Origin of the sequence: Amycolatopsis sp. NPDC102389 (assembly GCF_044765885.1) — a bacterium.
GTDB lineage: Bacteria > Actinomycetota > Actinomycetes > Mycobacteriales > Pseudonocardiaceae > Amycolatopsis.
Genome location: NZ_JBIWKX010000023.1, coordinates 56,407 through 113,144, shown reverse-complemented (window position 1 = coordinate 113,144; position 56,738 = coordinate 56,407). Strand labels below are relative to the sequence as shown.

General features: G+C 69.2%; 52 protein-coding genes (1 of these 52 running past the window's edge). 22 read left to right on the top strand and 30 right to left on the bottom strand.

Annotation, left to right across the window (positions count from 1 at the left end; all coding sequences use genetic code 11):
• Positions 1–119: 119 nt before the first annotated feature.
• Positions 120–680: a TetR/AcrR family transcriptional regulator gene (locus ACIRGA_RS20960; RefSeq protein ID WP_400943223.1), complete on the bottom strand. Its 561-nt coding sequence runs from the start codon at positions 678–680 to the stop codon at positions 120–122.
• Between the two features lie 89 nt (positions 681–769).
• On the opposite strand from ACIRGA_RS20960, the gene ACIRGA_RS20955 reads away from it, so the two are divergent.
• Together ACIRGA_RS20955 and ACIRGA_RS20950 are read left to right on the top strand one after the other, a co-directional pair.
• Entirely contained in the window at positions 770–1,987 is a 1,218-nt protein-coding gene (locus ACIRGA_RS20955; RefSeq protein ID WP_400943221.1) for an MFS transporter, read from the top strand.
• Positions 1,988–2,000: 13 nt separating this feature from the next.
• On the top strand, positions 2,001–3,965 hold the full coding sequence (locus ACIRGA_RS20950) for an ABC1 kinase family protein (RefSeq protein WP_400943219.1): 1,965 nt from the start codon (positions 2,001–2,003) through the stop codon (positions 3,963–3,965).
• Here ACIRGA_RS20950 and lepB read toward each other — a convergent pair.
• The 9 genes from lepB to ACIRGA_RS20905 all read right to left on the bottom strand — a co-directional run bounded on the left by lepB (position 3,889) and on the right by ACIRGA_RS20905 (position 11,662).
• A complete protein-coding gene (lepB, locus tag ACIRGA_RS20945; RefSeq protein ID WP_400943217.1) occupies positions 3,889–4,689 on the bottom strand; it encodes a signal peptidase I in 801 nt (266 codons plus the stop codon). The genes ACIRGA_RS20950 and lepB overlap by 77 nt on opposite strands.
• Positions 4,690–4,707: 18 nt before the next feature.
• The gene (locus tag ACIRGA_RS20940) at positions 4,708–5,037 is read right to left on the bottom strand and encodes a YnfA family protein (RefSeq protein ID WP_400943215.1); all 330 of its coding nucleotides are present in this window, start codon (positions 5,035–5,037) and stop codon (positions 4,708–4,710) included.
• Between the two features lie 217 nt (positions 5,038–5,254).
• Positions 5,255–5,662 (bottom strand): metal-sulfur cluster assembly factor, encoded by a 408-nt coding sequence (locus tag ACIRGA_RS20935; protein WP_400943213.1) that lies wholly within the window; start codon positions 5,660–5,662, stop codon positions 5,255–5,257.
• A complete protein-coding gene (gene sufU, locus ACIRGA_RS20930) occupies positions 5,659–6,108 on the bottom strand; it encodes a Fe-S cluster assembly sulfur transfer protein SufU (RefSeq protein WP_034311809.1) in 450 nt (149 codons plus the stop codon). Before sufU ends, ACIRGA_RS20935 begins: the two co-directional genes overlap by 4 nt.
• 1 nt (position 6,109) lies before the next feature.
• Positions 6,110–7,396, bottom strand: a complete 1,287-nt coding sequence (locus ACIRGA_RS20925) for a cysteine desulfurase (protein WP_400943211.1) — start codon at positions 7,394–7,396, stop codon at positions 6,110–6,112.
• A gap of 39 nt (positions 7,397–7,435) precedes the next feature.
• Positions 7,436–8,206 (bottom strand): Fe-S cluster assembly ATPase SufC, encoded by a 771-nt coding sequence (sufC, locus tag ACIRGA_RS20920; RefSeq protein WP_400943209.1) that lies wholly within the window; start codon positions 8,204–8,206, stop codon positions 7,436–7,438.
• 35 nt (positions 8,207–8,241) lie between these two features.
• Positions 8,242–9,414, bottom strand: a complete 1,173-nt coding sequence (gene sufD, locus ACIRGA_RS20915) for a Fe-S cluster assembly protein SufD (RefSeq protein ID WP_400943207.1) — start codon at positions 9,412–9,414, stop codon at positions 8,242–8,244.
• A 2-nt stretch (positions 9,415–9,416) separates the two neighbouring features.
• A complete protein-coding gene (gene sufB, locus ACIRGA_RS20910; RefSeq protein ID WP_038515497.1) occupies positions 9,417–10,865 on the bottom strand; it encodes a Fe-S cluster assembly protein SufB in 1,449 nt (482 codons plus the stop codon).
• Positions 10,862–11,662 (bottom strand): helix-turn-helix transcriptional regulator, encoded by an 801-nt coding sequence (locus ACIRGA_RS20905; protein ID WP_400943204.1) that lies wholly within the window; start codon positions 11,660–11,662, stop codon positions 10,862–10,864. The genes sufB and ACIRGA_RS20905 overlap by 4 nt, the downstream gene beginning before the upstream one ends.
• Before the next feature lie 269 nt (positions 11,663–11,931).
• Between ACIRGA_RS20905 and mptB the strand changes: the two genes are divergently transcribed.
• From mptB to ACIRGA_RS20880, 5 genes are all read left to right on the top strand, one after another.
• A complete protein-coding gene (gene mptB / locus ACIRGA_RS20900; RefSeq protein WP_400943244.1) occupies positions 11,932–13,518 on the top strand; it encodes a polyprenol phosphomannose-dependent alpha 1,6 mannosyltransferase MptB in 1,587 nt (528 codons plus the stop codon).
• A gap of 19 nt (positions 13,519–13,537) precedes the next feature.
• On the top strand, positions 13,538–14,464 hold the full coding sequence (locus ACIRGA_RS20895; protein ID WP_400943202.1) for an ABC transporter ATP-binding protein: 927 nt from the start codon (positions 13,538–13,540) through the stop codon (positions 14,462–14,464).
• The gene (locus ACIRGA_RS20890) at positions 14,461–15,261 is read left to right on the top strand and encodes an ABC transporter permease (protein WP_400943200.1); all 801 of its coding nucleotides are present in this window, start codon (positions 14,461–14,463) and stop codon (positions 15,259–15,261) included. Before ACIRGA_RS20895 ends, ACIRGA_RS20890 begins: the two co-directional genes overlap by 4 nt.
• A gap of 64 nt (positions 15,262–15,325) precedes the next feature.
• Entirely contained in the window at positions 15,326–16,294 is a 969-nt protein-coding gene (locus ACIRGA_RS20885; RefSeq protein WP_400943198.1) for a heme A synthase, read from the top strand.
• 114 nt (positions 16,295–16,408) lie between these two features.
• Positions 16,409–17,356 (top strand): acyl-CoA desaturase, encoded by a 948-nt coding sequence (locus ACIRGA_RS20880; RefSeq protein ID WP_400943196.1) that lies wholly within the window; start codon positions 16,409–16,411, stop codon positions 17,354–17,356.
• A gap of 78 nt (positions 17,357–17,434) precedes the next feature.
• Here the strand turns inward: ACIRGA_RS20880 and ACIRGA_RS20875 are convergent, their stop codons facing one another.
• Together ACIRGA_RS20875 and ACIRGA_RS20870 are read right to left on the bottom strand one after the other, a co-directional pair.
• Positions 17,435–18,313 carry a RimK family alpha-L-glutamate ligase gene (locus ACIRGA_RS20875; protein ID WP_400943194.1) on the bottom strand — a complete coding sequence of 293 codons (879 nt, stop codon included), beginning with the start codon at positions 18,311–18,313 and terminating at the stop codon, positions 17,435–17,437.
• On the bottom strand, positions 18,310–18,618 hold the full coding sequence (locus ACIRGA_RS20870) for a hypothetical protein (protein ID WP_037344035.1): 309 nt from the start codon (positions 18,616–18,618) through the stop codon (positions 18,310–18,312). Before ACIRGA_RS20870 ends, ACIRGA_RS20875 begins: the two co-directional genes overlap by 4 nt.
• 95 nt (positions 18,619–18,713) lie before the next feature.
• On the opposite strand from ACIRGA_RS20870, the gene ACIRGA_RS20865 reads away from it, so the two are divergent.
• Together ACIRGA_RS20865 and ACIRGA_RS20860 are read left to right on the top strand one after the other, a co-directional pair.
• The gene (locus ACIRGA_RS20865) at positions 18,714–19,685 is read left to right on the top strand and encodes a quinone oxidoreductase family protein (protein WP_400943192.1); all 972 of its coding nucleotides are present in this window, start codon (positions 18,714–18,716) and stop codon (positions 19,683–19,685) included.
• Positions 19,682–20,209: a GNAT family N-acetyltransferase gene (locus ACIRGA_RS20860; RefSeq protein ID WP_400943190.1), complete on the top strand. Its 528-nt coding sequence runs from the start codon at positions 19,682–19,684 to the stop codon at positions 20,207–20,209. The genes ACIRGA_RS20865 and ACIRGA_RS20860 overlap by 4 nt, the downstream gene beginning before the upstream one ends.
• A gap of 63 nt (positions 20,210–20,272) precedes the next feature.
• On the opposite strand, the gene ACIRGA_RS20855 is transcribed toward ACIRGA_RS20860, so the two are convergent.
• The 5 genes from ACIRGA_RS20855 to ACIRGA_RS20835 form a co-directional block, all read right to left on the bottom strand.
• Complete coding sequence (locus tag ACIRGA_RS20855) at positions 20,273–20,518, bottom strand: cold shock domain-containing protein (protein WP_400943188.1); 246 nt, start codon at positions 20,516–20,518, stop codon at positions 20,273–20,275.
• On the bottom strand, positions 20,518–21,090 hold the full coding sequence (locus ACIRGA_RS20850; RefSeq protein WP_400943186.1) for an FKBP-type peptidyl-prolyl cis-trans isomerase: 573 nt from the start codon (positions 21,088–21,090) through the stop codon (positions 20,518–20,520). The genes ACIRGA_RS20855 and ACIRGA_RS20850 overlap by 1 nt, the downstream gene beginning before the upstream one ends.
• A gap of 10 nt (positions 21,091–21,100) precedes the next feature.
• Positions 21,101–23,362, bottom strand: coding sequence for a HelD family protein (locus tag ACIRGA_RS20845; RefSeq protein WP_400943184.1), 2,262 nt, complete (start codon positions 23,360–23,362; stop codon positions 21,101–21,103).
• A gap of 64 nt (positions 23,363–23,426) precedes the next feature.
• Positions 23,427–24,608, bottom strand: coding sequence for an MFS transporter (locus ACIRGA_RS20840; RefSeq protein WP_400943182.1), 1,182 nt, complete (start codon positions 24,606–24,608; stop codon positions 23,427–23,429).
• Between the two features lie 370 nt (positions 24,609–24,978).
• A complete protein-coding gene (locus tag ACIRGA_RS20835; RefSeq protein ID WP_037344026.1) occupies positions 24,979–25,959 on the bottom strand; it encodes a heme o synthase in 981 nt (326 codons plus the stop codon).
• 300 nt (positions 25,960–26,259) lie between these two features.
• Between ACIRGA_RS20835 and tkt the strand changes: the two genes are divergently transcribed.
• From tkt to ACIRGA_RS20800, 7 genes are all read left to right on the top strand, one after another.
• Positions 26,260–28,362: a transketolase gene (tkt, locus tag ACIRGA_RS20830; protein WP_400943179.1), complete on the top strand. Its 2,103-nt coding sequence runs from the start codon at positions 26,260–26,262 to the stop codon at positions 28,360–28,362.
• A 66-nt stretch (positions 28,363–28,428) separates the two neighbouring features.
• The gene (gene tal / locus ACIRGA_RS20825) at positions 28,429–29,541 is read left to right on the top strand and encodes a transaldolase (protein WP_400943177.1); all 1,113 of its coding nucleotides are present in this window, start codon (positions 28,429–28,431) and stop codon (positions 29,539–29,541) included.
• Positions 29,542–29,549: 8 nt separating this feature from the next.
• The gene (locus ACIRGA_RS20820) at positions 29,550–31,169 is read left to right on the top strand and encodes a glucose-6-phosphate isomerase (protein WP_400943175.1); all 1,620 of its coding nucleotides are present in this window, start codon (positions 29,550–29,552) and stop codon (positions 31,167–31,169) included.
• Complete coding sequence (gene zwf / locus ACIRGA_RS20815) at positions 31,166–32,695, top strand: glucose-6-phosphate dehydrogenase (RefSeq protein WP_038515523.1); 1,530 nt, start codon at positions 31,166–31,168, stop codon at positions 32,693–32,695. Before ACIRGA_RS20820 ends, zwf begins: the two co-directional genes overlap by 4 nt.
• A complete protein-coding gene (gene opcA, locus ACIRGA_RS20810; protein WP_400943173.1) occupies positions 32,692–33,696 on the top strand; it encodes a glucose-6-phosphate dehydrogenase assembly protein OpcA in 1,005 nt (334 codons plus the stop codon). The genes zwf and opcA overlap by 4 nt, the downstream gene beginning before the upstream one ends.
• Positions 33,693–34,448, top strand: a complete 756-nt coding sequence (gene pgl, locus ACIRGA_RS20805; RefSeq protein ID WP_400943171.1) for a 6-phosphogluconolactonase — start codon at positions 33,693–33,695, stop codon at positions 34,446–34,448. Before opcA ends, pgl begins: the two co-directional genes overlap by 4 nt.
• 496 nt (positions 34,449–34,944) lie before the next feature.
• The gene (locus tag ACIRGA_RS20800; protein WP_400943168.1) at positions 34,945–36,147 is read left to right on the top strand and encodes a sensor histidine kinase; all 1,203 of its coding nucleotides are present in this window, start codon (positions 34,945–34,947) and stop codon (positions 36,145–36,147) included.
• Between the two features lie 7 nt (positions 36,148–36,154).
• Here the strand turns inward: ACIRGA_RS20800 and ACIRGA_RS20795 are convergent, their stop codons facing one another.
• From ACIRGA_RS20795 to ACIRGA_RS20765, 7 genes are all read right to left on the bottom strand, one after another.
• Complete coding sequence (locus ACIRGA_RS20795; RefSeq protein WP_034311760.1) at positions 36,155–36,496, bottom strand: RNA polymerase-binding protein RbpA; 342 nt, start codon at positions 36,494–36,496, stop codon at positions 36,155–36,157.
• Between the two features lie 66 nt (positions 36,497–36,562).
• Positions 36,563–36,793: a preprotein translocase subunit SecG gene (gene secG, locus ACIRGA_RS20790; RefSeq protein ID WP_016333144.1), complete on the bottom strand. Its 231-nt coding sequence runs from the start codon at positions 36,791–36,793 to the stop codon at positions 36,563–36,565.
• Positions 36,794–36,932: 139 nt separating this feature from the next.
• Positions 36,933–37,718 carry a triose-phosphate isomerase gene (gene tpiA / locus ACIRGA_RS20785; RefSeq protein ID WP_400943166.1) on the bottom strand — a complete coding sequence of 262 codons (786 nt, stop codon included), beginning with the start codon at positions 37,716–37,718 and terminating at the stop codon, positions 36,933–36,935.
• Positions 37,718–38,926: a phosphoglycerate kinase gene (locus tag ACIRGA_RS20780; RefSeq protein ID WP_400943242.1), complete on the bottom strand. Its 1,209-nt coding sequence runs from the start codon at positions 38,924–38,926 to the stop codon at positions 37,718–37,720. The genes tpiA and ACIRGA_RS20780 overlap by 1 nt, the downstream gene beginning before the upstream one ends.
• Before the next feature lie 9 nt (positions 38,927–38,935).
• On the bottom strand, positions 38,936–39,940 hold the full coding sequence (gene gap / locus ACIRGA_RS20775; protein ID WP_038515534.1) for a type I glyceraldehyde-3-phosphate dehydrogenase: 1,005 nt from the start codon (positions 39,938–39,940) through the stop codon (positions 38,936–38,938).
• A gap of 178 nt (positions 39,941–40,118) precedes the next feature.
• A complete protein-coding gene (locus ACIRGA_RS20770) occupies positions 40,119–41,306 on the bottom strand; it encodes a winged helix DNA-binding domain-containing protein (protein WP_400943163.1) in 1,188 nt (395 codons plus the stop codon).
• A gap of 33 nt (positions 41,307–41,339) precedes the next feature.
• A complete protein-coding gene (locus tag ACIRGA_RS20765) occupies positions 41,340–41,771 on the bottom strand; it encodes a nitroreductase family deazaflavin-dependent oxidoreductase (RefSeq protein ID WP_400943161.1) in 432 nt (143 codons plus the stop codon).
• 87 nt (positions 41,772–41,858) lie between these two features.
• Here ACIRGA_RS20765 and ACIRGA_RS20760 point away from each other — a divergent pair, with 87 nt between their 5' ends.
• Positions 41,859–42,806 carry an AraC family transcriptional regulator gene (locus ACIRGA_RS20760; protein WP_400943159.1) on the top strand — a complete coding sequence of 316 codons (948 nt, stop codon included), beginning with the start codon at positions 41,859–41,861 and terminating at the stop codon, positions 42,804–42,806.
• A gap of 166 nt (positions 42,807–42,972) precedes the next feature.
• On the opposite strand, the gene ACIRGA_RS20755 is transcribed toward ACIRGA_RS20760, so the two are convergent.
• The 5 genes from ACIRGA_RS20755 to ACIRGA_RS20735 all read right to left on the bottom strand — a co-directional run bounded on the left by ACIRGA_RS20755 (position 42,973) and on the right by ACIRGA_RS20735 (position 50,785).
• Positions 42,973–43,104: a hypothetical protein gene (locus ACIRGA_RS20755; RefSeq protein WP_400943158.1), complete on the bottom strand. Its 132-nt coding sequence runs from the start codon at positions 43,102–43,104 to the stop codon at positions 42,973–42,975.
• Between the two features lie 76 nt (positions 43,105–43,180).
• The gene (locus ACIRGA_RS20750) at positions 43,181–47,656 is read right to left on the bottom strand and encodes a hypothetical protein (protein WP_400943156.1); all 4,476 of its coding nucleotides are present in this window, start codon (positions 47,654–47,656) and stop codon (positions 43,181–43,183) included.
• A gap of 179 nt (positions 47,657–47,835) precedes the next feature.
• On the bottom strand, positions 47,836–48,576 hold the full coding sequence (locus tag ACIRGA_RS20745) for a hypothetical protein (protein WP_400943240.1): 741 nt from the start codon (positions 48,574–48,576) through the stop codon (positions 47,836–47,838).
• 47 nt (positions 48,577–48,623) lie between these two features.
• Positions 48,624–50,075, bottom strand: coding sequence for a hypothetical protein (locus ACIRGA_RS20740; protein ID WP_400943238.1), 1,452 nt, complete (start codon positions 50,073–50,075; stop codon positions 48,624–48,626).
• 80 nt (positions 50,076–50,155) lie between these two features.
• Complete coding sequence (locus ACIRGA_RS20735; protein ID WP_400943155.1) at positions 50,156–50,785, bottom strand: peptidase inhibitor family I36 protein; 630 nt, start codon at positions 50,783–50,785, stop codon at positions 50,156–50,158.
• Positions 50,786–50,936: 151 nt separating this feature from the next.
• Between ACIRGA_RS20735 and ACIRGA_RS20730 the strand changes: the two genes are divergently transcribed.
• The 4 genes from ACIRGA_RS20730 to ACIRGA_RS20715 all read left to right on the top strand — a co-directional run bounded on the left by ACIRGA_RS20730 (position 50,937) and on the right by ACIRGA_RS20715 (position 55,271).
• Positions 50,937–51,335 (top strand): hypothetical protein, encoded by a 399-nt coding sequence (locus ACIRGA_RS20730; protein ID WP_400943153.1) that lies wholly within the window; start codon positions 50,937–50,939, stop codon positions 51,333–51,335.
• A gap of 99 nt (positions 51,336–51,434) precedes the next feature.
• Positions 51,435–51,872, top strand: coding sequence for a PPOX class F420-dependent oxidoreductase (locus ACIRGA_RS20725; protein ID WP_400943151.1), 438 nt, complete (start codon positions 51,435–51,437; stop codon positions 51,870–51,872).
• A gap of 312 nt (positions 51,873–52,184) precedes the next feature.
• Positions 52,185–54,695 carry a PQQ-dependent sugar dehydrogenase gene (locus ACIRGA_RS20720; RefSeq protein ID WP_400943236.1) on the top strand — a complete coding sequence of 837 codons (2,511 nt, stop codon included), beginning with the start codon at positions 52,185–52,187 and terminating at the stop codon, positions 54,693–54,695.
• 66 nt (positions 54,696–54,761) lie between these two features.
• The gene (locus ACIRGA_RS20715; RefSeq protein ID WP_400943149.1) at positions 54,762–55,271 is read left to right on the top strand and encodes an NUDIX domain-containing protein; all 510 of its coding nucleotides are present in this window, start codon (positions 54,762–54,764) and stop codon (positions 55,269–55,271) included.
• On the opposite strand, the gene ACIRGA_RS20710 is transcribed toward ACIRGA_RS20715, so the two are convergent.
• Positions 55,246–55,857: a TetR/AcrR family transcriptional regulator gene (locus ACIRGA_RS20710; protein ID WP_400943147.1), complete on the bottom strand. Its 612-nt coding sequence runs from the start codon at positions 55,855–55,857 to the stop codon at positions 55,246–55,248. The two genes, ACIRGA_RS20715 and ACIRGA_RS20710, sit on opposite strands and share 26 nt — an antisense overlap.
• An 84-nt stretch (positions 55,858–55,941) precedes the next feature.
• Between ACIRGA_RS20710 and ACIRGA_RS20705 the strand changes: the two genes are divergently transcribed.
• Positions 55,942–56,738, top strand: partial view of a sterol desaturase family protein gene (locus tag ACIRGA_RS20705; protein ID WP_400943145.1) — the 5' portion only. It continues 82 nt past the right edge of the window; 797 of the gene's 879 nt are visible here — the first part of the coding sequence; it begins with the start codon at positions 55,942–55,944; the stop codon falls past the right edge of the window.

Sequence of the window (56,738 nt, the reverse complement as noted above, 5' to 3'; positions counted from 1 at the left end):
CACCCTCAACCGAGCAGTACGCTACCAACCACTCAACACCAAACTGTCCGACAAGTCCTGAAACACATCTGTCCGTGAGGTCCTGAAACAGCACATCGGGTTCTAACCCGAAACGCCACTCACGACCCGCTCGACCCACGCAGGAGGGCTTCCGCGATCTCCCTCGCGAGAGTGACCCGGTGCGCGTCCCCGTCGATGCCGGTATGCGCGACAGCGCCCTCCACAAGGAGGAACAGCTGCTCCGCCAACCGTTCCGGATCGGCCGCGCCCGGGACGTCCTCGCGAAGGAGTTCGGCGAACTTCGCCCGCACCGCCGCCTTGTGCCGCCGGATCACGTCGAGCCCGGGATGCCCGTCGGTCAGTTCGGCGGCCGCGTTGAGGAACGCGCAACCCCGGTCGCTCCCGAGCTTGGGGTGCTCGACATAGGCGTCGAAGACCGTCAGCGCCCGGGGCGCTTCGGCCTCCGCCAGCCGCTCTTCCAGGTACGCCCACCAGACGTCGTGGCGGCTTCGCAGGTACGCGACCGTGAGCTCGGTCTTCGATCCGAAGGCCGCGTACAACGTCTTCTTCGTGACGCCCGCGGCCTCGGCGATGGCCGCGACGCCCACGGCGTTCAGGCCCTCCCGGTAGAAGAGCTCGCTCGCGGCGCTCAGGACGCGCTCGCCGGCCGGTGTCAGCATGCCTCGACTATACCGATCGGTTGACCTCAGCGCTAAATGCGGGAACACTCCTCGGGTATACCGATCGGTATACACCTGGAGGCACACTGATGGTTTCTTCGTACAAACGCGAGCTGACGTTCACCGCGGCCGGGTTGTCCCTGATCGCGGTCTCTTACGGACTCGCGAGGTACGCGTACGGCCTCTTCGCGCCGACGCTCCGTACGGAGTTCGACCTCGACGGCAGCGCGCTCGGCGCCATCGCGGCGGGAAGCTACGTCGCGTACTGCCTCGCGGTCGTCGCCTCGACCGCCGTGACGACGCGCTGGGGCGCGCGGGCGGGGGCGCTCGCCGCCGGGACGACCGCCACCGCGGGGACCGCCCTGATCGCGGCCGCGCCGAACTCCGCCGTCCTCGCGTTCGGCGTCGTCCTCGCCGGAGCCAGCACGGGCCTGGCTTCCCCGTCGCTCGCCGACGCGGTCTCGCGCGTCGTCCGGGTGACCCGCCGAGACCGCGCCCAGTCCGTGGTGAACGCCGGGACCGGACTCGGCGTGGTGATCTCGGGCCCGGTCTCCCTACTCGCAGTCGGCGACTGGCGAATGGCTTGGTGGGCCTTCGCCGCGGCCTCGGCCTTGGTGACCCTGTGGATCGCCCGTGTCGTGCCACCGGTGAAGGACGACCGCGCACGGAGGCTGCCGTCGCCGCTGTTCCCGCCCGCGACCGGACGGCTGCTGCCCGCCGCCGCGACACTCGGGCTGGCCAGCGCGGCGATCTGGACGTTCGGCCGGGACATCGCCGTGAGCGTCGGCGGGCTCGACGAGACCGCCTCGACGGTGGTGTGGATCGTCCTCGGCGCGGTCGGCCTGGCAGGCGCGTTCACCGCCGAGCTGACCGCCCGGGCGGGGCTCCGTCGCGCTTGGTCTGCGGGGATGATCCTGTTCGCCGCCGCCACGGCGCTCTTCGCCCTCGCCACCCGGTCTTTCCCGGCGCTCATCGTCGCGGCGGCACTCTTCGGGGCCGTCTACATCGGACTGACCGGCGTCCTGATCCTCTGGGGCACCAGGGCTTACCCGACGGCGCCCGCGTTCGGTGTCGGCGTGGCCTTCCTGATGCTGGCACTCGGGCAGGCCGCCGGAGCACCGCTCATCGGTCTCCTCGGCGATCTCCTCGACCTCCGTGCCGGCTTCCTCGCGGCGGCGGCGATCGCCGTGCTCGGCGTCCTGTTCGCGCCCAAGGAAGCGACCACTACCTACAACTTCGGGGTCCGCTCCCTCTCAGGGGTGAGCACAGTCCCGCCGGAGCGGGAATCCCGCGCGGGCGGCGCGTGATGTCCTCTTCGGCATGAACCTGCTGCTCGGCCTGCTCACCCTGCCCGCCTACGCGCTCATGCTGTGGCCGCTCGTGGTCGCCGCCCGGCGTGTGCTGGGCGTGCGGATCGGCGTGCTCCGCGCGGGATGCGCCGCCGGGTTCGGCTGGCTGGTCGCGGGCGGCATCCTCACCGCGTTCCCTCGGGCGATGTACGCGGGCGGCGCCGTCGCCGGGCTGATCATCCCGGTGGCGGGCGGCGCCTTCCTGGCGACGCTGATCTTCCTGTTCGTCGCGGAACTCGCGCTGCCCTCCGGCTCGGGGCTCGGGCTGATCGGCAGGATCCGATCAGTCCGCCGTCGTGCGGCCCGGACGCGGCGCTACTCGCAGATCACCCGGATCGCGATCAAGCACGGCCTCGGCCGCTACCTCACCGGCCGTCGCGAACCCGGTCTCGCCCAGGTCCGGCACGCCAAACTGGCGCGCTCGCTGCGGCGCGCGCTGGAGGAGGGCGGCGTGACGTTCGTGAAACTCGGCCAGCTGCTCTCGACCCGATCCGATCTGCTTCCCCCGGTGTTCGTCGACGAACTCAGCAAGCTCCAGGACCAGGTCGCCTTCGCCGACGCCGACGAGGTCGCGACGGTGCTGCGAGAGGAACTGGGCGGCGACCCGGACGAGATCTTCGCCGAATTCGACCCGGAACCGATCGCGGCCGCGTCGATCGCGCAGGTCTATCGCGCGAAGCTGCGCGGCGGCCAGGACGTGGTCGTCAAGGTGCAGCGGCCCGGCGTGCAGGCACTGGTCGACCGGGACCTCGACATCGTCCGCCGGGTGGCGGCCGCACTGGACCTGCGCGCGGACTGGGCGCGCTCGCTCGGCGTCGTCGACCTCGCCGAAGGCTTCGCGGACGCGCTCGTCGAGGAACTCGATTTCCGCACCGAGGCCAGGAACATCGAAGCGGTCACCGCGGCCTCCCCCGGCTCGGAGGTCGCTCTTCCGACCGTCCACAAAGAACTATCCACCGAACGTGTCCTGGTGATGCGGCGTCTCGACGGCAAGCCGCTCGCCGCTGCCAAGGAGCAGGTGCCGGTCGCGGAACGGGCGAGGCTCGCGCGGTCGATGCTGCGGTGCGTGCTCGGCCAGGTGATGGGCAGCGGCGTCTTCCACGCCGACCCGCATCCCGGCAACGTCCTGCTGCTCACCGACGGCAGGCTGGGCCTGCTCGACTTCGGCTCCGTCGGCAGGCTCGACTCCGGTTTGCGCGGCGGACTGCAGAACCTGATCCTCGCACTGGACCGCGGCGACCCGGCCGCGTTGCGCGACGGTCTGCTGGAGATCGTCGACCGGCCGGACGAGATCGAGGAGCGACGGCTGGAGCGGGCGCTGGGTGCCTTGGTGGCCAAGCATTTCAACCACGGACAGGCCCCGGATCTGGACATGTTCACCGACCTGTTCCGGGTGATCGCCGATTTCCGGCTCAGCGTGCCCCCGCCGATCGCCGCGGTGTTCCGCGCACTGGCCACTTTGGAGGGAACACTGGCCGCGCTGGCGCCGGGATTCAACATCGTCGTCGAATCCCGCGCCTACGCCGCCGAGCAGGTCGGTGCCGGTTTGCGCCCGGAATCGCTGCGCTCCACGGCCACCAACGAACTGATGGCGCTCCTGCCGGTGCTGCGACGGCTGCCCCGCCGCGTCGACCGGATCGGCGACGCGCTGGAACAGGGCAGGCTTTCGGTCAACGTCCGGCTGTTCTCCGACGAACGCGACCGCGACGTGGTCACCGGACTGGTGCACGAGATCCTGCTGGCGATCGTCGGCGTGGCCACCGGCCTGATGGCGGTGCTGCTACTGGGCAGCGCGACCGGGCCCGAGGTACTGGACGGGATCACGCTGCACCAGATGTTCGGCTACAACCTGCTGGTGGTCAGCGCGCTGGTGGGATTGCGGCTGCTCTTCGTCGTTTTCCGGCGGAGCGGACAACGCTCACGATCGCCCCGATGACCCCGACGGCGACGAGCCCCGCCCCGCCGAGGGCGAGGTTTCGCGAGGTGCGGAACCCGGTGTCGGACACCGGATCGCCGGGCAATCCGGCCTCGACGAACGCGGTGGTCTGCGGAAAGGGATCGGCGGAGAGGACACTCCCCAGCCCGACGACGACTCCGACCACTTTCGACAGCGGCACGGCCCCGTCGCCCGCCATGCCGACGTAGATCCGTGAGTCCCGCGAATTGTTCCGCTGGTCGCCCACGACGAACACGGCGCCCGGCGGAACCTGCACGTCGAACGGCCGGTACTCCTTGCGGCCGTACCCATTGTCGTCCTTGGTGTATGGCTCTTTGACCGGCTTCCCGTTGACGGTGATCAGGTTGTCGGGCGAGCAACAGACGACGTGGTCACCGCCGACACCGATCACCCGCTTGACGATCCGGCCGTCGCCGGGGCTCGAATCCGGGAACGCGGAAACCTCCATGAGGACGACCGCGCCGCGAGGGATCTCGGGAAGGGAGGTCCAGCGGTACAGCACGACAGCGCCCGGCTGGATCGTGGGCGCCATCCCGCCGCCGGGAACGCTCACCATGCGATAACTCAGCAGGGTCCAGAACCCGTATCCCCCGGTGCCCACACCGACGACCGCCACCAGGATCATCACGAGCAGGAGTGGGGAGAATCTTCGCTTCGGCCCGGGTCTTTCGGCGGGCGGAGCGGGGAAGTCCGTTTCGGTCACAGCGCAGAATAGCGCCACTCAACCTCGGGGCGCGTACATGATTACGCCGACCCCGGCGAGACAGATCAAGGCGCCGATCACGTCGTAGCGATCCGGCCGATACCCGTCGGCGACCATCCCCCACGCCAGCGAACCCGCGACGAACACCCCGCCGTACGCGGCGAGGATCCGGCCGAAGTTCGCGTCGGGCTGCAGTGTCGCGACGAAGCCGTAGAGCCCCAGCGCGACGACGCCCGCTCCGATCCACAGGTAGCCGCGGTGTTCCCGGACGCCTTGCCAGATCAGCCAGGCACCGCCGATCTCCAGCAGGGCGGCGAGCGCGAAGAGCGCGATGGACCGGAAGAGCATCCTGGCAGCTTATTGCGGCGTGGCCGGGCCACGCCTGTTCGCGTGATTGGCCGGACGACTCGCGTGATCCTGCGGACGACACGCGTGTCTGGATGGACGACACGCGAAACCGCGGCGCGGTATAGGCCGTTATACGCTCCAGGTTCCCCAAGCGCGTGAAGGCCCCCTTCCCTCGGCTCAGTCGAGGGAAGGGGGCCTTCACGCGCAAAGCAAGAAATCAGACGGTGAAGCCCAGGGCCCGCAGCTGTTCGCGGCCGTCGTCGGTGATCTTCTCCGGACCCCACGGCGGCATCCAGACCCAGTTGATCCGGAAGTCCTTGACCAGCCCGGTTCCCCCGCCGACGAGCGCGGCACCGGTCTGGTCCTCGATGACGTCGGTCAGCGGGCAGGCCGCGGAAGTCAGGGTCATGTCGATGGTGGCGGTGTTGTCCGCCTCGACGCGGATGTCGTAGACCAGCCCGAGGTCCACGACGTTGATGCCGAGTTCGGGGTCGACGACGTCGCGCATCGCCTCTTCGACGTCCTCGACCTTCGCCACGTCTGCGGCGTCCGGGGCGGCGGCGGTCTCGACGTCGAGGTCGGCGGCCGTGCGCCCCTCGCGGGTTTCGGTCTGCTGTTCGGTCATGCCGTCTCAACTCCGTTGGTCGTGCGGGCAACGGCGTCCTTGAACGCCATCCACCCGAGCAGGGCGCATTTCACGCGGGCCGGGTACTTGGCCACGCCGGCGAAGGCGATGCCGTCCTCCAGCACTTCCTCGTCCGGTTCGATCTGCCCTTTGCCCTGCATCAGCTCGACGAAGGCGTCCATGGTGGTGAACGCCTCCTCCACGGTGTGCCCGACGACGAGATCCGTCAAGACCGACGTGGAAGCCTGGCTGATCGAACAGCCCTGCCCCTCGTAGGAGACGTCGGCGACCTTCCCGTCGTCGACCTTCACCCGCAGCGTCACCTCGTCGCCGCAGGTCGGGTTGACCTGGAACGACTCGGCGTCGAACGGCTCGCGCAGACCGCGGCCGTGCGGGTTCTTGTAGTGGTCCAGGATGATCTCCTGGTACATGCTCTCGAGGTTCATGTCACGCCACCCCGAAGAACTTCTGCGCCTCGCGCACACCGTTCACCAGCGCGTCCACTTCGGACAGTGTGTTGTAGACGTAGAACGACGCGCGCACGGTCGCGGGCACCGAGCAGGCCCGGTGCAGCGGCCACGCGCAGTGGTGCCCGACGCGGACCGCGATGCCGAGACTGTCCAGCACCTGGCCCGAGTCGTGCGGGTGGACGCCGTCGATGACGAACGACACCAGTCCGCCGCGGTCGGTCATGTCGGTGGGGCCGATGATCCGCACGCCCGGGATCTCGCCGAGCCCGGCCAGCGCCGCCTCGGTGAGAAGGTGTTCGTGCGCGGCGACCCGCTCCATGCCGATCGCCGACAGGTAGTCGGCGGCCGCGCCGAGGCCGACGGCCTGCGACGTCATCGGGGTGCCCGCCTCGAACCGCTGCGGCGGCGCGGCGAACGTGGTCTGCTCCATGCGGACCAGCTCGATCATCGAGCCACCGGTCAGGAACGGCGGCATCGCTTCGAGCAGCTCGCGGCGTCCATAAAGGACACCGATGCCGTACGGGCCGACCATCTTGTGCCCGGCGAAAGCGGCGAAGTCGACGTCCAGCGCATGGAGGTCCACCGGGAAGTGCGGCACCGACTGGCAGGCGTCCAGCACGACCAGCGCGCCGACCTTGCGGGCCTTCTTCACCAGGAACTCGACCGGGTTGATCGTGCCGAGCACGTTGGACTGGTGCGTGAACGCGAGCACCTTGGTCCGCTCGGTGATCAGCTCGTCCACATTGGACAGGTCGAGGCGGCCGTCCGCGGTGACGGAGAACCACTTCAGCGTCGCGCCGGTGCGCTGGCAGAGCTGCTGCCACGGCACCAGGTTCGCGTGGTGCTCCATCTCGGTGATGACGATCTCGTCGCCGGGACCGATCTTGAACCGCTCGGCCCCGGGACCGGCCGTGGCGGCGTTGCTCATCGCGTAGGCGACGAGGTTGATGCCCTCGGTGGCGTTCTTGGTGAACACCAGCTCGTGCGGGGAGGCGCCGACGAACTCCGCGATCCGCACCCGGGCGGATTCGTAGGCGTCGGTCGCCTCCTCGGCGAGCTGGTGCGCGCCGCGGTGCACCGCGGCGTTCGAGGTCTCCAGGAACCGGCGCTCGGCTTCGAGCACCTGCGCCGGTTTCTGGGACGTCGCACCGGAATCCAGATACACCAAGGGTTTCCCGTCCCGCACCGTGCGGGTCAGGATCGGGAAGTCGGCCCTGATGGCCGCTACGTCCAGCGGTACAGAGTTAGCCGTGGTGGTGGTCATCGGGCCAACTCCTCTCGGTGTAGTCGTGAAGTTCAGTGATCAGACGGCGGCGGTCTCGGTGGAGCCGGTGTACTTGACGTACCCGTTCTCCTCGAGCTCGTCCGCGAGTTCACGGCCGCCGGACTCGACGATCTTGCCGCCGGCGAAGACGTGCACGAAGTCGGGCGTGATGTGCCGCAGGATCCGCGTGTAGTGCGTGATCAGCATGACGCCGGCGTCGTTGTTGGCCTTGAACTCGTTGACGCCCTCGGACACGACGCGCAGCGCGTCGACGTCGAGGCCCGAGTCGGTCTCGTCGAGGATGGCGATCTTCGGCTTGAGCAGCGCCAGCTGCAGGATCTCGTGGCGCTTCTTCTCACCGCCGGAGAAGCCCTCGTTCACCGAACGCTCGGCGAACTCGGACGAGATCTCCAGCTTGCCCATCTCCTCCTTGACCTCCTTGACCCAGTGGCGCAGCTTGGGGGCCTCGCCACGGACCGCGGTGGCCGCGGTGCGGAGGAAGTTGGACATGGACACGCCCGGCACCTCGACCGGGTACTGCATGGCGAGGAACAGGCCCGCGCGGGCACGCTCGTCGACGCTCATCTCCAGCACGTCCTCACCGTCGAGCAGGACCTGCCCGGAGGTGACTTCGTACTTGGGGTGACCGGCGATGGCGTAGGACAGCGTGGACTTGCCCGAACCGTTGGGGCCCATGATCGCGTGGGTCTCGCCCGACTTGATGGTCAGGTTGACGCCCTTGAGGATCTCCTTGGGGCCCTCCTCGGTCGTGACCGAGGCGTGCAGATCCTTGATTTCCAGCGTAGGCATTTCTTTCCTAAAGTCTGATGTGGACGGACGAGGGCTTAGACGCCCACGGCTTCGAGCTCGGCTTCGATCGCGGCCTCGAGACGCTCGCGCACCTCGGGAACGCCGATCTTGACCAGGATCTCGTGGAAGAACCCGCGTACGACCAGGCGACGCGCGGCGTCTTCGCCGATTCCGCGCGACTGAAGGTAGAACAACTGCTCGTCGTCGAACCTTCCCGTCGCGCTCGCGTGGCCGGCGCCTTCGATTTCGCCGGTCTCGATCTCCAGGTTCGGGATCGAGTCGGCCCGCGCGCCCGGCGTCAGCACCAGGTTGCGGTTGAGCTCGTAGGTGTCGGTGGCCTCGGCGGCCGCCCGGATCAGCACGTCGCCGACCCACACGGTGTGCGCGCCATCGCCCTGCAGCGCGCCCTTGTACATCACCCGCGACTTGCAGTTCGGCACCGCGTGGTCGACGAAGAGACGGTGCTCCTGGTGCTGCGCTTCGTCCGCGAAGTACAGGCCGAGCATCTCGACGTCGCCGCCCTTGTCGGCGAACGTCGCCGTCGGCGAGACGCGGACGAGGTCACCGCCCAGGGTGATGACGATGTGCTTGAGCGTGGCGTCGCGGCCGAGCTTGAGGTGCTGCTCGGAGACGTGCACCGCGTCGTCGGCCCAGTCCTGGACGCTGACCACGGTGACGTTCGCCGAATCGCCGATGACGAACTCGACGTTGTCGGCGTAGGTACCGGAGCCGACGTGGTCGAGGACGATGACGGCCTCGGAGAACTGCTCGGCGCGCACCTGCACGTGCCCGTAGGCGACCTTGCCCTCGCCGGGGCCGGTGATCTTCACCGTCGACGGCTTCGACGTCTTCGTCTCCTTGGGCACCGTGATGACGGTGGCCTCGGTGAACGAGGAGTACGCCTGCGCGGCGATCCGGTCGCTAGGGACACCCGCGGCGCCGAGGCGCTCGTCGTCCCGGCCGACCTGCTCAATCTTCAATTCGGGGGCGGCATCGGCGTCCACGGTGGCCGAACCCGAAGCGGCGGCGGACCCGTCGTGCAGGCCGCGCAGCCGCTTCATCGGCGTGAAACGCCAGTTCTCCTCACGACCGCCGGGGACCTCGAAGGCCTCGACGTCGTAGGAGGTGAAGCGCTCCGCGCGAGACGTGGCCGGGATGACCACGCCTTCGCGCATCGCTTCGGAAACGTTGTTCTCGGTAACCGACATGACTAGCCGACGGACCCTTCCATCTGAAGCTCGATCAGGCGGTTCAGCTCGAGCGCGTACTCCATCGGCAGCTCACGCGCGATGGGCTCGACGAACCCGCGCACGATCATCGCCATGGCCTCGGCCTCGTCGAGACCGCGCGACATGAGGTAGAACATCTGGTCTTCGCTGACCTTCGAGACGGTCGCCTCGTGGCCCATGGAGACCTCGTCGTTGCGGATGTCGACGTACGGGTACGTGTCCGACCGCGAGATCGTGTCCACCAGCAGCGCGTCACAGACGACGCTGGACCGCGAGTGGTGCGCCCGCTTCGCGACCTTGACCAGGCCGCGGTACGAGGTGCGGCCACCGCCGCGCGCCACCGACTTCGACACGATGGTCGAGGAGGTGTGCGGCGCCAGGTGCTCCATCTTCGCGCCGGCGTCCTGGTGCTGGCCCTCGCCCGCGAACGCGACCGAGAGGACCTCGCCCTTGGCGTGCTCGCCCATGAGGAACACGGACGGGTACTTCATCGTGACCTTGGAACCGATGTTGCCGTCGATCCACTCCATGGTCGCGCCCTCTTCGCACTTGGCGCGCTTGGTGACCAGGTTGTAGACGTTGTTCGACCAGTTCTGGATGGTCGTGTAGCGGCAGCGGGCGCCCTTCTTCACGATGATCTCCACGACCGCCGAGTGCAGCGAGTCGGACTGGTAGATCGGCGCGGTGCAACCCTCGACGTAGTGCACGTAGGCGTCTTCGTCGACGATGATCAGGGTCCGCTCGAACTGACCCATGTTCTCGGTGTTGATGCGGAAGTACGCCTGCAGCGGGATGTCCACCTTGACGCCCTTGGGCACGTAGATGAACGAACCGCCCGACCACACCGCGGTGTTGAGCGCGGAGAACTTGTTGTCCCCGGCCGGGATCACGGAGCCGAAGTACTCCTTGAAGATCTCCGGGTGCTCCTTGAGCGCGGTGTCGGTGTCCAGGAACAGGACGCCCTGCGCCTCCAGGTCCTCGCGGATCTGGTGGTAGACGACCTCGGACTCGTACTGCGCGGCGACACCGGCGACGAGACGCTGCTTCTCCGCCTCGGGGATGCCCAGCTTGTCGTACGTGTTCTTGATGTCCTCGGGCAGGTCTTCCCAGGAAGTGGCCTGCTTCTCCGTGGACCGCACGAAGTACTTGATGTTGTCGAAGTCGATCCCGGAGAGGTCCGCACCCCAGTTGGGCATCGGCTTCAAGTCGAAGAGCTTGAGCGCCTTCAGTCGCGCTTCGCGCATCCACTCCGGCTCGGACTTCTTCGAGGAGATGTCGGTGACGACGTCCTCGTTCAGTCCGCGGCGGGCAGTGGAGCCCGCCTCGTCGGAGTCCGCCCAGCCGAACGCGTACTTGCCAAGGGACTCGATGGTCTCTTCCTGGCTCATGGGCGCGGTGGTGGGAGTGCGCTGCTCGGCAGCGGCAGTCATGCGGGTTTCCCTCCATTCGGGATCCGTGCTGTGCGCCCAGGAGAGGGCGCCGTGCTTCCCGGCGCGGGTGTGGCCGGGTGACCCGCCGAAACGACGGGTACGTGTGTGGTGCACGCGTTGTCACCGCGTGCGATGGTCGCCAGTCGCTGGACGTGGGTACCCAGAAGTTCCGCGAAAGCCTCTGTCTCGGCTTCACACAACTGAGGGAACTCGGCTGCGACGTGGGCGACCGGGCAATGGTGCTGGCAAAGCTGTTCGCCGACACCGACCTGACGGGTCGACGCAGCGTAGCCCTCCCTGGTCAGCGCCGCAGCGAGAGCCTCGGCACGGGTGGCCGGGTCCGCGTGCTTGGTGATCGCGTCCTGATGCGGGCCGACCAGCGAAGCGACCCGAGCCTCCGCGAAGGCCTTCACGGCGTCTTCCCCGGCGTGTTCGGCGAGGAAGCGGATGGCCGAGGACGCGAGGTCGTCGTAGGCGTGCCCGAACCGGGCCCGGCCCGCTTCGGTGAGGAGGAAGTTCTTGGCGGGACGGCCTCGTCCGCGGGGGCCGCGGCGGGGCGCGTCCCGGGTTTCGGCCTCGCCGTCGGCGAGCAGCGCGTCGAGATGACGGCGGACGGCGGCGGCGCTGATCCCCAGCTGCTCGGCCACCACGACGGCGGTCATCGGACCCTGTTCCAGCAGCAAGCGGGCCACTTCGTGCCTGGTCCGGCCCTCGGGGCCGACCTGCGCGGGGACAGGCTGGACCTCGGCGCGGGGCATGTCGCCACCGGCCTCGTCTCGCGTCCCCGTCTTTTTCACAACACAAGTGTGACGTATTTCCGGGGAGACGGCAAAGAGGGGTGCCTCACGGAGTGGCGTGGGTCACGTCGGCGGCTGAAGGACGCTTTCCCCGCATGCGATGAGACGAAAGCGTCCTTCACCGCGTCGTATGCGGTGAAGGCGTCCTTCAGCCCCTCGGTAACCACGTACCCGCCCAGTCTGTTCCCGCCGGTCGCTACCCTTCCTGCGTGGTAGTGGGCGATCACCCGGCACAGCGGGACAAGGACGAAGACCGGGCGGCGGGGTCGGTGGCGACGCTCGTGCCCGGGCACCCGCACGACCCGGAACCGCTGGACGACAAGGAACTGCGCGGGCTGAACGTGGTCCGCCGGTTCGGCGCGGTCGGCTCCCTGTTCCTCGCCCTCGGCTCGCTCGGCGCGGGCGCGGCACCGGTGATCAACCCGGTACAGGAGATCCCAGTCCTGCGGCTGTTCACCCGCATCCCGATGGTCTCGCTCGCGATGGGCCTGGCGGGCATGGCGATCATCGTGCTCAGCTGGCTGCTGCTCGGCCGGTTCGCGCAGCCCGCGCGCCGCCGTCTCGCCACCCAGGGCCAGCTCGCCCGCACCATCGCGCTCTGGTGCGCGCCGCTGCTGTTCATCCCGCCGCTGTTCTCCCGCGACGTCTACAGCTATCTCGCGCAGAGCGAGATCGTCGCCCGCGGCATGGACCCGTACTCCCTCGGCCCGGCCGAGGCGCTCGGTGTCTCCGACCCGCTGACCTCGGGTGTCTCCAACATGTGGCGCGAGACCCCGGCGCCCTATGGCCCGCTGCTGCTGCGCCTCGGCGGCTGGCTCGCCCCGCTGAGCAGCGGCAACATCGTCACCGGGGTGCTCCTGCAGCGCGGGCTCGCGCTGATCGGCGTCATCCTGATCATCTGGGCGCTGCCCCGGCTGGCCAAGCGGTTCGGCGTGCAGCCCGCCACCGCGCTGTGGCTCGGCGCGGCGAACCCGCTGCTGATCTTCCACTTCGTCGCCGGCGCCCACAACGACGCGCTCGCGATCGGGCTCATGGTGGCCGGGCTGGAGGTCGGCCTCCAGCGGATGCCGGTGCGGTTCAAGAACGACGAGCCACCCCCGTTGGCCAAGGGCGAACTGCTCTACATCGGGCTCGGGGTGGTGATCATCACCCTCGGCGTGGCGGTGAAGATCAACGCGATCCTGGCCTTGCCGTTCTTCACGGTGATGGTGGCCAGACGCTGGCACGGCCGGATCAAGGACCTGGTCACCGCGGCGGTGCCGATGGCGCTGCTGTTCGGCGTGGCACTGGTGGCGGTCTGTTACGGCACCGGCCTCGGCTTCGGCTGGGTCGGCGCGCTCGGGACGCCGGGGCTGGTCCGCTCGTGGATCTCGCCGACGTCGGAACTCGCCGCGCTCGGCGGCGTCCTCGGCATCGCGCTCGGCCTCGGCAACCACACCAACGCGATGGTGCCGATCCTCGGCGCGCTCGGCTATCTCGTCGCGGGCGCGGTGACGGTCAAGTTCCTCTGGGACAGCTTCAAATGGCGCTACCGGCCGATCATCGGCCTCGGTGTCTCGCTGGGCGCGGTGATGGTGCTGCACGTCGCGCTGCAACCCTGGTACCTGCTGTGGGCGATCATCCCGCTCGCCGCGGCGGCGGGGACCTCGCGGTTCCGTATCGCCGCGACGATCGTCACCGCCGTCCTGCCGTTCCTGCTGCCGACGACGGGAAGCACCTTCGAGGGCCGCGGCTTCGTCCTGCCGTTCGCGTGGGCCGCCGCCGGGGTCGTCACGCTTCTGGGGCTGTTCATCGTCCACCGCCTCTCACCACTGCTGCTGTCCAGACCGTCCCCGGAGCATTCGGTCCCCGCGTGAGGCCGTATCGTGACCTGTCGTGAACACCCCCGCCGTCGAGATCACCGGGCTGGTGAAACGCTACGGATCCACCACCGCCGTCGATGGACTCGACCTGCGGATGGAACGTGGCGCACTGCTCGCTCTGCTCGGCCCGAACGGGGCCGGCAAGACCACCACCGTCGAGATCTGCGAAGGCTTCCTGCGGCCTGACGACGGCGAAGTCCGGGTGCTGGGCCTGAACCCGGCGCGCGACGGCGCGGCACTGCGGCCCCGGATCGGCGTGATGCCCCAAGGCGGCGGCGCGTATCCCGGCGTCCGCGCCGACGAGATGCTCGGACTGGTCGCCGCGTGTGCGGCGAACCCGCTCGACCCGGCGTGGCTGCTGGACGTCCTCGGTCTTTCGGGAGCGAGGAAGACGCCGTTCAAACGGCTCTCCGGCGGGCAGCAGCAACGACTCTCGCTGGCTTGCGCGCTCGTCGGGCGGCCGGAGCTGCTCTTCCTCGACGAGCCGACCGCGGGGATGGACCCGCAGGCCCGCCGCCTGGTCTGGGATCTACTCGAAGCACTGCGCGCCGACGGGGTCAGCGTGCTGCTCACCACGCATCTGATGGAGGAGGCCGAAACGCTGGCCGACACCGTGGTGATCGTCGACCACGGCAAGGTCGTCGTCGAAGGTTCTCCGCAGTCGCTGACCGTCGAAGCCGGCGAGACGGCGCAGCTGCGGTTCAAGGCCCGGACGCGGCTCGACACCGCGCTGCTGACCGCGGCGCTGCCGGAAGGTCACCTCGTCCACGAATCGGCGCCGGGGACGTATCTCGTCGAAGGCGCGATCGACCCGCAGGTGGTGTCGACGGTGACGGCGTGGTGCGCGCAGCAGGGTGTCATGCCGGAGGAACTGCAGGTCGGCAGGCGCACGCTGGAAGAGGTCTTCCTGGAGCTGACCGGACGGGAACTGCGCGCATGACGACGCTGCCCACGCCCCGCTTCACCGCGGGCACGTTCACCCCGGCCCCCGGCCGCGGCTCGCTCGGCAAGATGCTGCGCACGCACGCGAAGGTCGAGGCGAGCCTGACCCTGCGCCACGGCGAGCAGATCCTGCTGACCCTGCTCATCCCGCTCGCGCTGCTGATCGGCTTGTCGCTACTGGACATCCTGCCGTCGGCCCAGCTCGGTTCGGCGTCCAAAGTGGACTGGATCACGCCGAGGATCCTGGCGCTCGCGGTGATGTCGTCGGCGTTCACCGGGCAGGCCATCGCGCTGGGCTTCGACCGTCGTTACGGTGTCCTCAAACGGCTTTCGGCCACGGCACTGCCCCGCTGGCTGCTCGTCGCGGGCCGGGTGGCCGCCGCGCTCGTCGTGGTCGCGCTGCAGGTGGTGATCCTCGGCGCCGTCGCCGCGCTGCTGGGCTGGTCGCCGTCACTGGGCGGGCTTCTCGGCGCCATCCCGTTCCTGATCGTCGGCACGCTGGCGTTCGGCGCGCTGGGCCTGCTGCTCGGCGGGGCGCTGCGCGCGGAGGCCGTGCTGGCGCTGGCGAACATCGTCTGGTTCGTGCTGCTCCTCGCGGGCGGCATCCTGCTGGCGCCGTCGACGATGCCGACCGGCGTCGCGTGGATCGTCGAACTGCTGCCCTCGGGCGCGCTCGCCGAAGGCCTGCGGTCGGTGCTGCTGAACGGTTCGTTCGGCTGGGGCCCGTTCGCGGTGCTCGTCGGCTGGGGTGTCGTCGCGGGCGCGCTGGCGAGCAAGACCACCAAGCTCACCTGAGGCGGCCGACACAGCCGGTGCGGCCGGTGGAAGGCTCTCAGGAACGGCGTTCTAGCATCGGACGGTGCCGTTCCAGAGCCTTGTAGCGCGTCTGCCGTATCCCTCGTTCGCGGTCCAGCGAGCGGTCGCGATAGCGGCGGTGATCGCCCAGGCCGGAATCGGCGTCACCGGATCGGTCGTCCGGGTCACGGGTTCGGGTCTCGGCTGCCCGACCTGGCCGCAGTGCGTCGAAGGCAGCATCGTGCCGGTCGCGCACCCCGAGTTCGACGCGCTCACCCAATGGATCGAGTTCAGCAACCGGATGCTGACCGGCGTCGTCATCGCCGTCGCCGCGCTGTGCGTGATCACCGCGTGGCGCGTGCAGATCGAGCACCCGAGCCGCCGTCGCCTGGTGAAGCTGGCCTGGACGATGCCCGCCGGCGTGCTGCTGCAGGCCGTCGTCGGCGGGATCACCGTGCTCGCCAAGCTCGAATGGTGGACCGTCGCGCTCCACTTCCTGGCCTCCACTCCCCTCGTCTGGCTCGCGGTGCTGCTGCTGCGGGCGTTCAAGGAGGGCGACGAGCCCGCCCGCTGGCTGATCCCGGACGCGGGCAGGAAGACGCTAATCGTGCTGGCTGCGGCCATGTGGGCCGTCCTCGCGGCGGGAACCACCGTGACCGGCGCGGGCCCGCACGGCGGTGACCCCGGCACCCACCGGCTCCAGGCGCCGATCGAGACACTCACCCAGGTCCACGGCGGACTGCTGGTGGTCTACCTGATCGTGCTGGCCGTCTTCGGGCTCCAACTGATGCGAGGCGAGACCCCGAAGCAGGTGTGCCAGCGGTACACCATCGTGTGGGTCGTCGCGGTCCTCCAGGGCGTCGTGGGCTCGGTGCAGTACGCCCTCGGTGTGCCGGAGGCGCTGGTGTCGTTCCACGTCCTCGGCTCCGCGCTCGTGATCATCTCGACGGCGGCGCTGTGGTGCGGCTCGCGCGACCGTGGTCCCGTGACCTCGGCCACCGCGCCGGAACGCGAACTCGCCACCTCGAACTGACCCACCGGCAAACCGGACGTAACCCCCGGGCGGGGTGCTCGCCAGACACTGCCCTTACGCTTCGCTAGGTGCCCCACACGGGGGTGACCACCGAGTCGAGGCACGAGGTGTCGCATGACCGCCAGCACGGAGCCGGACGCACCGGCCAGTCCGTCCAAACCCCTGATCTCCCATCGCCGGGGCTCCGGGGAGATGCTGATACTCAAGACCTTCCTGCTGGTCCCGTTCGTCGCGCTGCTCGCCGCCGTGCCGATCGTGTGGGGCTGGGGCATGACCTGGGTCGATCTGGCGCTGGCGGCCGTGTTCTACACCGTCGGGACGCTCGGGGTGACCGTCGGCTACCACCGCTATTTCACCCACGGCGCCTTCAAGGCCGGGCGCCCGCTGCGGGTCGCGCTCGCCATCGCCGGGAGTTTCGCGGTGCAGGGTTCGGTGATCTTCTGGGTCGCCAGCCACCGCCGTCACCACGCCTTCGCCGACCGCGAAGGCGACCCGCACTCCCCCTGGCTGTTCGGGACGTCACCCGGGGCGCTGCTGCGCGGCTTCTGGCACGCGCACATGGGCTGGATGTTCAGCCGCGAAGTCACCAACTACGACCGCTTCGCGCCGGATCTGGTGGCCGACAAGGATCTTCGCGTGGTGAACCGCTACTTCTGGCTGTGGATCACGCTGAGCCTCGCGCTGCCCGCGGTGCTCGGCGGGCTGATCAGCTGGTCGTGGTGGGGTGCGGTGACCGGGTTCTTCTGGGCCGGGCTGGTCCGGATCGCTTTCCTGCACCACGTCAGCTGGTCGGTGAACTCGATCTGCCACCTCATCGGCGAGCGGCCCTTCGCCAGCCGTGACAAGGCGGCGAACTTCTGGCCGCTGGCGATCCTGTCCATGGGCGAGTCGTGGCACAACTCCCACCACGCCGACCCGACCTGCGCGCGGCACGGTGTCCTGCGCGGCCAGGTCGACGTGTCGGCGCGGGTGATCTGGCTGTTCGAGAAGTTCGGCTGGGCGCGGGACGTGCGGTGGCCGAAGCCGGAACGCTTGGCCGCCAAACTCGCCAAACCGGCCTGACGCCCCTCTCGCAACTAGTCCTCTGAATGCGGTACTTGCACACGCAAGGACCGCATTCAGAGGACGAAATGCGGGGTGTCAGGCGAGTTGCTGGCGGACGGCGGAGGCGAAACGCCACGCGGCGCTCGCCTCGGTCTGCCGGAACCCGAGCGAAGGTTCGACCAGCTCCAACTCCAGCAGCAGCGGGCTGCCGTCCGGCCCGGCGACGAGGTCCACGCGGGCGTAGAGCAGTTCCGCGCGCAGGATGCCGAGCAGCGCCGCCGCCGCGTCCAAGGCGTCTTCGGCCAGTGCTCGGCAGTGTCTTCCAAAGCGGCCTTCCGGCTGCACCGGCGCGAGCTCTTCCGTTACGTACAGCCCGGATTCGTCGAGCTCCCGGCCCAGCATCGCGGCCTTCGAGAACGCGTGCGAGTACACACCGCCGAAATACACCAGCGCGATCTCGCCATCACTGTCCACACGGGACTGATAAGGCTGGAGGAGCACGGTGTTCCCGTCGGCCTGCAATCCGGCCAGGTGCGCGGCGGCCGCGTCGCCCGCGGTGAACCGGCCGACACCGCGCGAACCGGCGCCGATGGCGGGCTTCAGCACGAACTCGCCCTTGGGCCAGCGCGGGGCCTTCTCGTCCGGCGCGATGAGGGTCGTCGGCACGACCGCGACCCCGGCGTCACCGAGCTCCGCCAGGTACGACTTGTCCGCGTTCCACCGCACGACTTCGGCCGCGTTGGCCAAGGCGGGCACGGATTCGGTCCAGGACAGGAACTCGTCGCGCCGCTCGGCGTAATCCCAGGTGGCACGCAGGATGACGATGTCCGCGGCGCCGAAGTCGACGGTCGTGTCGTCCCAGGCGGCCCACTGGGTCTTGAAGCCGAGGTCGGCCAGCGCCTCGGGAACGGCGTGTTCGTCGCCGTCGCCTTCCGGCAGCGCGGAGCAGGCGACGAAGATGGCGGAGCCGCTCACTTCCCCGCCATCCGGCGGCGGTGCTCGGCGCCGATCTTGGTGGCCTTCACGGTCTCGCTGTCCCATTCGGCGGGCTCGAGGTCTTCGACGGCCTCGACCAGCGCCTCGCCCGCCTCCACGGAGGCGACGACGACGTCGCCGAGCGCACCGTCGGCGCCCACGAGCACGACCCTGGCGCCGATCCGGCCGATGTTCTCCACCACCGCGCGCGACGGCTTCCCGTGCCGCTTCACGAAGTCGCGGGCGGCCGCGACCTGGCGCGACGTCGGGGCGGCGGTCTCGGTCTTCTCTTCGGTCTCAGCCACGGCCAGAGCTTAACCGCGAAAAGCCCGGGACGCGGAATAACCGTGGCGTCGGCCATAGTTGTGCCGGTCGGAACGACCTTGAACGAGGAGGATGTATGCCCGCGGCAGTGCAGATCCGGCAGACCGGTGGTCCCGAAGTCCTTGAGCTGTCCGAAGTCGAGGTCGGCGAACCCGGTTCCGGGGAGCTGCTCGTGGACGTCGCGGCGGCGGGCGTCAACTACATCGACACCTACCATCGCGAGGGCATCTACCCGGTCGACACGCCGTTCATCCTGGGCATGGAAGGCGCGGGCACGGTGGCCGCGGTCGGCGCGGATGTGACCGGTTTCGCCGTCGGCGACCGGGTCGCCTGGCAGGGTTCGCTGGGCAGCTACGCCCAGCGCCGCCTGCTGCCCGCCACGATCGCGGTGAAGATCCCGGACGGCGTGTCCGAGGAGACCGCCGCCGCCACGATGCTTCAGGGCATCACCGCGCACGCGCTGATCGCCTCGACCTACGAGGTCAAGGCCGGAGACGACGTGCTGATCCACGCCGCGGCGGGCGGTATGGGCCTGCTGCTGGTGCAGCTGGCCAAGGCCCGCGGCGCCCGGGTCATCGGCACCGTCTCGACCGACGAGAAGGCCGAACTCGCCAAGCAGGCGGGCGCGGACGACGTCATCCGCTACGACCAGGTCGACTTCGCCAAGGCCACCCGTGACCTCACCGACGGCAAGGGTGTCGCGGTGGTCTACGACGGCGTCGGCAAGTCCACTGTGGACGGAAGCCTGGCGAGCCTGAAGATCCGCGGCCTGCTCGCCCTCTACGGCGCGGCCAGCGGCCCGGTGCCGCCGATCGACCCGCAGGTGCTCAACCGCAGCGGCTCGGTGTACCTGACCCGCCCGACCTCCGCGCACTACGTGCTCACGCGCGAGGAACTGGAGTGGCGCGTGAACGAACTGTTCTCCGCCGTCCAGGACGGCTCGCTGACCATCCGGATCGGCGGCCGCTACCCGCTGGCCGACGCCCGGCAGGCGCACGAAGACCTCCAGGGCCGCCGCACCACCGGCAAACTCCTGCTGATCCCGTGACGGCGCTCTGGCCGGAGGAGGTCCGGCTCACCGGGGAAGGGCTCGTCCTGCGGGAGTGGGCCGAAGACGACATCGCGTTCATGCCGGGGCTGTTCGACAACCCCGCCGTCGCGCGGTTCACGCCGCTGCCTTCCCCGTTCGACGAGGTGGCGGCGAAGGGGCATTACGCGAAGTACCTCGCCCGCCGCGCCGAGGGCAACGGGCTACGGCTGGCCATCACGGCAGACGGCGGCGAGCCGCTCGGCGAGGTGGTGCTGTTCCTGAAGGACGATGCGGCGGAACTCGGGTACGCCGTCGGCCCCGCGCACCGCGGGCAGGATCTGGCTGCGCGTTCGCTGCGAGTCCTCACCGCCCACGCGCTGGAGCTCGGGCTCGGACCGCTCCAGCTGAAGATCGACGCCGAGAACGCGGCCAGCCAGGCCGTCGCTCGCCGGGTCGGCTACGCCCTGACCGACGCGCCGCCCGAGACGAAGGTCGAGAAGGGGCTGGAGATCACGCTGCTCACCTGGGAGTACGCCGGCTAGAGCAGGACGCCGTGAAGGCCTCCTTCCCTACTCTGAGGGTAGGGAAGGAGGCCTTCACGGACTTCAGCGGGCCAACCGCACCCAGAGCCCTCGCAGCCGGAACTCGTCCTGTTCCGCGTGCTCGACGGTCAGCTCGACCTCGTCGCCCACGTCGAGCTTCCGGAATTCTCCGGGTCCGAAACCCTCCAGCATCGCGTAGTGAACCCAGATCGGATCGGCGAAATCGGCCGACTCGACCACTCCCCAGCCGTCGTCCACCAGCCAGGAACGAACCCGGCCTCGGTGGACGCGGCCGTCGGAAGTGCCCATCAGCCCTTGTCGGTCGGGACGCTCACCGCGTCGGTCACGAACACCAGGGTCTCGTTCGGCTCGATGCCGTTCCCGCCCTTGCCGTAGCCCAGATCCGGCGGGATGATCAGCAGCCGCCGCGCGCCCTGCTTGATCCCTTCGAGGCCCTGGTCCCAGCCCTTGATGACGTCACCGGCGCCGAGCGTCAGCTCGAACGGCTCGCCCCGGTCGAACGAGCTGTCCAGCTTCTGCTTGTTGGACCAGGTGACCAGCGAATAGTTCATCTTCAGCTTCGCGCCGGCCTTGGCGCCCTCGCCGGTGCCGGGCTCGAGGTCCTTGGTGATGAGCTTCTTCGGCGGGTCGCAGTCGTCCGGGATGGTGATGGTCGGCGCTTCGCCGAACTTCCCGGTGGTCTTCACGTCCTCGGCCGTGCATTCCTTGCCCTTCGGGGCGGCCGGAGCCGACGACGACGCCGACGCGGGAGCCGCGCCGGAGGACGACGGGGCGGAACCTGCGGTGTTCTGTTTCTCGCCACAGGCCGCCAGGGCGAGGACGCCCGCGCCGATGACCACGATCTTGCCGAATGTGCGCATGCGGCCGACCTTAGCCAAGACCCTCCAGCGCGGGAACAAGGTCACCGGTCTGCACTACGCCCATCCGCCGGGTCGCCCTGGTCAGGGCCACATAAAGATCGTTGAGCCCACGCGGCGACCCGGCGACGACCTCGTCGGGCGCGATCAGCACCACGGAGTCGAACTCGAGGCCCTTCGCCCGCTCGACCGGCATCACCGACACCCGGTCGCCCGACTCGCCGAGCGTCTCCGAAAGAGTCGAGACCCAGGACGACGGACACAGCACGGCGACCGTCCCACCGTCCACAGCGGACAGTTCGGCGTCGACGAGACCGGGCAGTTCCGCGGCGAGATCCGCCGGGGCGACCGTCCGCAGCCAAGGCTCGAAACCCGTCTCCCGCACCGAAACCGGCGCTTCGAGTTCCGGATTGACGTCGGCGAGCACCCGGGACGCGACGGCCATGATCTCGGCCGGGGTCCGGTAGTTCACGGTCAGTTCTTCGAGGCGCCAGCGGTCGGCGACGTACGGCGAAAGCGCCTCTCCCCACGACTTCGCCCCGCCGGCCGCGCCGGTCTGTGCGACGTCGCCGACCAGCGTCATCGACCGGTTCGGCGAGCGGCGCATCAGCAGCCGCCAGTCCATCGCGGTCAGTTCCTGCGCCTCGTCGACGATCACGTGCCCGAAGGTCCAGGTCCGGTCCTGCGCGGCCCGCTGCGCCGCGGTCATCTCGCTACGGCGCTGCTGGCGTTCGGCGAACAGTTCGGCGTCGAGGACGTCGCCCACACGCAGCAGCTCCTCGTCGACGATCTCCTCGTCCTGTTCGAGGATGTCGAGCACGCCTTCCGCGTAGGCGCGGTCTTCCCGCTCACGGCGAGCGGCCTCGGCACGGGCTTCGGTGTCGTCCTCGCCGAGCAGCTCGGCGAGTTCGTCGAGCAACGGGACGTCCGACGGGCTCCACGTCGCGTCCGTCGGGCTGTAGAGATGTTCACGATCGGTGTCCGACAAGGCTTTCCCGGCCGCGCTGCGTAGCCGTTCGCGGTCGGCGAACAGCTCGTCGAGCACGACTTCCGGGGTGAGTTTGGGCCACAGCCCGTCGATCGCGGCGGCCACGTTCCGGTCCGCGGCGACCTCGGCGCGGATGTCCTGGACGTCCCGCGCGTCGAGCAGGTCCTCCCCCAGTTTCCGGGCGGCCTGCCGGGTCAGCGCGTCGAGGAGGTCCGAAACGAAGATCCGCCGCGCCAGATTGTGCGGACGGCGCGACCGGCGGGCCCGCGTCCGCGCCTCGGTGCAGGTCTTGCGGTCGAGCATGAGGATCTCGCGCTCGAACTCGATCTCCAGCACCGGCTCCGGCACCCGCTGCCGGTCTCGGACCGCGTTGGCGAGTACGTCGGTCATCACCGGACGGCCCTTGATCTCGGCGGCCTCGCGGGTGACCGGCCCGGTGGCGTCCAGACCCGGGTACAGCTGCCCGATCGTGGCCAGCAGCACCCCGGTCTCGCCCAGCGACGGCAGGACCTGCCCGATGTAGCGAAGGAACGTGCTGTTCGGCCCGACCACCAGCACGCCGCGAGTGGTGAGCTGCTGGCGGTGGGTGTAGAGCAGGTACGCCGCGCGATGCAGCGCGACGGCCGTCTTGCCGGTTCCCGGCCCGCCCTGGACCACCAGGACGCCGTTCGGCGACGCGCGGATGATGCGATCCTGCTCAGCCTGGATGGTGGCGACGATGTCGCTCATCTCACCGGTGCGGCGGCGCTCCAGCGCGGCCAGCAGCGCCGCCTCGCCCGCGAGGCCGAGGTCCTGGCCCTGGTCTGCGGCGGAGAGGTCGAGGATCTCGTCGTCGACGCCGACGACCTTCCGGCTCAGCGACCGGATATGGCGCCGCCGCCGCACACCTTCGGGTGAAGCGGCGGTGGCGAGGTAGAAGGGCCGCGCGACCGGCGCGCGCCAGTCGACGAGCAGCGGGCGGTAGTCGTCGTCCTCGTCGAACAGCCCGAGCCGCCCGATGTAGGTGGTCTCCTCCGCGTGGTCCGGCAGGAAGTCGAGGCGGCCGAAGCACAGGCCCTGCTCGACGGAGCTCAGCTGGGCCAGCCTGTCGGTGTACAGCGTCGTGGCGACGTCGCGTTCGGTGCGCGCCTGCGGGGTGCCGCCGGTCTGGCGCAGCGTCTCGTCGAGCCTGCGCTGCGCGTCGACGCGTTCGATGTCGAGCTTGCGGTAGAGGGTGGTGACGTACTGCTGCTCGAGCGCGACGTCCTGCTCGAGCGCGTCGGGTTCCCGGTCCGGGGACACGGACAAAAGCAGCCTGCTTTCGAGAGGTGGGACAGGGGCCGAACGAGTTACAACGGCGCCCGCCATCATCTCATTCCCGCACTCTCACCCGGACCAGGAGGAAGGCCGACAGGGACAGGACAGTCGCCACACTCGCCCACACGACGTTCTCGTGGAGCAGGACGGCGAACGTGGCCGCGACCCCCGCGATCGACTGCGCGACGAACCCACACAGCGCGACGGCGTAGGCGCCGTGCCCGGGCACCTCGCTCACCGCGACGGCCATGCTGCTCGGGAAGAGCGCGGCCTGGCCGAACGTGGTCCCGCAGTAGAGCGCGACGAACGTCACGAAAGCGGCCGTGAGCGGGATCGCGGGCACGAGCCACAAGACGATCGTCAGCAGGCCCGCGCCGGTCATGACCAGCGCGCCCGCGCGCATCAGCCACGGCGATCCCTTGCGTCCGGCCAACCGGTTCACCAGCAGCGCGCCGGCGAAGTAGGCGAGCCCGAACAGGAGGCCCAAGCCGCCGTACTGGTCCGCGCTCAGCCCGAAGTGCTGCTGGAAGACGAACGGCGCGACCTCCTGGAGGAGCACGATCGTCGCGAAGCCGAGCCCCGCGGCGATCGTCGGCCGCAGGAACGCCGGAACGGTGAGGATCCGGAAGTAGATCCGGACCATGCCGGTCTTCTCCACGCGGCCCTTGGCGAGCGGGATCGTCAGCGTGCCCAGGACACACAGCACGCCCGCCGCCGTCAGCACCACGAAACCGCCCTGCCACCCGCCGATCAGCCCACCGGCGAACTGCCCGCCGCCGAGCGCGGTGACGAACGCGATGGACAGGATCGAAAGCCGTTTGGCGAGCGCGTCGCCGTCACCGAGGTCCCGCACGACGATGCGGGCGATGATGGCCGCGCCTCCGGCACCGATGCCTTGCAGGGAACGGAGAACGAGCAGCCACGCCGGGGAGGCGTTCACGATCAGGGCCGCGCTGGAGAGGACGAACAGGCCGAGTGCCGCCAGCATCGAGGCGCGCCGTCCGAGCCGGTCGGCCGCCCGGCCCCACAGCACCACCGGAGCCGCCGCGCCGACGACGAACAGCGACACCGAGAGCGCCGCGAAGCTGCGTGACACCGCGAAGTCGCGCTCGATCATCGGGAGGGAGGGAAGGTAGATCGTCGTCGCCATCTGGGCCGTGAAGACGACCAGGCAGGCGACCGCCATGGTCGCGCGTCCGGCTCGGACGGCGACCGGGCGCTCGGTTGTACACGTCACTCCGCCGGACGGTACTGACGGGTAACCGGACGCGCCGCCCTGTGCCACCCCTTGGGAAGCCGGGTCCGAACGTCCTGAAGGCACCCTTCAGGACAGCAGGCGGCATGTCCTCGGAGTGGTCGTGAGCAGCTTGGTGCCCCGAATGTGGCATTGGGGACGTTGAGTGTCCCCAATGCCACATTGGGCGCATCCGTCTCTGCGGAGAGCGCTGGAGTGCCGGTACCGAACCGGACCCGAGTTCCCAATGTCGCATCAGGGACGCTCAGCGACTCAAATGCGACATTGGGCACCCCGGCACCCGGCCCGACACGCGTGAAGGCCCCCTTCCCTCGGCTGAGCCGAGGGAAGGGGGCCTTCACGCGCTACAAGATCAGAAAGGCAGCCCGATGGCGGGCAACCCGATCGCCGAGTCGACGGCCAGCGCGACGAACACGATCATCAGGTACGTGTTCGACCGGTGGAACAACGACATCGGCTTGGTCTCCTCGCCCCGCCGCACCGCCGCGTTCAGGCTGTGCGCGTAGAAGAGGAACCAGCCGCCCGCGAGGATCGCGAACGTCGTGTAGATCCAGCTCGTCACCGGGACCAGCAGCAGCGTCCACGCGACCATCACCCACGAGTAGATGACGATCTGCCGCGCCACGTGCTGCGGGGTGGCGACCACCGGCAGCATCGGCACGCCGGCGCGCTCGTAGTCGTCGCGGTACTTCATGCCCAGCGCCCAGGTGTGCGGCGGGGTCCAGAAGAAGATGACGCCGAACATCACGAACGCTGGCCACTCGACGGTGCCGGTGACGGCGGCCCAGCCGATGACGACCGGCATGCAGCCCGCCGCGCCGCCCCAGACCACGTTCTGTGACGTACGCCGCTTCAACACCAGCGTGTAGACGAAGATGTAGAAGAGGATCGTCACGATCGCGAGGATCGCCGAGAGCAGGTTCACCGTGAAATAGAGCACGACGAACGACAGGACGCCGAGCACGAGACCGAAGATCAGCGCGCCGCGCCGGGGAACGGATTCCTTCACCAGCGGCCGGCGCTTCGTGCGGTTCATCACCTTGTCGATGTCCGCGTCGATGACGCAGTTCAAGGCGTTCGCACTGCCGGCGGCCATGGTGCCGCCCACGAGCGTCGCGAGCACCAGCCACGGCGACGGGATTTCCCGTCCGGCCAGGAACATCGCGGGAATCGTGGTGACGAGGAGGAGCTCGATCACCCTGGGCTTCGCGAGGGCGGCGTACGCGCCGACGACCTGGCGGATTGTTCGCCGGCCACCGTGCGGTCGTTCACCGGTCGGATGTACGGCGCTGGTGCTGTCACTGCGTCCGTGCGCAGCGTTCACCAACGACATTTCACTCCCTGCGTCAGTTTTCGGGGCGGGGCCCACCAGGCTTCCGGGTGATGTGGCGGCCCCGGATCCGGAGTGTTCTGAACCCTTCCCCGATGGTAGACGTGCTGTTTCCAGAGGGTGATCGCGGGTCCTCGACCGGCCGAACCATTAGGCTGGCCGCGGTAGCTCGCGGCGTGCCCCTGCGAACGGCCCGGACCAGGAATATCGTCCCTTCCGGATCGATTGAGATTAGTAGCGGTACACGTGGGTTACCCACGAGGGAAGAGAAGCCACAACCTGATGACGGGGAGTTCGAGTTCAGTGTCCGAAACCGCCTCTACCAGCGAGAAGAACCCACTCCTCCGGCGCAACGTGCCCGCCGACTGGACCGAGAACGACACGCGGGCCGTCGACACCGTGCGGGTGCTCGCCGCGGACGCGGTCGAGAACTGCGGCAGCGGTCACCCCGGCACCGCGATGAGCCTGGCGCCGCTCGCGTACACGCTCTTCCAGCGGACGCTGCGTCATGACCCGGCGGACCCCGAGTGGCCCGCCCGTGACCGCTTCATCCTCTCCGCCGGTCACTCGAGCCTCACCCTCTACATCCAGCTGTACCTCGCCGGGTTCGGCCTGGAGCTGGAAGACCTGAAGCAGCTGCGCAAGTGGGACTCGAAGACCCCCGGTCACCCGGAGTACCGGCACACCAAGGGCGTCGAGACCACCACCGGCCCGCTCGGACAGGGCCTGGCCAACGCGGTCGGCATGGCGATGGCGGCCCGCCGCGAGCGCGGCCTGCTGGACCCGGACGCCCCGCAGGGCGAGAGCATCTTCGACCACTACGTCTACGTGATCGCCTCCGACGGTGACATCGAAGAGGGCGTCACCGCCGAGGCCTCCTCGATCGCCGGCCGCCAGGAGCTGGGCAACCTGATCGTCTTCTGGGACGACAACGAGATCTCGATCGAGGACGACACCAAGATCGCGCTGTCCGAGGACGTCGTGAAGCGCTACGAGGCCTACGGGTGGCACACCCAGGTCGTCGAGGGTGGCGAGGACGTCGTCGCGATCGAAGAGGCCATCAAGGCCGCGAAGGCCGAGACCGAGCGCCCGTCGTTCATCGCGCTGAAGACCGTCATCGGGTACCCGGCGCCGAAGAAGATGGGCACCGGCAAGGCGCACGGCGCCGCGCTCGGCGCCGAAGAGGTCGCCGCGGTGAAGGAGATCCTCGGTTTCGATCCGGAGCGGAGCTTCCAGGTCGACGACGAGGTCATCGCGCACACCCGTCAGGCCGTCGACCGGGGCAAGACCGCCCGCGCCGAATGGCAGGAGAAGTTCGAGGCGTGGGGCGCCGCCAACCCGGAGCGCAAGAAGATCGCCGACCGGATGGCCACCCGCTCGCTGCCCGAGGGCTTCGCCGACAACCTGCCGACGTGGGAGCCGGACGCCAAGGGCATCGCGACCCGCAAGGCCTCCGGTGAGGTGCTCAACGCCCTCGCCGAGCCGCTTCCCGAGCTGTGGGGCGGTTCCGCGGACCTCGCGGAGAGCAACAACACCACCATGAAGGGGGCCGACTCGTTCGGCCCGGAGAAGGCTTCCACCGACATGTGGAAGACCAGCCCGTACGGCCGGACGCTGCACTTCGGCATCCGCGAGCACGCGATGGGCTCGATCCTCAACGGCATCGCCCTGCACGGCGGCACCCGCCCCTACGGCGCGACGTTCCTGATCTTCTCCGACTACATGCGCCCGCCCGTGCGGCTGGCCGCGCTGATGAAGGCGCCGGTCACCTACGTGTGGACGCACGACTCGATCGGCCTGGGCGAGGACGGCCCCACCCACCAGCCGATCGAGCAGCTCTCCTCGCTGCGCGCGATCCCCGGCCTCAACGTCGTCCGCCCGGCGGACGCCAACGAGACCGCGTACGCGTGGAAGGCCGTCCTGGAGGACGTCCACCACCCGTCGGGCCTCGCGCTGACCCGGCAGAACGTGCCGGTCCTGGAGGGCACCAGCGCCGAGGGCGTCAAGCGGGGCGGTTACGTCCTCGCCGAGGCGTCCAACGGCAACCCCGAGGTCGTGCTGATCGCGACCGGCTCCGAGGTCCAGCTGGCCGTCGAGGCCCGCAAGACCCTCGAGGCCGACGGCATCCCGGCGAGCGTCGTCTCGATGCCGTGTGTCGAGTGGTTCGACGCGCAGGAGCAGTCCTACAAGGACGCGGTGCTCCCGCCGTCGGTCAAGGCACGCGTCTCCGTCGAAGCCGGTATCGCCCAGTCGTGGCACCGCTTCACCGGTGACGCCGGGGTGAACGTTTCGATCGAGCACTTCGGTGCGTCGGCCGACGCCGCCACACTGTTCCGTGAGTTCGGTTTCACCGCGGAGGCAGTCGTCGAGGCCGCCCGTCGCTCGATCGCCAACACCAAGAACTGAAGGGTGCCACCTCATCCCCACCACCCACCCTTAACTGAGGCGCTTCGCGCCGCTGAAAGGATTCCAATGAGCAACGACAAGCTCGCGCAGCTGTCCGAGGCCGGGGTGTCGATCTGGCTCGACGACCTGTCTCGTGAGCGCCTGAACACCGGCAATCTCGCCGACCTGATCCGCGACAAGCACGTCGTGGGCGTCACGACCAACCCGACGATCTTCGCCAACGCGATGTCGAAGGGCGAGGCGTACGACGAGCAGACCAAGGAGCTCGCCGCCCGCGGCGCCGACGTCGAGGCCACCATCCGGGAGCTGACCACCACCGACGTGCGCAACGCCGCGGACCTGTTCCGCGACGTGTACACCGCCACGAACGGGGTCGACGGCCGGGTGTCCATCGAGGTGGACCCGCGGCTGGCCAAGGACTCCGACAAGACGGTGGCCGAGGCGCAGGACCTGTGGAAGACCGTCGACCGGCCGAACGTGCTGATCAAGATCCCGGCCACCGAAGAGGGTCTCCCGGCGATCACCAAGACCCTGGCCGAGGGCATCAGCGTCAACGTCACGCTGATCTTCTCGGTCGAGCGGTACCGGGCGGTCATCGAGGCCTACTTCGCCGGGCTGGAGCAGGCGAAAGCCAACGGCCACGACCTCAAGGGCATCCACTCGGTCGCGTCGTTCTTCGTGTCCCGTGTGGACACCGAGATCGACAAGCGGCTCGACGCGATCGGCACCGACTCGGCCACCGCGCTGCGCGGTGAGGCCGCGATCGCCAACGCGCGGCTCGCGTACGCGGCGTTCGAGGAGCTGTTCGCTTCGGACCGCTGGAAGGCGCTCGCCGAGGCCGGCGCGAACGCGCAGCGTCCGCTGTGGGCCTCCACCGGTGTGAAGGACCCGCAGTACTCCGACACCCGCTACGTGGACCAGCTCGTCGTCAAGGACACGGTCAACACGATGCCGGAGAAGACCCTCGACGCCGCGGGCGACCACGCCGAGATCACCGGGGACACGGTGACCGGCAAGGGCCCGGACGCACAGGTCGTCTTCGACAAGCTGCGCGTGGTCGGCATCGACATCGACGACGTGTTCAAGGTCCTCGAGGACGAGGGCGTCGAGAAGTTCGAGAAGTCCTGGGTGGAGCTTCTCGAGACCGTCACCGGGCAGCTGCAAAAGGCAAAGGACTGATCTGGACCATGGCAGGGGAAACGACCGGCGTCGAAATCGTCGACGCCGCCCTGGCCGGCGAAGCCGCTCCGTTCGCGGAGCGGCTCGTCGCCGACCAGGTCGCATCGAAACTGGCGTCCCAGGACGCCACACTGTGGGGTCCCGAAGCCGAGTCCGAAGCGTCGATCCGTCTCTCGTGGACGACGCTGCACAAGTCCTCGCGGCCGTTGATCGGCGAGATCGAGGCACTGCGGACCGAACTGCGTTCCGAGGGCGTCGACCGTGTCGTCCTCGCGGGCATGGGCGGTTCGTCGCTGGCCCCCGAGGTCATCACCGCGACCGACGGCGTCCCGCTGACGGTCCTCGACACGACCGACCCGGGTCAGGTCGCCGACGCGTTGGCCGGTGACCTGGAGCGCACGGTCATCGTCGTGTCGTCGAAATCCGGCGGCACCGTCGAGACCGACAGCCACCGGCGGATCTTCGCGAAGGCCTTCGCCGACGCGGGCATCGACGCGGCCCGGCGGATCGTGGTCGTCACCGACCCCGGCTCGCCGTTCGCGGAACTGTCCGAAAAGGAGGGTTACCGCAAGGTCTTCCTCGCCGACCCGAACGTCGGCGGCCGTTACTCGGCGCTGACCGCGTTCGGGCTCGTCCCGGCCGGGCTCGCCGGCGCGGACGTCGCCCGCCTGCTCGACCAGGCCGCTTCGGTGGCCGACGAGCTGGCAGCCGACTCCGTGGACAACCCCGCGGTCAAGCTCGCGGCAGCGTGGGCGGCGGCGCACGAAGAGGGCGCCGAGAAGGTCGTCATCGCCGACACGGGTTCCGGCATCAAGGGCTTTGCCGACTGGGCGGAGCAGCTGATCGCCGAGTCCACCGGCAAGCAGGGCACCGGCCTTCTGCCGGTCGCCGTCGAAGGTCCGGACTCCCCCGGGTTCGCCGACGCGAAGTCCGACGCCACCCCGGTGGCGGTCGGCCAGGCCGAAGGCACCGCGAAGATCTCCGTGACCGGCTCGCTCGGCGCGCAGTTCCTGCTGTGGGAGTTCGCCACCGCGCTCGCCGGACGGCTGCTCGGGATCAACCCGTTCGACCAGCCCGACGTCGAGGCCGCCAAGAAGGCCGCGCGTTCGCTGCTCGACAACCCGGACAAGCTCAAGGGCGGCGAAGAACCGTCCACTGTGGACGGCGCGGTCGAGGTGTTCGGCTCGGAAGGCGTGGTGACGGAAGGGAAGCTCGCGGACATCCTGCGGGCTTTCTTCGATTCCGCCCCGGAAACCGGCTACATCGCGGTGCAGGCGTACCTCGACCGGCTCGACGACGCGTCGACGGCGGTCCTGCGCGGCGAGATCGCCAAGCGGACCGGTCGCCAGACCACCTTCGGGTGGGGGCCGCGGTTCCTGCACTCCACCGGGCAGTACCACAAGGGCGGGCACCAGAACGGTGTCTTCCTGCAGATCACCGGCGCCGTCGAGGACGATCTCGACGTTCCGGACCGGCCGTACACGCTGGGCGTCCTGCAGCACGCGCAGGCGCTGGGTGACGGCCAGGTGCTCGCCGAGCACGGTCGTCCGGTGCTGCGCCTGCACCTCACCGACCGGGCCGCCGGCCTGGCCGGACTGGTCCGCGCGGTACAGGAGGCCGGCGAGTGACACGAGCCTGGAACAACCCGCTGCGCGATCCGCGCGACAAGCGGCTGCCGAGGATCGCCGGACCGTCCAGCCTGGTCATCTTCGGCGTGACCGGTGACCTCGCCCGCAAGAAGCTGATGCCGGCGATCTACGACCTCGCCCACCGCGGGCTGCTGCCCGCCGGGTTCTCGCTGGTCGGTTTCGCCCGCCGGGACTGGGAGCACCAGGACTTCGGCGAGCTCGTGCACGATTCGGTCAAGGAGCACGCGCGGACGCCGTTCAAGGAGTCGGTGTGGAACCGGCTCGCCGAAGGCATCCGGTTCGTCCAGGGCACCTTCGACGACGACGACGCCTTCGACCGGCTCGCGCAGACGGTCAAGGACCTCGACGCCGAACGTGGCACCGGTGGCAACACCGCGTTCTACCTGTCGATCCCGCCGAGCGCGTTCCCGGTGGTGACCAAGCAGCTCGCCCGCTCCGGCCTCGCCGACGCGAGCGAGGACACCTGGCGCCGCGTCGTCATCGAGAAGCCGTTCGGCCGCGATCTCAAGAGCGCCAAGGAGCTCAACGAGATCGTGAACGACGTCTTCCCCGAGGAGTCGGTGTTCCGCATCGACCACTACCTCGGCAAGGAGACGGTGCAGAACCTGCTGGCGCTGCGGTTCGCGAACCAGCTGTTCGAACCGATCTGGAACGCCAACTACGTCGACCACGTGCAGATCACCATGGCCGAGGACATCGGCCTCGGCGGCCGCGCGGGGTACTACGACGGCATCGGCGCCGCCCGCGACGTCATCCAGAACCACCTGCTGCAGCTCCTCGCGCTGACCGCGATGGAGGAGCCGGTCTCGTTCGCTCCGCGCGCTCTCCGCGCGGAGAAGGTGAAGGTGCTCTCGGCGACGAAGCCCCTGGGCCCGCTCGACGAGACCACCGCGCGCGGGCAGTACGCGGGCGGCTGGCAGGGCGGCATGAAGGTGCCGGGCCTGCTGCAGGAAGGCGGCTTCGCGAAGGACTCGACCACCGAGACCTACGCCGCGGTGACGCTGGAGGTGCAGAACCGCCGCTGGGCGGGTGTGCCGTTCTACCTGCGCACCGGCAAGCGGCTGGGCCGCCGGGTCACCGAGATCGCCGTGGTGTTCAAGCGGGCGCCGCATCTGCCGTTCGACTCGACCTCGACCGAGGAGCTGGGCCAGAACGCGCTGGTGATCCGGGTGCAGCCCGACGAGGGCATCACGCTGCGGTTCGGGTCGAAGGTGCCGGGAACCACGATGGAGGTCCGCGACGTCACGATGGACTTCGGCTACGGGCACGCCTTCACCGAGTCGTCCCCGGAGGCCTACGAGCGGCTCATCCTGGACGTGCTGCTCGGCGAACCGTCGCTGTTCCCGGTGAACGAAGAGGTCGAACTGTCCTGGGAGATCCTGGACCCGATCCTCGACCACTGGGCGAAGAAGGGCGCGCCCGAGGCGTACCCGCCCGGTTCGTGGGGACCGCCGTCCGCGGACGAAATGCTGGAACGTACCGGCCGGAACTGGAGGCGTCCGTGATCATCGACCTGCCGTCGACCACGACGTCGCAGCTGAACAAGAAACTCGTCGAGATCCGCGAACAGGGCGGGCAGGTGGCGCTCGGCCGGGTGCTGACGCTGGTCATAGTGGCCGACGACGACGACAAACTCGAAGAGGCGATCGAGGCCGCCAACGAGGCCAGCCGGGAACACCCCTCGCGGGTGATCGTGGTGGCCAAGGGCGCGCGGACCGCTGCCCCGCGGATCGACGGCCAGATCCGGGTCGGCGGCGACGCCGGCGCGAGCGAGGTCATCGTCCTGCGGCTCTACGGGCCGCTGGCGTCGCAGGGGCAGAGCGCGGTCGTGCCGCTGCTGCTGCCGGACGCGCCGATCGTCACCTGGTGGCCCGGCACCGGTCCGAAGGCCCCGGCAAAGGACCCGCTCGGTGAGCTGGCGCAGCGCCGGATCACCGACTCGGCGGCGGAAAAGGCGCCCATAAGGGCACTCACCACCCGGGCGAAGTCCTATGTGGAGGGTGATACCGATCTGGCGTGGACCAGGCTGACCCGGTGGCGCGCGCAGCTGGTGTCCGCTTTGGACCTTCCGCCGTACGAGAAGGTCACCGGCGCGACCGTGACCGGCGAGGCCGACTCTCCCTCGACCGAACTGCTCGCCGGCTGGCTGGCCGAGTACCTCAAGGTGCCGGTGAAGCGGGTCAAGAGCAGCGGCGCCGCGGGCATCATCTCGGTGACGCTGGACCGGCGTTCCGGCCCGGTGGAACTGCACCGGCCGGACGGACGGGTCGGCACGCTGACCCAGCCGGGCCAGCCGACGCGCCGGATCTCCCTGCAGCGGCGGGACAACAAGGACTGCCTGATCGAGGAGCTGCGGCGGCTCGACCCGGACGAGGTCTACGAGGCTTCGCTGAACGGGCTCGGCAAGATCTCGACGGGTACCGCGGCCAAGGCCGCTCCGGCGAAGAAGGCGGCTCCGGCGGCGAAGAAGGCTTCGGCCGCCAAGACCGCGAAGAGTGCCTCATGAGCAAGACCGAGGTCGTCGTCTACGAGAACCCGGACCTCCTGGCCGCCGCCGCGGCGGCCAGGCTGGTCACCCGGCTCGTGGACGTCCAGGCCGCCAAGGGCTCCGCTTCGGTGGTGCTCACCGGCGGCGGCACCGGGATCGCGATCCTGCGGGAGCTGCGTGACTCCAGTGCCCGTGACGCCGTCGACTGGTCGCGGCTGGACGTCTACTGGGGCGACGAGCGCTTCGTCCCGGCGGATTCGGACGACCGCAACGAGAAGCAGGCCCGCGAGGCGCTGCTCGACCACGTCCCGCTCGACCCGAAGCGGGTGCACACCATGGCACCCTCGGACGGCGAGTTCGGCGACGACGTGGACACCGCCGCCGCGGCCTATGCTGACGTGCTCGCCGCCAACGACGCGGCGTTCGACGTCATGCTGCTGGGGCTCGGCGGGGAGGGGCACACCGCCTCGATCTTCCCCGACAGCCCGGCGGTGCACGAGAAAGAGCGCTCGGTCGTCGCGGTGCGGGACTGCCCGAAGCCGCCGCCGACCCGGATCTCGCTGACCCTGCCCGCGATCCGTCGCGCGCAGGACATCTGGCTGGTCACCGGCGGCGACGCCAAGGCGGACGCCGTCGCGCAGGCGCTGGCCGGCGCCGGCGAGGTCGAGATCCCGGTGGCGGGGGCACGCGGCAGCCGTCGCACGCTCTGGCTGCTGGACCGAGGCTCCGCCTCGAAGCTGACGAAGGTCTACCAGACTCCGTCAGCCTGACGCTTTTCGCACGTGAAGGCCCCCTTCCCTCGGCCACGGTTTCGAATGACCAGCCGAGGGAAGGGGGCCTTCACGCGCTTCAGGGATAGTGGTGCCACCCCCATGGCGGAAGTCCGTGAAGGCCTCCTTCCCTACCCTGAAGGTAGTGAAGGAGGCCTTCACGGACCTCGCGCGGCAGGGTCACCGCGCGACCACGAAACGTGACATAGATCAACTCCCGGCGACTTTCGCATCAGAGAGGACTTGTTCGCGCGTCGAAATGATCAGCGGACCACCGAGCCCGGGTGGTCCGGTGTGGAATCGACCGACCGAACGTTCATGCACTTGTCCGCAGAACGGACAGTGACCGGACAGTCGCTAGCCCGACTGGGGGAAACTTACCGCCCTTGAACATCCACCCGTTAGCATCCGCACATTTGTTCGTTCCTGCGCGTCCCGATCGGGCGAAGAACACGTCTCACCATTCAAGTCCACAAGACGAGTGAGGTCGCCAGCGATGAGCACAGAGGGTCTCTCGATGCCAGGTATCTCGGTGGGCGGCTCCGGAGCGGACGCCGCCGACCGGATGCGCCGTGCCGCCGGGGTCATGTCGTTCGCCAAGATCAAACGTCCGGCGCTGGTCGCGCTGGGCATCGACACACTCGCGATCTTCCTGGCCGCACTCGACGTGTGGCTGGTGATCCCCGAGAAGGCTCAGCCCTACTCCATCTACCTGTCCGGCGCCGCGTGCCTCGGCCTCGCCTTCCGGCGCAAGCTGCCGTTCCTCGCGGTGATCGTCACCGTCCCCGGGTTCCTGGCGGGCTGGTCGCAGCTGGCCGCGATGATCGCGCTCGGCTTCCTCGCCACCCGCAAACAGATGCACTGGCAGACCTGGACCGGGTTCGCGCTCGTCTTCACCTGCCGGTTCGTCCAGTGGCCGCTGGCCGACTTCGTCGAGCTCAGCTGGCGTGAACACGTCCTGGACGGGATCTACGGCGTCATCGTCGCCGGGATGCCGGTGGCCATCGGCCTGCTCATCGGAGCGCGGACCGAGATCTCGCAGAAGCTCTCCGAACTGGCCGCCAGCCGCGATCGTGAGCGCCGCTTCCACGCCGACGCCGTCCGCGCGGAAGAGCGCGCCCGCCTCGCGCGGGAGATGCACGACGTCGTCTCGCACCAGATCACGCTGATCGCGATGCAGGCCGGCGCGTTGCAGGCGCAGACCACCGATGCCCGGTCGCTCGAAACCGCGCAGGTCATCCGGAAGCTGAGCACCAAGACGCTCGAAGAACTGCGCTCACTCGTCAGCGTGCTCCGCTCGGGTTCCGAAGACGACGGGCCGCGGCCGGGGATCAACGAACTCGACCGGCTGATCCGCGGCTCGGACGTCCCGGTGCACCTCACCGTCGAGCGGATCCCCGACCTGCTGCCCAGCCAGGTTTCGGCGGCGGCCTATCGGACCGTGCAGGAATGCCTCACCAACGTGCACAAGCACGCACCGGGCGCCACCGCGACCATCCGGATCCAGGGCGAGCACGGTTCGCTCAAGGTCGAAATACGCAACGAGCGCGCTCGGACCCCCGGTTCGGCCCTTCCCTCGGGAGGGCATGGGCTGACCGGGCTGGCCGAACGCGCTCGACTGCTGGGTGGGAGCTTCGAGACCGCCGACACCGAGGACGGCGGGTTCCGGGTGCGTGCCCGATACCCGCTCGACCGGTGAACGAAGTCTAGATCTCCCGGCGCTGGCGCAACCGCTCCAGCGCCTCGGCGAGAATGGCCTCGCCGTCGGCGTCGGAACGCCGTTCCTTCACGTACGCGAGGTGAGTCTTGTAAGGCTCGGTCCGCGGCGCGGCAGGAGGGTTCTTCTCGTCCTGCCCACCGGGGAGCCCGCAGCGCGGGCAGTCCCACTCGTCGGGAATCTCCGCGTCCATCGAGAACGAAGGCTGTGCCTCGTGCCCGTTGGCGCACCAGTAGGAAATACGGCGCCGCGGCGCCGACTCACCCCGCTCCGATTCGCCCGAAGGACCGGCACCCACACGGGTGCCCCGAATCGCGTTACCGCCAACCATGAATCCTCACACCTATAGGGATCGGCGGCGCGCCCCCCCATAGGCACGCCGAAACACCTGGATCGATCAGACCTTGAGCAGGAGCCCGAGGCCGATGATGCTGATCAGCCACACCGCGCCCAGCAGCAGCGTGATCCGGTCGAGGTTCTTCTCGGCCACGCTCGAGCCCGACAGGCTCGACTGCATACCGCCACCGAACAGCGAAGACAGACCGCCACCACGGCCGCGGTGCAGCAGCACGGCGACCACCAGCAGCACGCTGGAGGCGATCAACAGGATTTGCAGGAACAGCTTCATGTCATCCTCTGCGCTCTTGGAGAATGCAGGAAAACGGTGTGCACAGGCGGCTCATGGCCACCAGGACACACCGTACTCCTGGACTCGTCCACTGCTGTGTGACGGACCGGATACCCAGGTTACCCGGTAGGTGCCCCGATCAGGGCAGGGGCCCGCCCGCGGCGAGTGCGCAGAGTTTGGTGAACTCGTCACCATCCAGGCTGGCACCACCGACGAGCGCACCATCGATGTTCTCGCAGGCGACGAGGTCACTGATGTTGTTGGCCTTGGCCGAGCCCCCGTAGAGCACGCGGACCGAGGACGCGACCTCGGCACCGTACTTCTCGGCGAGGGTGGCGCGGATGGCTCCGCACACCTCCTCGGCGTCCGCCGGGGTCGCGACCTTGCCGGTCCCGATGGCCCAGACGGGCTCGTAGGCGACGACGACGTCCTTGACCTGCTCGGCCTTGAGCCCCTTGAGGCCCTCGACCAGCTGGGCCGTGGTGTGGGCGATGTGCTCGCCGGCCTCGCGGACCTCGAGCTTCTCCCCCACGCACAGGATCGGCGAGATGCCGTGCTTGAGCGCGGCCTTGACCTTCTTGTTCACCAGTTCGTCGGACTCGCCGTGGTACTCACGCCGCTCCGAGTGCCCGACGGTGACGAAGCTGCAGCCCAGCTTCGCCAGCATCGGGCCCGACACCTCACCGGTGTAGGCACCGGAGTCGTGCGCCGACAGGTCCTGAGCGCCGTAGGTGAGCGACAGCTTGTCGCCGTCGGTCAGCGTCTGGACGCTGCGGATGTCGGTGAACGGCGGCAGGACCGCGACGTCGACCTTCGCGTAGTACTTCTCCGGCAGGGCGAAGGCGATCTTCTGAACCAGCGCGATGGCTTCGAGGTGGTTCTGGTTCATCTTCCAGTTGCCGGCGATGAGCGGTTTGCGCGCCACTAGTCGTTCTCTCCCAGCACAGCGACTCCGGGCAGTTCCTTGCCCTCCAGGTACTCCAGCGACGCGCCGCCGCCGGTCGAGATATGCGAGAAGCCGTCCTCGGGGAGGCCGAGCTGCCGCACTGCGGCGGCGGAGTCGCCACCGCCGACCACGGTGAAGGCGTCGCTCTTGACCAGCGCTTCGGCCACCGCACGGGTGCCACCGGCGAAGGACTCGAACTCGAACACGCCCATCGGGCCGTTCCAGAACACGGTCGCCGCGTCGGCCAGCTTGCCCGCGAACAGCTCACGCGACTTCGGGCCGATGTCGAGGCCCATGCGGTCGGCCGGGATGGCCTTCACGTCGACGACGTCGAACTCCGCGTCCGCGGCGAAGCCCGTGGCGGCGAGGACGTCCACCGGCAGGATCAGCTCGACGCCGCGCTTCTCCGCCTCGGCGAGGAAGCCGCGGACCTGGTCCAGCTGGTCCTCCTGGAGCAGCGAGTTTCCGACCTCGTGGCCCTGGGCCTTGAGGAAGGTGTACGCCATGCCGCCGCCGATGAGCAGCCTGTCGACCTTGGTCAGCAGGTTGGCGATGACACCCAGCTTGTCCGACACCTTCGCGCCGCCGAGAACGACGACGTACGGGCGCGCGAGGTCCTCGGTGAGCTTCTTGAGGACGTCGACCTCGGCCAGAACCAGACCGCCCGCATACGCAGGAAGCGCGCGAGCGATCTCGTAGACCGAAGCCTGCTTGCGGTGCACGACACCGAAACCGTCGGACACGAACGCGCCGCCCGGGACGAGCGCGGCCAGCTCGGCGGCCAGCTCCTTACGCTCGGCCTCGACCTTGCTGGTCTCCCGCGCGTCGAAACGCACGTTCTCCAGCAGGGCCACCTGGCCGTCGGTCAGCGCGGCGACGGTGGCCTTGGCGGACTCGCCGACCAGGTCACCCGCCAGCGGGACGTCGACACCGAGCAGCTCGGTGAGCTTCGCGGCGACGGGCGCGAGCGAGAACTTCGGGTCCGGCTCGCCCTTGGGACGGCCGAGGTGCGCCGTGACGACCACCTTCGCGCCCGCCTCGGCGAGCCGCTTGAGGGTCGGCAGGGCCGCGCGGACGCGGCCGTCGTCGGTGATGGTCTCCCCGTCGAGCGGGACGTTCAGGTCGGACCGTACGAGTACGAACCGGCCTGATACGTCCTCGCCCAGCAGGTCTTCGAGGTTCTTCAGTGCCATGGCTCAGGAAAGCTTGGTGCCGACGAGCTTGACGAGGTCGGCGAGGCGGTTCGAGTAGCCCCACTCGTTGTCGTACCAGCCGACGACCTTGACCTGGTTGCCGATGACCTTGGTCAGCGGCGCGTCGTAGATGCAGGACGCCGGGTCGGTGACGATGTCGGCCGAAACGATCGGGTCGTCGCTGTAGCGCAGGATGCCGGCCAGGGGGCCCTCGGCGGCGGCCTTGTACGCGGCGTTGATCTCCTCAAGGGTCGCGCTCTTGGTGAGCGTGACGGTGAGGTCGGTGGCCGAGCCGGTCGGGACCGGGACGCGGACCGCGTAGCCGTCGAGCTTGCCGTTGAGCTCCGGCAGGACCAGGCCGATGGCCTTGGCGGCACCGGTCGAGGTCGGGACCATGCTCAGCGCGGCGGCGCGGGCGCGGCGCAGGTCCTTGTGCGGCGCGTCCTGCAGGTTCTGGTCCTGCGTGTACGCGTGGATCGTGGTCATGAGGCCCTGCTCGATGCCGAAGGCGTCGTTGAGGACCTTGGCCAGCGGGCCGAGGCAGTTGGTGGTGCAGGACGCGTTCGAGATGATGGTCTGCGAACCGTCGTACTTGTCGTCGTTGACACCGAGCACCACGGTCAGGTCCTCACCCTTGGCGGGCGCGGAGATGATGACCTTCTTGGCGCCACCGGCGATGTGCGCCTTGGCGGCGTCGCCGTTGGTGAAGAAACCGGTCGACTCGACGACGACGTCCACGCCCAGGTCGCCCCAGGGCAGGTTGGCCGGGTCGCGCTCGGCGAGGGCCTTGATCGTCTTGCCGTCGACGACGATGCCCTCGTCGCTGACGCTGACCTCGCCCGGGAAGCGGCCGAGGATGGAGTCGTACTTCAGCAGGTGGGCCATGGTGGCGACGTCGCCGAGGTCGTTGAACGCGACCACCTCGATGTCGTGACCGGCGGCCTGCACGGCCCGGAAGAAGTTGCGGCCGATGCGGCCGAAGCCGTTGACACCTACGCGAACCGTCACTGCTGCCACTCCCTTGAGACTCGTCCGGGATCGCCCCGGTAAGACGTCCTTTACTCGGGCGCAACCCTAGCGTGCGTGCTCGGGCGGCCCTCTTTGCCCTGACGAGACTTCCACCACTCGGTGGGTCAGGTCAAGAATCGATTAAGTGCATCGCTACCAGGACGTCTTGGGAAAACTCTCAGCTTCGCTGTGCTAGCCGTCGCTCCAGCGGCGTGCGCATCCGTGGCGTGACTCGCACCTCTCCGAACCACTCGGCCAGGTGGTTCGCTTCCGCCTCGACGGCCCGTTCGACGTCCGCGCCGACGTCCTCCAAGAGATGGTGGACGACCTCGCCGTCCGGGCGCTGCGCCCAGCCGCCGACGATGCGGCCGTCGGCCCAGACGGTGGGCCCGATGTTGCCGGTGCCGTCGAACAGCGGCGCCTTGTGCGGACCGAGGTACCAGTCGCGCTCGATCCACCCCATCGCCGTCGGGTCGAGGGACGGGAGCAGCGCGACCCAGGGCTCGGGCTCCGCGACCGGCTCCAGATCGTCGGCGAGCACCACGCCGGGAACGCCGTCGAGATCGACCTCGACCGGCTGAACCTCCGCGAGCGCCTTCTTCGTCTGGCCGACGGTCCAGCCCGTCCACCAACGGAGGTCCGCGATCGGGGCGGGCCCATAGGCGTAAAGCCACCTTCGGGCGAGCTCGGCCCTTGCGGCGTCGGCGTCCCAGCCGGCAAGGCCCTGCGGCAGCCAGCCCTCCATCGGGGCCCAGTAGTACTGGCTGCTGATCCAGCTGCCACGCGGGCGGCCGCGCACGATGCGGCCGTCGACCGCGAGCTGGAACAGGACCCGGCTGGTGACGTTGGCGATCGCCTCGTACGGCTTTCCCTTCGCCATCAAGAGTTGCTGCTTCAGGCGCGGCTCGTCCTCGGACAGCTGTTGCGCGGTCGCCGAGCCCCTGGCCTTCAGCGCGCTCTCGGTCGCGTCCTCGACCTCCGCCAGCCAGCGCGCCGGCTCGGGCACGTTCTCCGGGTGCCCCTGGGTGCCGAGGTGCTGCTCGAGCAGGCGGCGCTGCTTCTTGGCGATGTCGGCGGAGCACGCGGCCTGCACGAGCGCCGCGTTCTCGTGCCCGAGGACGAAGACCGTGCGGCGCATGCCGAGCAGCCGGATCAGGGTGCGCTCCTCGTAGAGCGCGCTCTCCAGCTCGGCGACGCCGTCGCCCTTCACGCGCGCCCACGCCGACAGGTGCACCGACGCCGGGTCTGTGGCGTGCAGCGCGACGACCGCGTCCGCGGCGGCGAGCACCGACTCGGCGGGCGTGGCGAGGCGATGCCGTGTCGCCAGGCGGGCACGGCGCTGCGCGGTGTCGATCTTGGGGGTCACGGATCGGTTCTATCACCGGCCCCCGACAACTTCTCAGCCTTCCTGGACCCGCTCCAGCTCGAACACCGGGATGACCCGGCTGGTCTTGCTCTGGTACTCGGCGAACTGCGGCATGACGGCCGACTGCCGGGCGTAGACCTCGTCGCGCTCGGAGCCGGTGAGGACCCGCGCGCGGACCGGGAAGGTCTCGGTACCGAGCTCGACCTTCGTGTCCGGGTTGGCCACCAGGTTGTGGAACCACGCCGGATTGTCGTCGGCGCCGCCCTTGCTCGCGAAGATGTAGATCCGGTCGTCCTCGAGAAGCGGGACGAGCGGCGCGATCCGCTCGGTGCCGGACTTCGCCCCGGTGTGGTGGACCAGGACCAGAGGGAAGCCCTCGAACATGCCGCCCGCCTTGCCGCCGGTCTCGCGGAACTCGGCGATCACTTTGCGGTTGATCCCGTCGAAGTCGAAAGTGTCTGTCATGGCCTCGATCGTATGGCGCGCTGAGTGACCGCATCGATGCTCAAGATGAGCATGAACATATCCATCTGTCGCATTACCATCGCTGTCATGGACCTTTTGGCCGAAGCGCTCGCCGTGGGCGGCGTCCGGGGCACCGCCGGAGCGCGGATCGAGGCGTCCGGACCGTGGGGCATCCTCTGGCACGGCATCACCCGGGCCGCCTTCTACGCGGTCACCTGCGGGACGGTCTGGCTGGAACTGGCCGGGCAGCCGCCGCGGCAGCTCATGCCCGGCGACGTCGTCCTGTTGCCGAACGGGCCGGAGCACACTCTGCGCAGCGCCCCGGACGTCGCGATCATTCCCAACCTGTGCACGGCGGCGGAGAAGGCACGGGATTGCGGTGGCGTGCTGCGCCTCGGCGACGGCGACGTCGAGACCCATGTCCTCGGCGCGTCCTACGACTACGACCCCGCGGTGTCCACCCAGGTGCTGGCCACCCTGCCGGAACTGGTGCACATCCGCGCGAACCACGTCGGCGGCGGGCTGGACGACACCGTGCGGCTGCTGTCGCGGGAACTGGCGAGCCCGCAGATCGCGACCGAGTTCGTCCTCAACCGGCTCGTCGACATCCTTCTGGTCCAGTTGCTCCGCGCTTGGCGGACCGAGAAACCGGCCGAGACACGGGGAACCTGGCTCGGCGTCCTCGGCGATCCGCTGATCAGCGTGGCACTGGCCAAGATCCACGAAGCCCCGGCGAAACCCTGGACCACCGACCTGCTCGCGGCGGATCTGGCGACCTCACGCAGCACGCTGACCCGCCGCTTCCGCGAAACCACCGGCCGGACACCCGGCGACTACCTGACCCAGTGGCGGATGGACCTGGCCGCGGTCCGGCTGCGCGACACCGACGACACGGTGGACACCATCGCCCGCTCGGTCGGCTACACGTCGGTGTACGCGTTCAGCCGGGCGTTTCGGCGCGCTCGCGACCAGGCACCCGGGCAGTATCGGACCTCGACCCGGGAAAGCCGCAGGCCGGCCGCGCCCGTCGTGTGAGGCTGTCGACGGTACTTACGGTGGTCAAGTCCGGTCTGTTGTGCCGTGAAGGACCCCTTGAGGGACCCAGAGTCCCCGAAGTTCCCCTCACCAGCTACCGGAACCGGTCGGGTGACCGGAACGACGTCGAGAAGATCCGTGCGCCGCGTCCGCGTGCTGATCGACATCAGATCCGGGCAGCTGGACATGGTCGATCGGCCGCTTCCCCGGCGAAAGCGTCATTGAAGTCCGCGCGGAACCTGTCCAGGTCGATCAGCGAAGCGTTCGCCGAGCCGGTGGCGAACTGATCACGGGTCACGGTGAAGGTCCACCGTGCTCGACCGCGTCATGATCTCGCCGGACCGGTTCCGAAGATCGTGCCACCCGGTGCCACCTCACGCAGTCTCCTCCTCCGGCTCCGGCTCGTCTGACGGCCGCGTGAACAGCCGCGTCGCCGAAAGCCGCGCGACACCGTCCGGCTCGCCGAGTTCGTCGGTCGCGTTCCGGATCGTGGCGTCGACGGACAGGTACTTGCGCCCAGCCCGCAGGTCCGCGTCGTTGCGCAGCCGCACGATCAGCGGGAACTCGCTGAGCGCGCCGGCGTCGAACAGGCCGGTGGTGTAGATCAGCTGGACACCGAGCGCCTCCGCCACCGCGCGCTGCAGTTCCAGCAGGTAGCCCGCCGACGCGCGGCCGATCGGGTTGTCGAGGAACAGCACGCCGGAATGCCGGTTGCGGGCCTTGCCGCGGTTGTTCGCCCGCAGCGCCGCCAGGGTGCAGTACAGGATGATCGCCGCGGTCAGCTGCTGCCCGCCGGAGAACACGTCCCGGATCTCGGAGACACGCTGCCGTTCGGTCCGCAGCACCGAGTCCGGCTTCAGCATGTCGACCCGGAAACCCTTGGGAGCGGCGGCCTGCACGCCGCGCAGCACGAGTGAGAGCCCGTCCCGTTTGACGTCCCGGCCGTCGGAGGTCTTCCCCACCGCCGCCTCGTCGACGACCTCGCCGAGCTTCTCGGCGAGCACGTTCTCTTCGAGTTCGGTGAAGCGGATGCGCAGGAACTCCTGACCCGACCAGTCGCCGAGACCGTCGGGCAGTCGCGAAACCCGTTGCGCCGCACGGAGAGTGCGCAGCGCGCCGTCGACCATGCCCTGCAGGCGGGTGATGATGCCGCCGCGGTGCCGGTCGATCTGCGCGAGATCGTCGGTGAGCGTGCGCAACCGGGGCCGCAGCGCCTCCGCCCATTCCGCGGCGTGGGCGGGCAGCTGGTCGCGGCGGACCGAGATCACCTGCTGCCGCACCGGCGTGCTGAGCTTCTCGAACCGCTTGTCCGTGGCGTACTGCGCCAGCTGGTCGGCCGCGGCCCGCACCCGGCGGTCGCCCGCGTCGGCGGCGTCCTGCGCGTCGGTGAGCGAGCCGTTGAGCCGGGAGTGCTTGGCGCGCGCGGATTCGACGTCGCCGTCGAAGGCCGCCTCTTCATCCGCTGTGTCCGATTTGGACAAGAGGTGCGCCATGGATTCGGCCAGCAAGCCGAAGCCGGACGCGGACGTCTTCGCCGACTCCAGCGTCGCTTCGGCCGCGGCACGGCGCTCCTGCAGTTCCTCCCACTTTCGCGCGGCGGCGGACACTTCGAGACCGGCTTCGTCGATCAGCTCCAGGCCGTGCTCGATGTCCTTCGGCCTCGCATCGAGGGCGAGTGCCGAGGGCTGCTCCGGGAGCTGGCTCAGTTCCGCCTTGCGGGTCGCGACGAGTCCGACGATCTCGGTGCGTTCCTCTTCCAGCACCGCGACCGCCCGGTTCGCCCGCGCCTGCGCCGCGGCCCGCGCCGAAGCGTCGGAACCGTCCGGCGTCTCCAGCAGCGCCGAGGCCCGCTCGCGGACGGCGTCGTCCAGTGCCTCGACGGCCGCCCGCGCGGACGCCTCGACGCTTTCGGCTTGTTCGAGCTCGGCCCGCAGATCGCTGCCGACCTCCACCTTCGCGTACGCCTCGGAAGCCGACGCGAAGGTACGCCGCAACGCGTCCACCGGTTCGGCGGGCACGGGATCGTCTTCGGTGACGTCGCTCGATCCCGGCACCTCGGCCAGTTCCGCCTTCGCGGTGGTCGCCGTGCGCCGGTGCCCGTCGGCCGTGCGCTGTTCCTCACCCGCCTGCTCGCGCAACCGGGAAGCCTTCACCGCGGCTTCGGACGCCGTCGCCTCGGCCCGTTCGGCACTTTCGGTCGCGCGTTCGACGTCGTCCGTCCACTCGGGAATCTTCGCGGCACGCGTGGCGAGCGCCTCCAGCCCGCGAGCGCGCTCCCCCGCCTCGGCCGAATCCGTGCGCAGCTCGGGGATCCGTTCCCGCAGCCCAGCCGCCTTCTCGCCGAGCCGCTGGAACTCCTTTTCGGCCTGCTCCAACGCGGTCCGCGCGGTCTCGTGCGCGGTGCGCGCGTTCTGGAGCTGCTCGGCGAGCGTCGCGATACTGCCGGGCGGGTAATCCTCGCGCCAGGTCTTGAGCTTCCACGACAGTGCGCTGTCGTCGGCCAGCGACGTCGCCAGCGCCTCCAGCCGGCGCTGGCGTTCGGCATGCCGGAGCGCGATGGCCTCGCGCTCGGCGTCGGCGGCTTCCTCGTCGTACATCGCCGGGTTGGGCGGCACGAGGAATTCGATCCCGGCCTCGTCCGGCAGGCGATCGGTCGTGGTGGCCTCGGTCGTGGCGACCGGGATGATCGTGGTGGGCAGCAGACGCCGCTCCGCCAAGACCTTCTCGGCGAGCCGGACCTGTTCCGGTTCGTTGAGCAGGATCCCCGAGACCAGCTGGGGAGCACGGGCCAGCACGGCCGCCCGCCGCTTCTTGTCCAAAGTGGACAGATAGCGCCAGCCGGACCACGCGTTCATCCCGGCGGCTTCCAGCGCGTCCAGCGCGGCCTGGACCTCTTCGGTGGCGGGCAGGAGGCCACCCGAACCGAGCGCGTTCAGCGCGCGCTCGTCGACGGACTCCTCCATCCGCAACGCGGTCTGTTCCTTCTCCGCGGCTGAACCCGCCTCGCGAAGACGCTCCAGCAACACCGGAAGGTCCGTCTCCAGCGCGACGTCGTCCGCGCCGAGGAGTTCGCTCAGCCGGGGTTCGACGGCGAGCGCGTCGGTGCGCCGGTTGGCCCGGTCGAGTTCGTCGGCCGCACGTTCCAGCCTGTCCTTTGTGGACCCCGCGAGCCGGTGCGCGTCGTTGACGGTGGCCTGCGCGGACCGCAGGTCCTCGGCGACGCGTTCGAGTTCCTGTTCACGGCGGACGAGCTCCGCGGCGATCGTCTCGGCCTCGGTCCTGGCCGCACGCGCCGCTTCGGCGACGTCGGCCCCGGCCTTGAGCGCGCCGGACCGGACGGTTTCCGCGATCTCCTCACGGATTTCGGCGATCCGCGCACCCAGCCCGCGGGCCTCCGCCCGGCGCGAGGCCGCGAGGTTCGCCGACTCGTCGCGTTCCGCCTGGGCCTTCTCCGCCTCGGCTCGCAGGGCGCCGACATGGGCTTCGGCCTTCGCCGCCTGCTCGGTGGCGTTCCTGGCCAGCCCCAGCAGGCCCCTCGCGAGCGCGACGGCGGCGGCGTTGCGCGCCTGCAGCGCGGGCTGCGCCTTCTGCTCGCGATTCCCCACCAGCTCCCGGAAATCGCGGGCCTTGCGGGCGGCGTTGAGATGGTTGAGCACGGTGGCGCATTCACGCCAGGCCTCGGCGGCGGTCTTGGCCTCGGCCAGTTCGCCGTCGATCCGCTTCTTGCTCTCCTGCGCCTCGTCGAGCCGCAGTTTCCCCACCAGGCGGCGGAGTTCGGTGACCCCGGCGGTGAGACGGCGGTGGTCTCCCTCGGCCAGTTTCTCCGCGGACTTCACTTCGTCGACATGCTGTTCGAGCCCGCTCAGCCGCTCGTTCTCCAGCTTGTCGCGAGCGGCGACCTGACCGGCCAGCGTCCTCATCTCGGCGCGGGCCGCGTCGGCGAGCTTCCGTGACGCGGCGGCGACGCCTTCCTCCTCCGCCAGCGGCGTGAGCAGATCGAGCGCGCCCGCGACGAAATCCCGCTCCGACAACAGGTCCCCGCGCTGGGCGAGGTTGTGCGCGTAGGTCGCGACGACCTCGGCGAGATCCTTCGGCTCCTCCTCCGAAAGCACCGCGCGCAGCAGGAATTCGACGAACGCCTCGTCGGTGCTGAAGGCGAAAGCGTCCGCCGCCTCGCCCTCGCCGGCGTTCATCGCGCGCTGGTACCGGAAAAGCTCGGTGTCGAGGCCGAGGCCGTCGAGCCGGGACGTCCATTCGTGGTGACGCCGGGTCCAGAACAGCTCGAGTTCCGGCTCGCCGCCGTGCACCTTGTCGAGCTGGTCGTGGAAGCCGGACATCGTCAGCAGCCTGCCGTCCGACGTCAGGGGCAGCGAGTCCAGATCGAGCGAGGGCGTCGGCCGGAAGCAGTACCAGGAATCGACGAGGTTCTCCGAATCCGCCGACACCACGTGCCCGCGCCATTCCGACACCTTGCCGGTGATCACCCGGTGGCCGGTCTCGACCTGCAGCCACTCCAGCACGACGTGCGAGACGTCCTTGGCGGCGACGAATTTCTCGAGCACCTTGGTGTTCGTCGTGCCGACGACCTGCCGGCGGCCGGGCAGCATGACCGAGAAGATCAGCTTGATCAGGACGGACTTACCGCCACCGTTCTCCAGGAACAGCACGCTCGCCGGCGACGGGCGCCGCGGCGGCCCCTCGCCTGCCAGGTGGATCCCGGCGCTGAACAGCGCGTCCTGTTTGGGGGCGGTGATGGCCGCGCCGACGCCGCTGAAGTCCAGCACGACGTCCTGGTACCGCGCGCCCGCCGGACCCACCGAGTGCAGGCGAACCCGCGAAAGCTCGTACATCTCGTCCCTCCCCTATCCGAGAACCCGCGTCCGCGATCGCGTCGCCAGGGCGCTGGTTCCCGATGCCGCCCACGTTGTGCCTCCCGGCGCCCTGCCGCCGCGATAGCGGGGGCTCCTGCCCGGGCGGGTTCGCATGGGCTGATTTCCGCTCATCACCACTGCTCCGCTCACCAGCCGGTCTAGAGCGTGTCCGACGCGGCCGCGCGCAACGTCCCGCCGCCGTTGGCCACTGACACCACGTTCAGCTCGAGCAGATCGTCGAAGGCCGCGTCGGCGGCGAGTTCGCGCACCTGCACCTGGTAGCGCGGTGTCGTCCGGTAGGTCCCGCCCTGTTCTCCGCTGACCTGGACGAGAAAGCCTTGATCGGACAGGAAACGCAGTGCCCGCGCGACCATGCCGCGGGTGGTGTCCGACGACAGCCTGCCGTCCTTGGTCGCGGCGGCCGCCGGACGCCGGGCGTAGGCCCGCCAGGCCTGTTCGAGTTCGGGCGCGTCGGCCAGCGGGTCGTTGTTCGCCTCGGCCTGGGCCGCGCGCTCGTCGAGGATCCGGCAGGCCTCGCGCACCATCGCGTCCACCTGCTCGACACTGACGCGGCCGATGTAGGTGTCGTTGGCGAGATCGTCCGGACGGGGGTACCCGAGCGCGGCGGTGGCCAGGTGGACGAGCCCGTGCAGGACCTTCTCGGTCTCACGGCGTTCGCGGATCTTGCTCTGCCGCGCGTAGCTGTCCATCTTGATCTCGAAGACGGACTCGTCGGTCGCCGCCAGCACGGCACCGGCCTGGAGGTTGACCTCCAGCACCATCAGCCCGAGCCCGGCCGCGACCGCGTGCGTGAGCTGTTTGAACGCCCTGTCCTCGCCGTAGCGCCGGACGAGGTCGCCGTACACGACGTCCCGCGACGGCAGCTGCTTCGGGCGCATGCCGAACGAGACCAGCCTGGCCGCGGATTCGACGTCCCCGGTTGTCGTCACGCGACCTCCTCCTCTTCTTCTTGGCGATCCACCTGGGCCGACGAAAGCAGCAGATCCGCTCCGCCGAACTCGGGGTCTTCGAGCAGCGTGCCGTCGTCGACGGCCAGCAGCACCTGACGCTCCCCCAGCCGGAGCGCCGCGCCGACCTCGGGACTGTAGGCGTGCACCGCCCGCAGGGCGACCAGGGCCGGCAGCCCGGGGTCGATCCGGCGAGCCTCTTCGAGCAGCCCGGACAGCCGTCGCGGCACCTCCGGCAGGTCGAGCAGGTCGTCGGCCAGGCGCCACTGCTCGTCGCCGAACTTGTCGGTGACGTCGGCGGGCATCAATTCGGGCTCGGGGATCTCACCGACGAGCTGGTCGCGTTCCGGGGCCGGCCGCAGCAGCAGCGACACCAGCGAGGACAGCGACGGCACGGTCGGCGGGGAGATCCCGGCGCCGGCGTGGAAGAACGACTCGGCGGGTGCGACGGCTTGGGCGATCGGCAGGCCCAGCGTCGGCATCAGGAGCTGGCCGAACAGGTCGATCGTGGCGCGCTGCGGCGGCCCGGAGAACTGCTGGCGGTCTTGTTCGGCGCGGAACACCGCGCCGGCGTCGGCCAGCCGGGATTGGAGCCGGGTGTGGCGGCGGATGCAGTCGCCGACGATGTCGACGAGTTCGGCGGCGCGGCGTTTGCGGTCGAGGTCCTCGGTCTCGTCCCTCGACGCGGTGATGTTCTTGAGGATCGCGTTTTCGGCGCGGAACCGGGACTCGATATGGGACAGCGCCTGATCCAGCAGATCCGGGACCTCGCGCTCCCAGTCGACCGCGCGCACGTCACGGCGGGTGGCGTCGAGTTTGGCGCGCAACGTCTCGCCGTACTGGACGGTCCGGTAGCGGGCCTGTTCGGCGGCGAGTTTCGCGTCGGCGAGGCGGCCGCGGTTGATCAGATTCTCCAGTTTGACTTCGGCCGCGATCTGCGCGGACTCGACGTCGGTGTCCAGCGCGCCGACGAGCACGTTGATCGCCTCGTCGGTGGCGCGCAGGTAGACCTCGCCGTCGGGCGCGGCCAGCTCGACGAGCAGCTTGAAGTCGAACTGGCGGCGCTGGTAGCCGCCGCCGGGGCCGATGGAACCGTAGACGCGGCGGAACCCGCGATCGGTGGTGCCGACGTTGATCAGATTGTCGAGCACCCACCGGGCGACCTTGGCGTGCTCGTCCGGCGTCCGGCCGGGTGCCTGGAGCGCGACGAACGGCAGCAGCCGCGCGATCACCTGGTCGTGGTCGGCGCCGGTGTCGAAGTCCATCGACACGGTGACCTGGTCGATCGTGTGCAGGGCGATCTCGGCCATCTGGTAGATCGTGGCGTCCGCCCAGTCCAGCTTCGACTTGCGCGCGTCGAGGTCGTGCAAGGGCGCTGTGCAGGCCAGCGCCTTGAGGCGGCGGGTCAGCCCCTCGTCGGCCAGCCCCATCCCGGTCAGCTCGTCGTCTCGCACAGCAGGCCAGGCTAGTCGCCGCCCCCGACACCCCGCACGGGTGACCGGGGTGGAGCTCAGGTGTGGACGTAGGACTGGATCAGGATCGAGGGTTCGGCGCCGCCTCGGTGCTGCAGGATCGTCCGGTCTCCGCCCGAGCAGTCACGTCCGGCGTAGCCCCAGTGCCGCTCCGCGCTGCGGTTCACCATCGACCTCGCCGGGAACGGCAAGGCGACGCACTGACGTCCGTCACCTGCCCAATCGGGCGGTAGTTGCACCTTGGCCCCGCCGTAACCGGGTTCGGGCCAGAAGCAGAGGAAACCTTCCACGCACTCCGGGACGACCGTGGCCGCCGGAGCCGAGCCGGAATGATCCGAGGACAGCACGAGCACGACGGAAGCGGCGGCGAGCCCGGCCGCCACCGTCGAACCCACCCGGATCACGCGTCTTCGCCACGGCTTGGCGGGCGAACTCGTCTTCACCTCGCCCCGGATCCGGTCGAAGCGCTCGAACAATTCGGGCTTCCCGCAACCGTGCAGATAACAGCGCAACTGCCCGGCGGTCGGCAGCAAGCCGTTCTCGATGTTGGACACCCGCTGCCGGGTCAGCGCGTCCTGGCCGAGCAAGGATCGTTTGGCGACGCATTCCTGAGTGAGTCTTCCGCGCACCTCTCGCAGTTGCGCGCCGAAGTCCTTCGCAGTGGACATGGTCCACCCCCTCCCCATCGCCATTGTGTCGCACCCGGTCACGGTGTCGCGGGACGAACCGCGACATCCCGCGACAACGTTTTCCCTGGTCAGCGCCGCGCGAAGCTGCTGTCGTGGACGTGTCGGACAACCGATCAGGGAGGAATTCACCATGAAACGTTCACTCGTTCCGGTGGCCGCGGCCGCCGCCTTGCTCATCTCGGGCGTGGCCTGCACGCCGGCTTCGGCGTCGGAAGAGGGCAACTGCACCCCGGTCGTGCACTGGTGCGGCGGAGTCTTCAACGACACGCCGCGCGTCGTCACGGTGGCCGGAAACTTCGACGGCCGGAACTTCACCGATCCCCTGCCGCTCAGCGCCGGCGGGCGCACGGGACCGAACCGGGACATCGACGGCGTGCGGATCCCGGTCGGCTGCACCGCGCATCTGCGCACGATCGTCAACCGGTGGGGCGGCGAGGACTACGACGGCGGCGCGGCGTACGCGTCGGGCACCTGGCACCGCATCCACGACGACGAGGTCGTCAAGATCACCCGGCTCGCCTGCCGGTAACCGGGGCGGGGGTGCTGCCCGGCGACCGGGGGTCCGGGCAGCACCACCCCCGGGTGACCGGGGCTGCTCACCGCGGGGCGCCCCGGTAGCGTCGGGATCATGCGTGAAATGAACCGGGACGAATGGTGGGCCTTCGCGAGCGAGGGCACGCGGACGGGAATGCTCGGCCTGGTCCGCGCCAATGGGGCGGCGATCGTGACGCCGGTGTGGTTCCTGCTGAACGAGGGCCCCGACGGCGACGAGCTGATCTTCACCACCGGCACGGACACGCTCAAGGGCAAGGCACTGCGGCGCGACCCACGGCTTTCCCTGGCCGTCGACGACCAGAAGCCGCCGTACTCGTATGTGCAGTTCACCGCCGAAGCCGTGCTGCACAACGACTACGACGAGATGCTCGAATGGGCGACCAGGCTCGGTGGCCGGTACATGGGCGAGAACAAGGCCGAGGCCTACGGCAAACGCAACGCCGTGCCGGAGGAGTCCTTGGTACGAGCCAAAATCGTTAAGGTGATCGCGCGGGCGGACATCGCCGGCTGACTCTTCCCCCTGAAACGCATTTAGTCCTCTGGATGCGGTCCTTGCACACGCAAGTACCGCATCCAGAGGACTAAATGCGTTTCAGGGGCGTGACACTCCGTGTTGATGTTGGTCAAGTATTGACACGAAGCACCCACTGGTGTGTGATCTGAACCATAGATAGGAAAGTTTCCTAACTAAAACTCCACTTCCCCGCCGGGCCCCGCCCGGTCCGCCGTTGTACCTCCCGACCCCCCGACTTCACGCATGGAGGCTCCAGTGGCACCCCGACCACCGTGGCGCGCGCTGCTCACGTGTGCCGCCGCGACGGCGATGACCCTCGCCGTCCTGCCGGCCCTTCCCGCCGGCGCGGCACCGACCGACCTCGAATCCGAAGCCGCGACGATCTCCCAGGGCGCCGTCGAAAAGAACCACGCGGGCTATTCCGGCACCGGGTTCGTGAACTTCGACAACGTCGTCGGAAGCTATGTCGAGTACACGGTGAACGCCGCGCAGGCCGGAACCCAGACGCTGACCTTCCGCTATGCCAACGGAACCACGATCGACCGGCCGGTTTCCCTCAGCGTCAACGGAACCGCGGCCGGGACGCTGTCGTTCCCCGGCACCGGCGCGTGGACCACCTGGAAGACCGTGACGAAGGACGTCGCGCTGGCCGCCGGGGCCAACAAGATCCGCACCACCGCGACCACCGAGAACGGCGGCCCCAACGCGGACAAGCTCACCGTGAGCGGAGCGGCCGACGCCGAGGCGCCGACCCCGCCGAAGAACCTGGCCGCCAAGGACATCAAGGCCCGCAGCGCCACGTTCACCTGGGAGGCCGCGACCGACAACGTCGGCGTGGTCCGCTACGACGTGATGCGCGGCGGCAACGTCCTCAAGAGCGTCGACGGGAACACGCTCACCACGACCGTCGACAACCTGCAGCCGAACACGGCCTACGACATCTCGGTCGGCGCCTTCGACGCGGCCGAAAACCCTTCGCAGCAAAGCAATGTCATCCAGTTCACCACGCCGTCCAGCGGCGACACCACACCGCCGACGGTGCCGGGGAACCTGCGCTCGACGTCGGTGACCGCGAACAGCGTCTCCCTGGCATGGAACGCTTCCACGGACGACAGCGGCACCATCGCCGGTTACGACGTGTACCAGGGCACCACGAAGGTCGCGACAACGCCTTCGCTCGAAGCCACCGTCACCGGGCTGACGGCGAACACGTCGTACACGTTCACGGTGAAGGCACGTGACCTCGACGGCAACGCTTCGGCCGCCAGCACCGCGTTGACCGCGAAGACGAGCGGCGCCGCGGGTGGCGGGATTCCCGAGTACGACAAGGACATCACGAAGGCAGACCTCGCCTGGTCCGTCGACTTCCTGCCGGACGGCACGGCGCTGGCGACCGAACGGGACCGGTTCGAGATCCTGCGGATCACGCCGTCGGGCGAGAAGACCACGGTCGGCAAGGTCCCCGGCGCGGTCGGCACCAACGGCGAGGGCGGCCTGCTCGGCATCGCGATCTCGCCGAACTACGCCACCGATCACGCGATCTACCTGTACCACACGGCATCCGGGGACAACCGGATCGTGAAGATGACCTACGACAACGGAAAGCTGTCGTCGACCTCGACTCCGGTGCTCACCGGGATCGCCAAGAACCGTTACCACAACGGGGGAAGGCTGCGCTTCGGCCCGGACGGCAAGCTCTACGCCACCGTCGGCGACGGACAGAACAAGGACACCGCGCAGAACAAGGGCGCACTCAACGGGAAGATCCTGCGGGTCAACCCCGACGGTTCGGCGCCGAGCGACAACCCGTTCTTCTCGACCGGCGGCAACGCCCGCTACGTCTGGAGCTTCGGGCACCGCAACCCGCAGGGCCTGGCCTGGGATTCCCGCGGCCAGCTGTGGGCTTCGGAGTTCGGCGACGGCAAGCTCGACGAGCTCAACCTGATCCAGAAGGGCGGCAACTTCGGCTGGCCCCAGTGCGAAGGCACCGAGGGCTCCTGCGGTGGCACGGTCGCGCCGAAGAAGACCTGGCCGACCAGCTCCGGCGGGCCGAGCGGGATCGAGATCGTCAACGACTGGATCTATGTCGCGGCCGTCACCAGCGAGCAGCTTTTCGCCACCCAGATCAACGCGGCGGGCAACGGCGTCGGCTCGGTGCAGTCGCTGTTCTCCGGCCGCTGGGGCAGGCTGCGCTCGGTCACCAAGACGCCGGACGGCGGGCTGTGGGTCACCTCGACCAACGCGGACAAGAACGGCGGCACCCCGAGCGGGATCGACAACGTGGTGGTACGGCTGAAGTTCCCCGGTTCTTCGCAGGGAGCGTTCAAGCTGACCAGTTCCGCGTTCGCCGACAACGCGTCGATCCCGGACAAGTTCACCTGCGCCGGTGACGGTACCGCGGGCCAGGACACCTCGCCGCCGCTGGCGTGGAGCGCCGGGACCACCGGCGCCAAGGGATACGCGATCGTCTTCGCCGACGTGGCCAACAACGGCAACAAACTGCACTGGGCGATCTGGGACATCCCGGCCTCCTCGGGGGTCACAGTGTCACTGCCCGAAGGCCTTGGCTCGGGCTTCACGGTCCCGAACCAGAACGGCGCCAAGCAGAAGGCCATGGGCAGCGGGGCGAACTCGCAGAAGTACTTCGGTCCCTGCCCCGGCGGCTCCAGCCACCCGTACACCTTCACGCTCTACGCGCTGAAGTCGGCGACGGTGCCGGGCTTGTCCTCGTCCTCGACGATGGCGCAGATCGAGACGGCGATCAAGAACGCCTCGACGGCCAACGTCAAACTGCGCGGCAAATCTAGCGCCGCGTCCTGAGTCGCGGTCGGGGTGTCCGGAGCGGCGCCGGGCACCCCGATCGTTTCCACGTCTAGGCTTCGACCGGTGAAGGACTGGAAGTTCTGCCCTCGCTGCGGCGAGCGCACACGCCTCGCCGGCGACGGCGAGGACACGCACGTCGAATGCCCCGCGTGTGGCTTCACCAAATACGACAACCCGCTGCCGACCACGGTCGGTCTCATCCTCGACGGCGACCGGATCCTGTTGCTGCGCCGGGCACACGAGCCCCGCAAAGGCGCTTGGGACACCGTCGGTGGCTTCCTCTCCGGAGCCGAGACCGCCGAAGAGAACCTCGTCCGCGAAGGGCTCGAGGAAACCGGCTGCGAACTCCGGAACCTCCGCTTCGCCGGGTCGTATCCGTCGGTCTACGGCGAGACGGGCCTGAAGACGATCGGCCTCGCTTTCGTCTGCGAGCTCCCCGCGAACGCGGAAATCGTGCTCTCGGAAGAGAATTCCGAGTACGCCTGGTTCCCCCTGGCCGACCGCCCGCCGCTCGCCTTCGCCGACTGCGAAGCCGCGGCCGCCTCGCTCACCAGCCGAACAGGTTCCGCATGATCCGCGAGCAGCGCTCGGTCATCGCCGCGGCGTCCTGATCCGGCTGATCGATCCACCAGCTGATCAGGGAGTCGACCACGCCGGTCCACACCTGGGCGATCGCCTCGATGTCGCGATCGTCGTCCAGTCCGCGCGAGCGCATCAGCTGGGCGGCGCCGATCAACGCGAACCCGTCGAGCCGGTAGCGGTAGTCGACCGCGACGCCGGCGATCTCACCGGTCGAAGGCACCGTCGGATCGCGCAGCAGCTTCCACGCGTACCGGTCGTTGTCGAACGTCTCGAAGATGGCCGAGAGCACCGCGAGCGGCATCCGCTCCGGCGGCTCGCCCTCCGCCGCCATCGTCTCGGCGACCCCTTCGGTCAGCCTGTCCCCCGCCCGGTGCAGACAGGCGAGGTACAGCCCGTCCTTCGAACCGAAGTACTGGTACAGCAAGGGTTTCGTGACGCCGACCCGGCGGGCGATCTCCACCATCGACGCCCCCGCGTACCCGTTCTTGCCGAACTCCTCCGTCCCGGCGCGCACGATCTGGGTCTCCCGCTCCTCGCGGGGCACCCCCTTCGTGCCGACGGCCCTTGCTTCTGTCACGGCGGCTATCTTACCCTGAGGTAAATGACCCTAGGGTAAGTTACCTGATGGTCAGATAACGGGGGCGAGACAGGGAGAGGTGCGGTGGCGGATTTTCTTGCCCATCTGAGTGACCCGGTGCTGATGGCGACACCGGTGTTCCTGCTGTTCGTCGCGATCGAGATCCTCGCGCTGCACGTGCTGGGGCACGACGACAACGTCATCGGCTACAGCGTCAAGGACACCCGCACCAGCATGTCGATGGGGGCGGTGGCGGTGGTGATCAACGGTGTCTTCCGCATCGCCATGCTGTTCGTGTTCGCCGCGCTCTACGAACTGGCACCGGTGAAGTTCAGCCCGCACGACTGGTGGACCTGGGTCCTGATGCTGCTCGGCCAGGAGATCGTCTTCTACGCCTACCACCGGGCGAGCCACCGCGTCCGGCTCATGTGGGCGGGCCACCAGGTGCACCATTCGAGCGAGCACTACAACTTCTCGACGGCGTTGCGGCAGAAGTGGACCCCGTACTTCCAGCTGCCGTTCTGGTCGATCCTCGCCCTGGCGGGCATCCCGCCGTGGATGATCCTCACCGGCCTGTCGATCGACCTCGTCTACCAGTTCTTCGTGCACACCGAGAAGATCCGGAAGCTGCCGCGCTGGTTCGAGTACGTGTTCAACACCCCTTCACACCATCGGGTGCACCACGGCAGCGACCAGGAGTACCTGGACGCGAACTACGGCGGCATCCTGATCATCTGGGACCGGATGTTCGGCAGTTTCGTGCCGGAGGGCAAACGTCCGACCTACGGGCTGACCAAGAACGTCGAGTCCTACAACCTGCTCAAGGTCGGCTTCCACGAATACGGGTCGATCCTGCGCGACGTCCGCGCGGCCGGCTCGTG

What these genes read in the sequence shown, in the direction of transcription:
- ACIRGA_RS20740 (WP_400943238.1), bottom strand. Translation starts at nt 50,075, where the DNA reads ATGGGGCTGGCCGACGAGGGGCTGACCCGCCGCCTCAAGGCGCTGGCC.
- ACIRGA_RS20935 (WP_400943213.1), bottom strand. Translation starts at nt 5,662, where the DNA reads ATGACCGAACAGCAGACCGAAACCCGCGAGGGGCGCACGGCCGCCGAC.
- sufB (WP_038515497.1), bottom strand. Translation starts at nt 10,865, where the DNA reads ATGACTGCCGCTGCCGAGCAGCGCACTCCCACCACCGCGCCCATGAGC.
- ACIRGA_RS20795 (WP_034311760.1), bottom strand. Translation starts at nt 36,496, where the DNA reads ATGGTTGGCGGTAACGCGATTCGGGGCACCCGTGTGGGTGCCGGTCCT.
- ACIRGA_RS20725 (WP_400943151.1), top strand. Translation starts at nt 51,435, where the DNA reads ATGCGTGAAATGAACCGGGACGAATGGTGGGCCTTCGCGAGCGAGGGC.
- sufU (WP_034311809.1), bottom strand. Translation starts at nt 6,108, where the DNA reads ATGAACCTCGAGAGCATGTACCAGGAGATCATCCTGGACCACTACAAG.
- ACIRGA_RS20950 (WP_400943219.1), top strand. Translation starts at nt 2,001, where the DNA reads ATGAACCTGCTGCTCGGCCTGCTCACCCTGCCCGCCTACGCGCTCATG.
- ACIRGA_RS20765 (WP_400943161.1), bottom strand. Translation starts at nt 41,771, where the DNA reads ATGACAGACACTTTCGACTTCGACGGGATCAACCGCAAAGTGATCGCC.
- sufC (WP_400943209.1), bottom strand. Translation starts at nt 8,206, where the DNA reads ATGCCTACGCTGGAAATCAAGGATCTGCACGCCTCGGTCACGACCGAG.
- ACIRGA_RS20720 (WP_400943236.1), top strand. Translation starts at nt 52,185, where the DNA reads ATGACCCTCGCCGTCCTGCCGGCCCTTCCCGCCGGCGCGGCACCGACC.
- ACIRGA_RS20800 (WP_400943168.1), top strand. Translation starts at nt 34,945, where the DNA reads ATGAGCACAGAGGGTCTCTCGATGCCAGGTATCTCGGTGGGCGGCTCC.
- sufD (WP_400943207.1), bottom strand. Translation starts at nt 9,414, where the DNA reads ATGTCGGTTACCGAGAACAACGTTTCCGAAGCGATGCGCGAAGGCGTG.
- ACIRGA_RS20735 (WP_400943155.1), bottom strand. Translation starts at nt 50,785, where the DNA reads ATGTCCACTGCGAAGGACTTCGGCGCGCAACTGCGAGAGGTGCGCGGA.
- ACIRGA_RS20925 (WP_400943211.1), bottom strand. Translation starts at nt 7,396, where the DNA reads ATGACCACCACCACGGCTAACTCTGTACCGCTGGACGTAGCGGCCATC.
- ACIRGA_RS20745 (WP_400943240.1), bottom strand. Translation starts at nt 48,576, where the DNA reads ATGCGCCCGAAGCAGCTGCCGTCGCGGGACGTCGTGTACGGCGACCTC.
- ACIRGA_RS20960 (WP_400943223.1), bottom strand. Translation starts at nt 680, where the DNA reads ATGCTGACACCGGCCGGCGAGCGCGTCCTGAGCGCCGCGAGCGAGCTC.
- ACIRGA_RS20750 (WP_400943156.1), bottom strand. Translation starts at nt 47,656, where the DNA reads ATGTACGAGCTTTCGCGGGTTCGCCTGCACTCGGTGGGTCCGGCGGGC.
- ACIRGA_RS20865 (WP_400943192.1), top strand. Translation starts at nt 18,714, where the DNA reads ATGCCCGCGGCAGTGCAGATCCGGCAGACCGGTGGTCCCGAAGTCCTT.
- ACIRGA_RS20835 (WP_037344026.1), bottom strand. Translation starts at nt 25,959, where the DNA reads ATGTCGTTGGTGAACGCTGCGCACGGACGCAGTGACAGCACCAGCGCC.
- pgl (WP_400943171.1), top strand. Translation starts at nt 33,693, where the DNA reads ATGAGCAAGACCGAGGTCGTCGTCTACGAGAACCCGGACCTCCTGGCC.
- ACIRGA_RS20730 (WP_400943153.1), top strand. Translation starts at nt 50,937, where the DNA reads ATGAAACGTTCACTCGTTCCGGTGGCCGCGGCCGCCGCCTTGCTCATC.
- ACIRGA_RS20820 (WP_400943175.1), top strand. Translation starts at nt 29,550, where the DNA reads ATGGCAGGGGAAACGACCGGCGTCGAAATCGTCGACGCCGCCCTGGCC.
- ACIRGA_RS20940 (WP_400943215.1), bottom strand. Translation starts at nt 5,037, where the DNA reads ATGCTCTTCCGGTCCATCGCGCTCTTCGCGCTCGCCGCCCTGCTGGAG.
- tal (WP_400943177.1), top strand. Translation starts at nt 28,429, where the DNA reads ATGAGCAACGACAAGCTCGCGCAGCTGTCCGAGGCCGGGGTGTCGATC.
- ACIRGA_RS20890 (WP_400943200.1), top strand. Translation starts at nt 14,461, where the DNA reads ATGACGACGCTGCCCACGCCCCGCTTCACCGCGGGCACGTTCACCCCG.
- ACIRGA_RS20880 (WP_400943196.1), top strand. Translation starts at nt 16,409, where the DNA reads ATGACCGCCAGCACGGAGCCGGACGCACCGGCCAGTCCGTCCAAACCC.
- ACIRGA_RS20955 (WP_400943221.1), top strand. Translation starts at nt 770, where the DNA reads ATGGTTTCTTCGTACAAACGCGAGCTGACGTTCACCGCGGCCGGGTTG.
- ACIRGA_RS20850 (WP_400943186.1), bottom strand. Translation starts at nt 21,090, where the DNA reads ATGCGCACATTCGGCAAGATCGTGGTCATCGGCGCGGGCGTCCTCGCC.
- ACIRGA_RS20760 (WP_400943159.1), top strand. Translation starts at nt 41,859, where the DNA reads ATGGACCTTTTGGCCGAAGCGCTCGCCGTGGGCGGCGTCCGGGGCACC.
- ACIRGA_RS20855 (WP_400943188.1), bottom strand. Translation starts at nt 20,518, where the DNA reads ATGGGCACTTCCGACGGCCGCGTCCACCGAGGCCGGGTTCGTTCCTGG.
- secG (WP_016333144.1), bottom strand. Translation starts at nt 36,793, where the DNA reads ATGAAGCTGTTCCTGCAAATCCTGTTGATCGCCTCCAGCGTGCTGCTG.